This window comes from Armatimonadota bacterium, assembly GCA_031459715.1.
GTDB lineage: Bacteria > Sysuimicrobiota > Sysuimicrobiia > Sysuimicrobiales > Humicultoraceae > Humicultor > Humicultor tengchongensis.
Genome location: JAVKIA010000014.1, coordinates 1 through 56,765 on the forward strand (window position 1 = coordinate 1; position 56,765 = coordinate 56,765).

The window sequence follows — 56,765 nt, forward strand, 5'->3', positions numbered from 1 at the left end:
TCGGCCATGTACCTCACCAGATCGGCGACGCGGCAGGCGTACCCCCATTCGTTATCGTACCAGGTGAAGGTCTTGACGAAGTTGTCGCCCAGCACGGTGGTGAGCGGCCCGTCCACGATCCCGGAGTAGGGGCTCCCTTTGAAGTCCATGGAGACCAGCTCCTCATCGGTGTAGCCCAGGATTCCCCGCATCTCTTCCGCGGCGTAGCGCTGGAAAGCGGCGTTGACGTCCGCCGCACTGACACCTTTCTCCAGCTCGCACACCAGGTCCACGATGGAGACCGTGGGGGTGGGGACGCGCATGGCGATGCCGTGCATCTTCCCCTGCAGCTCGGGCAGCACCAGGAAGATGGCCTTGGCCGCCCCGGTGGTCGCGGGGATGATGTTGAGCGCGGCGGCGCGGGCCTCGCGCAGGTTCTCCCCCACTACGTCCAGGATGCGCTGCGTGTTGGTGTAGGAGTGCACGGTGGTCATGAAACCGCGGCGGATGCCGAACTCCCGGGAGAGGACCTTCGCCGTCACGGCCAGAGCGTTGGTGGTGCAGGAGCCGTTGCTGATGATGGTGTGTCTGCGGGGGTCGTAGAGCTCGTGGTTCACCCCCATGTTCACAGTGATGTCCTCGCCCTTGGCCGGGGCGGTGATCACCACCTTCCGCGCCCCACCCTGCAGGTGACCGCGGGCCTTCTCTGCCTGGGTGAAGCGACCGGTGGACTCAATCACCAGCTCCACCCCTACCTGCCCCCAGGGGATGGCCGCCGGGTCGCGCTCCTGGAAGACCCGCATCGCCTGGCCGTCCACCACCAGCTCTCCGTCGCGGACTTCCACCGTACCCGAATAACGGCCGTAGTTGGAGTCGTAGCGGAAGAGGTGGGCATTGGTGGTCAGGTCGGCGATATCGTTGATGGCCACCACCTGCACCTTCCCCTCCCCGCGTTCGTGAATCGCCCGCAGGGACTGTCGCCCGATTCGACCGAACCCGTTGATCCCTACCCGCACCATAGGGCACCTCCCACCTCGCTCCTCGCCGCGCTGGCTGACCCACTGTCCGGTCAGCCACACCTCCCGGACACGCCCTCAGGGCGGGACGTCGCGGGCGCGCTTCACCCGCCGCAGGTAGGCCTCCAGCAGGTCGCGGCGGATGAAGCCCGCGTTGTCGAAGATGCGGATGCTGAAGGCGATCACCGCGCCCAGGTAGAGGTCCAGCCCCAGCAGGTCCCCCAGCCCGGCCAACAGCGCGGCGAACCCGGCGTTGACGATGAAGCCGGAGAGAAAGATGGCCAGGTCGAACCGCGCCTCCAGCTGCGCCCTCACCCCGCCCAGAATGGTGTCGATGGCCGCCAGGATGGCGATGGCCGTGTACTTGACATAGCCCAGCGGGATCTGCACCGGGCTGAGCAGCCCGAGCAGCACCCCCAGGAGCAGGCCGATCAGCGGCAGCCACACGTCGATACCTCTACGGGCCGTCATCGCCCGCCGGGCGGGCGATGACGAACTGTGTCGTCCCCCGGTAGGCCGGGACGGTCACCCGCTCCAGTCGCTGCAGACGCAGGGGGAAGCCAAACGCCCGCAGGACCTCCACCGGGCCCCCGGGCCGCTCCAGTTGCGCCAGCAGGCGGGCGGGGTCACCGATGGCCACCACCGTGTAGGGGGGAGCGATCCGCTTGGTGTTGCACAGGATCGTGGTGCCCACGCAGTTGATCCCCGTGCGGCCGATGAGCCGTTCCCCGTTCACCGCCACAGCCTCCGCCCCCGCCGCCCACAGGTCATTGATCACCCCGTGGATGTCCGTGTAGTGCAGGATGGTCTTGTTGGGATCGTCGCCCGGCTGGATGGGCCGCGGGCTGTCCCGCATTTCCACCACCACTCCGGGGCCCTCCAGAGGGGTCAGGCCGGCCAGGGCCCGCAGCTCGCTCACCCGCCGGTTCATCCGGGCGGCGGCGATCTGCCGTTCGGCGGCCTCCCGCTCCAGCGCTGCCACCTGTCGGCGCAGCTCCTCCACCGCCGCCTCCAGTGCGGCACGACGGCTCTCCTGCTTACGCAGCTGGATGGCTACCTCGTGCAGCCGGGTAGAGGGAATCTTCAGCTGCTGGCGGATCTCCAGCTCGTTGCGGATCTGAGTGCCGGCGAAGAACCCACCGGCCACCAGGGCCATGGTCAGACCCGCCTGCCACCAGGAGAGGCGGGGACGCGCCAGGGGACAGGTCCCCACGGTTGCTATGGGCCGCCAGCGGGGGCGGGAATGCCCGGGAGCGCGCCCTGGCGCTCCCTGGCCTCCAGCTTCTTCTTGATCCGCTTCAGCCGGAAGACGTCCTCGCGGGCGCGCTGCTCCAGCACCGCAGCGATGTAGCGGATCTCGCCGCGGATGCGCGGGATGACCACCTGCTCCAGGGCGTTGACCCGACGGGTGGTCTTCTTGATCTCCTCGCCCAGTTTCTTCAGCCTGATCTCCGTGGCCGCCACCTGGAGGATGGCTGCCAGCAGTTCCTCGAACTGGGCGGCGCTCTCGATGGTGCGGGCGCTGGTGGCGGTGGGGTTGATCCCGCGTGCCAGCAACGGTCGACGCACGTCGCGCACGCTGACCCCAGGAATCTTGGTCCCCCAGACGTTGCGCACCTCGATGTCCACCAGCACCTCCCGGCGTTCGGTCATGGCTGCAGCCTCCAGGGCTTCCCGCCCCTCCACGGCCTTGGCCAAAGCCAGCATGACGTACGCCTCCCGCGCCGCCGCCGTGAGCCGATCGCGCGCGCCCAGGGCCTCGCGCACGATCTTGAAAAAGTCGGCCACCAGCGCATCCCGCTTGCGCTTCAGCAGATCAACCCCCTGCACGGCCACGCGCAGCGTGTTCCGCCGCTGCAGGAGGTTCATCCGGGTGGGGCTGATGGCCTCAGGCATAGCTGATCTGTAGGGGCGCTAGCGCAGTTTCTTCTCCTCCCAGAGCTCCTCCACCAGGGCGCCGTAGTACTTATCCACGTGATCTTCCTTGATTCGCTTCAACTCCCCTTTGGGGAACATGGAGAGCAGCTTCCAGCCCAGCATCAGGGTCTCCTCGATGGAGCGTTCCGTCTGCCCCTGGTTGAGGAACTCCCGCTCGAAACGGTCGGCGAACTGCAGGTAGAGCCGGTCGCGGGGGGTGAGGGCCTCCTCGCCGATGATGGCCACCAGGCGGCGCAGGTCCACGCCGTTGGCGTAGGAGGCGAAGAGCTGGTCCTTGACGTTGGCATGGTCGGCGCGGGTGCGCCCCTCCCCGATACCGTCGTTCATCAGCCGGGAGAGGCTGGGCAGCGGGTTGATGGGCGGGTAGATGCCCTTGCGGTGCAGCTCCAGGGAGAGAACGATCTGCCCCTCGGTGATGTAGCCGGTGAGGTCGGCGATGGGGTGGGTGATGTCGTAGTCGGGCATGGTGAGGATGGGGATCTGATGGACCCCTTCCGCCCCAGGATGCGCCCGGCGCGTTCGTAGATGGTGGCCAGGTCGGTGTACATGTAGCCGGGGTAGCCCCGCCGGCCGGGGATCTCCTCGCGGGCGGCCCCGATTTCGCGGAGGCTTTCGCAGTAGTTGGTCATATCAGTGAGGATTACCAGCACCTGCATCTCCAGGTCGAAGGCCAGGTACTCCGCGGCGGTGAGGGCCAGACGGGGCGTCATCAGCCGCTCGATAGCCGGGTCGTCGGCTAGGTTGAGGAAGACCACGCTGCGGGCCAGGGCCCCGGTGGACTCGAACTGCTCGATGAAGTAGGCCGCCTCTCGCTGGGTGATCCCCATGGCGGCGAAGACCACGGCGAAAGCCTCTGCCTCGCCCAGGACCTTGGCCTGCCGGGCGATCTGCGCCGCCACCTCGTTGTGGGGCAGACCGGCGCCGGAGAAAAGGGGCAGCTTCTGACCGCGGACCAGGGTGTTCAACCCGTCGATGCTGGAGATGCCGGTCTGGATGAACTCCTGCGGCCGCTCCCGGGCCACCGGGTTGATAGGCGCGCCGATGATGGGCAGGCGCTTCTCCGGGATGATGGGGGGCAGCCCGTCGATGGGCTCGCCGCGACCGTTGAAGCGCCGCCCGATGATCTCCCGGCTCACCCCGAACCGGGCCACATCCTCGCGCAGGCTCACCGCCGTGCCCGCCACGTCCAGGCCCGTGGTCTCCTCGAAGACCTGGATGACCGCGTGACGCATGGAGATCTCGATCACCTGGCCGGCGCGCACTGAGCCGTCGGGCAGGTGGATGTTGACGATGGCGCCGTAGGAGAGGTCTCGCGCCCCCTCCACGAAGAGCAGAGGCCCCGAGATGTAGGAGATGGAGCGATAGCGCTTGGTGGCCAGTTCCACGGAAGTCCCTCCCCGCCCTCAGGAGCCCGCCGCCGCCGCCGGCTGAGCCCCGAATGCCTGCGGGAGCTGCTGCAGAAAGTCGGCGATGTGTCTCTCGAACTGCTCCTTGGGCACGTCCTTCAGCCGGGCGATCTGCTCCACCGCCGGCAGGTTGAGGATGTCGTCCATGAGCATGCCGCGCTTCAACGCCGCCGCCCCCTGGTCGTAGAAGGTCATGATGGCCTTGAGGATGCCGTACGACTTGGGGAAGGGGGAGAAGGCGTCGTCGCTGAAGGCGGACTGCTGGAGGAAGTCCTCGCGCAGCATCTTCCCTGCCTCAATGACCAGCCGCTGGTCGTCCTGCAGGGCGTCGGGGCCGACCAGCTGCACGATCTCCTGCAGCTCGGCCTCCTGCTGCAGCAGCGCCAGGGCGCGGTCGCGCAGCTCCTCGTAGTCCTCCGGCAGGTGCTCCCGGTACCAGCGGGAGAAAAGCGGGGTGTACAGGCTGTAGGAGCGCAGCCAGTGGATCGCCGGGAAGTGTCGCCTGTGCGCCAGGCTGGCGTCCAGCGACCAGAAGGTCCCGGTGATGCGCAGCGTGGCCTGGGTCACCGGTTCGGAGAGGTCGCCCCCCGGCGGGGAGACCGCACCGATGACGGTGATGGAGCCGCGCCGCTCCGGCCGGCCCTGGCAGATCCCGCGTCCCGCCCGCTCGTAGAAGGCGGCCAGGCGGCTGGAGAGGTACGGGGGGTAGCCTTCCTCCGCGGGCATCTCCTCCAGGCGGGAGGAGATCTCGCGCATGGCCTCCGCCCAGCGGCTGGTGGAGTCGGCCATGAGCGCCACTTTGTACCCCTGGTCCCGCCAGTACTCGGCCATGGTGATGCCCGTGTAGACCGACGCTTCGCGCGCCGCCACCGGCATGTTGGAGGTGTTGGCGATGATGATGGTGCGCTCCATGAGCTTGCGGCCGGTGCGCGGGTCCTCCAGTTGGGGGAACTCGTCCAGCACGTGCGTCATCTCGTTGCCGCGCTCGCCGCAGCCCACGTAAATGATCACGTCAGCGTCCGCCCACTTGGCCAGCGTCTGCTGCATCACCGTCTTGCCGCTGCCAAAGGGCCCGGGGATGGCCGCGGTGCCCCCCTGGGCCACGGGGAAGAGGACGTCGATGATCCGCTGGCCGGTGACCAGCGGCTCCCGCGGCTCCAGGCGGCGGCTGAGGGGCCGGGGAAAGCGGACCGGCCAGGTGTGCATCAGGCGCAGTTCCCGCCCGTCCTCCAGCCGCCCAACCACGTCGGCGACGCGGTACTCGCCGGCGCGGATCTGGCTGACCCGGCCGGGCGCCGCGTCAGGCGGAAGGAGGATGCGGTGCACCAGGCCGAACTCCGGGACCTCCCCGATGACATCCCCGGGCCCCACCTCCTCCCCGGGCTGCACCGTGGGATGGAACGTCCAGCGCTTCTCCCGATCCAGGGCCGCGGCCACCGCGCCGCGCTCGATGAAGTCGCCCTTCTGCGCCCGGATGTCCTTCAGCGGCCGCTGGATGCCGTCGAAGATGCCAAAGAGCAACCCCGGCCCCAGCTCCACGGCCAGCGGCAGCCCCGTGGACTCCACCGGTTCCCCCAGGTAGAGACCGGAGGTGTCCTCGTAGACCTGGACGAAAGCGGTGTCGCCCTCCAGGCGGATGATCTCACCGATCAACCGCTCCCTCCCCACACGCACGATGTCGTACATGCGGGCACCGGTCATCCCCCGGGCAATTACCGCCGGGCCGGCGATCCGGATGATCTCACCAACGATGGCCACGTGCCTCCTCCTCCTACCGCAGCTTCACGTAGAACCCGATGTGCTCCTTGACCAGGCGAGCGATGTAGTCGTCGCCGCTTTCCACCTGCGCGCCGGGCGCGGGGAAGGGCACCAGGATGGGCAGGTCCCGCCCCCGCAGCATCCGTGCCAGCTCCTCTTCCGTCCCCTGCAGCAGCGCCTCGTTCACCGCGGCCAGCCCGTAGCCCAGAGCCACCAGTTGCTTCAGGTGCTGCAGCGCCTCCGCAGGCGAGGCGGCCTCGTGCACCTCCACCCCGGCCAGGCGGAAGCCTGTGGCCGTCTCCGGGTCGGTGATCACGGCCATCCTATACAAGGAGCATCTCCCGCCGCACCAGATCGCGCGGAATCCCCAGCATCCGGCTGCGTGCGATCAGGCGCAGATTCACCACCTCATTGTACTTCAGGGTCAGGTACCCCACCACGATGTCTATCCCCAGCGGGTCGGCCATGTACAGGCGGGCCGTGCTCCGGGCCAGCAGCCGGTCCAGCTGCTGCTCGAACGCGGTGAGGTCCTCCCCCGGCTCCCCCAGGGGGAACCCCCGCGCCCCCAGCGCCCGCCAGGCCTGCTGGGCGGTTTCCGACGCGCTGAGGAGGAGGAAGAGATCCTCGGTGACTATGGCCCCCCCGTCGATGAAGAAGCGGCGGCGGGCGTCCGCGTCCAGCAGTTCCTCCGCGCGGCCCAGCTTCACCGCCGTTTTCACGTTAAGGATGTCGATCTCCGCCTGCACCAGGCCGCGCACCACGGTCTCGTTGTGCCCGCCGCCACGGGCCACGCGCAGGACGTGGGCGGCGTAGTACCGGCCCAGGTGCATCTCCAGCCGCAGCAGGTCGTGGCCCTGCAGGTAGTCCCGCAGCCCCTCTGCCAGCGGCAGGGCCAGGGGGTGCTCCAGGGCCTCCAGTACGCCGGCCACGGCGGGGAGGTCTGGCTGGCGGGCCAGCTCGCGCAGCGACACCTCGGTGAGCAGCCCGGCGGGGAGCACCGACTCCATGATCTCCTCCTCCGCTCGCCCGGTGTGCTTGCCCCGCAGCACCGCCCGCAGGTTCGCCAGGTCCCAGCGCAGCAACAGCGCCTCGATCAGCGCCCTGGGCTTGCCGTCGCCGAAGCTGCGGATCTTCTGCGTGGTCGCAGAGAAGTTGCGCGCCAGAGCCTCGTCCACGGCGGCCAGGCCGCGGGTGCGGGTGAGGGCCTCCTGCAGCTCCCGGCCGTAGGGGGTCGCGTTCAACGCCACCAGGAAGGCGTCGAAGCTGGGCGCGCCCAACAGCTCCTCAATCTGCCCGGCATCCAGCAGCCGACTGCGCATGGCCCGCACGCGGGCGTTGATGTAGGCAAAATCCGGCACTAGCGCCCCCCGCTCCGCCCGGCCCTCGATTCCAGTGTTCCCGCACCGCCACCCGTGCCCGGGCCGCGGGCGGTTACCCCCACAGCGTCCGGGCGATCTCCGCCGCCAGCGCCAGGCGTGCCCGTTCCAGCCGGGAGGCCAGCGTGTTTACCACGACGTAGCGCTCGTCCGCAGAAAGCAGGCGCACCCCCCCGTGCAGGCCGTCCGCCGCCCGCACCTCGGCGTCCACCCCCTGTCGCCGGATCACGGCGCGCACCATCTCCAGATCGTCGGGGTGGGCGTCGATAAGCACCCGGCCGTTGAGCCCGCGGACACCCTCAGCGACGAGCTGTTCCAGTATCCGGCTGTAGCGAGCCCGGTCCCGAATCACCTGGTCCAGGGCCTCCTCGGCGCGGCGGAAGATGTCGGCGATGATCCGGTCCTTCTCCTGTAGCAGCAGCGCCTGCGCCTGAAGGCGGGCCGCGCTCTGCGCGCGGAGGCGACGGCTCTGCAGCGCTGCCTCCTGCTGGCGGCGCTGCGTCTCCACCACCTGGCGCGCCTGCGCCAGGGCGGCGGTACGGAGCTCTTCCGCCTGCGCGCGCGCCTCGGCCAGGATGCGGTCCCGTTCTGCGGCCGCCTCCTGTTCCAGCAGGGCCAGCAGTTCCGAGCTCATCGCGCAGCCAGGGGCACGTCCGGGAACTCTCGCCTGGTAAGGCCCGGGGCCGCGGGCCCCACCCCTGGGGATGCGACCAGCTCCTGCACGACCCTAGCGGATCTTCCCGATGAGCAGGAAGGCCGCCAGGAACCCCAGGATGATCATGGTTTCCGGCAGGGCCAGGAAAACGATCATCAGGCCGCCGATCTCCGGCCGCTCCGCCATGGCTCCCGCCGCAGCCGAGCCGATGCGCGCCTGGGCCAGCGCGGTGCCCAGCGCGCCGAACCCCACCGCCACCGCGGCGGCCAGCGCCAGCAGCCCCGAGCCCACGCCCAGGCCGGGCACGGGCGCAGGCTCCTCTGCGGCGGCCAGCGCCGTTCCACCAAAGACGGCCAGCGCTACGGCGGTGAGCATGAGCATACGTACCAACCTAGACAATCTCCCCACCTCCTGCCTTGCGAAATGGCCGGTAGTGACGACCGGTTTCCTCGTGGTACTTGAGTTTCGTCAGCAGCTCTACCCAGTGCAGACGGGCCGGCTGGATGATGTGCCCGATGATGGTGAAGACGAAGAACAGGACCTGGAAGACGCCGGCCACCAGCGTTCCCAGGACAGCGCCAATGATGCCTCCCAGACCGAACTGGCGGACCATCTCCGGGCCCAGGGAGTTGGCTGCCACGGCCAGGATGGCTGCGGCCAGGCCGAAGGCCATCAAGCGGGCATGGGAGAGGATGTGCCCGAAGGCGGTGAAGGACTCCAGGAACCACAGCAGGCTGGGCCGCCCTGCGGCTATGAACGCCCCGATGGCTGCCAGGGCGAAGTAGACGCTCCAGCGGGCGAGGCCAGAAGGGAGCATCCCGGCAGTCGTCCCCAGAAAGAGGAGGATGGCGGCCAGGGTGCACATGGTCACCAGGCTCTCGAATACACCGCGGCGGTGGCGGTGGCGCAGGGCCAGTACCAGGTGGCCGAACAACCCCAGGTAGATCATGGCCACCCCCACCAGGAGGATCATGCGGAAGTAGAGGTCCTGCTCCTCCACCCGGTTGAAGATGGGGCGCACGTGGAAGAGCAGCTCCGGAAGGTTGCCCAGGGCCTCGGCGTAGACCACCCCAAAGGCGACCACCCAGAAGGCCATGACACGGACGAGCCAGGAGAGCGAGGCCAGTGTCGGCGGCGCGATCTCCATGTTGAACATGGAGAGCCGCAGGGGGCGGCCGGCGCGGGCGCGGCTGCGCAGCCACCAGCCCAGGAGAAAGAAGAGGAGTCCGTAGCCCACGTCACCGATGACCAGCCCCACGAAGAAGGGGAAGGTGAAGGAGATGAGCGGCGTGGGGTCCCAGGTGCCGTACCGCGGCGGCGGGAACAGACCCAGCAGGAGCTGGAAGGGCCTGATCGCTGCCGGATTGTCCAGCAGCACCGGCACCCGCTCCGCCTCATGGGGATCGGCCGGGGTGTCGTAGACCACAACCTCGCTGCCGAAACGGCGCTGCAGGGCGCGGCGGACAGCGCCCACCGTACGCGTGGGCGCCCACCCGTGCACGACGAAGGTGTAGCGCGACTGCGCCAGCTGGGGCATGACCTGCAGCCGGGTGAGGCGATCCTGCAGCACGGCGCGCAGCGCCACCATCCGGGCGCGCTGCGCCCGGGCGATCTCCTGCAGGGCATCGCCGAGGGCGGCGATCTCGCCGGGGAGGGCCATCCGCCGCTCCTCCATCCGCCGGATGGCCTCCGCCGCCGGCAGGTCGGCATAGGCGCTGGGCAGGCGCAGCTCGCTCACGCCGGCGCGGGCCAGGAACCCGTGCACCGCCTCCGCGTCACGACGGTGAAAGGCGACGACGACGCCGAGCTTCCCCTCCTCCACCACCCGGCTGACCAGCTCCAGGCGACCCCCGGTCACCTCGCTGAGGCGGCGGCGCAGGTCCAGGACCACACCCGCGTCGCGCGTTCGCAGGATGAAACCCACGGTCTCCAGGGAGTGGCTGCCCGCCAGCAGCCCCAGCAGCGGGGAGAGCACACGCACCGCGCTCTCGTAGGAACGGATGAGCTCCAGTTCGTCTTCCCGCTCCCGGCGCTGGCGCACCAGCGGCTGCACCTGTTCCTCCAGGGCGACCAGCTCGGCCTCCAGCTCGTCCAGGGACCTGGCGGCGAGCTCCTCGGTGCCGGGTGCAGGCTCCACGGGGACAGGGGGAAGCAGGGTAAGGAGGCCATCTGCCCGGGCGCGCAGCCGTTCCAAGGCCTCCACCTGGGCCTGCTCCGCCGACTCCGGCCGCACGCTGGAGAACTCCGCCGGGGCCTCCTCGGCCTCGATGCGGTCCACGTGGAGGCTGCCCACGCTCTGGACGGTCTCCAGCACCGAGGCCAGGTGCCGCTTCGGCCCGATCACCAGCACCCGGGACATGGCCACGATCACGTGCCCGATCCCCCCAGCACACGCTCCACCACCAGGCGGACGGCGGCGTCCATCCGCTCCATGGCATGGCGGCGCAGCGTCTCCGCCTCGCTACGGGCGCGACCGACCATCTCCTCGCTGATCCGGCGGGCCTCCTCCTCGGCCCGCGCCTCGTACTCGCGGACCAGGGCGGCGGCCTCCTCCCGCGCCCGCTGCAGCACCGCCTCGGCCTCCCGCCGCGCCTCCTCAACCAGCCGGGTGGCCTCCTCCCTGGCGCGGGCCACCATCGCCTCCAGCTCGCGCTCCTTCTGCGCGATCAGGCGCAGGACATCCTCTCCGTCCCGCTCTCCTCGCCCTCGCTCAGCCATCGACACTCAAACTCCGCCTACCTCATGCCTCCCCGGGGGAAGCCTGCACTCCATCACCTGGAAGAAAGGGGGCTCTGACATCCAAAACGCCCTGGGAGACCTGCTCTCCCCGGGCGAAATCCCGCCCCATGATAACAAACCGCCGCCCCCGCCGCAAAGGCGAACGGCAAGCACGACGAAACTCCCGGCGCGGGGGGCGACCGCAGCGCAGACGGCACCCGGTCCTGCAGCGGGTTTCTCGCTTACGGCAGCAGGAGGCTGGCGGTGCGGGCGAAGACGACCAGCGGCTGCGGGTAGAGGCCGAGCAGCAGGGTGGCCGCGCCGGTGATCCAGAGGGCGGCGCGCAGGGCGCTCGGGCCGCGGATCGGCGTGGGGTCGACCGGGGGGAGCAGGTACATGGCGCGGATCACCCCCACGTAGTAGTAGAGGGAGATCACGCTGTTGACCACGCCCGCGGCCACCAGCCACAGCAGCGCGGGGCTACGCTCGATGGCGGCGGCAAAGATGTAGAACTTGGCGAAGAACCCCGCCGTGGGCGGGATCCCGGTGAGGGAGAGCATGAACAGGGCCATGAGAAAGGCCAGCCCTGGCGCCCGCTGCGAGAGCCCGGCGTAGTCCGGAATCTCGTCCGACCCCAGGTGAGCTCCGATGAGGGCGGCCACGAAGAAGGCGCCCAGGGTGAAGAACATATAGGCAAACAGGTAGACCAGCAGGCCGGTGTTGCCAAAGGGCCCGCCAAAGGCGGCCACGCCGATGAGGATGAACCCGGCGTGGGAGATGCTGGAGTAGGCCAGCATCCGCTTGATGTTGCGCTGCGGCAGCGCCAGCAGGTTCCCCAGGAACATAGAGACCGCCGAGAGCACGGCCACCAGCGTTACCACGTCCAGCCCCGAGGGGGCAATGGCCACCGCCACCACCCGCAGGAGGACGGCGAACCCCGCTCCCTTGGAGCCCACCGAGAGGAAGGCGGCCACCGGCGTGGGCGCTCCCTCGTAGACGTCCGGCGTCCACTGGTGGAAGGGGACCATGGAGATCTTGAAGCCGAACCCTGCCAGCATCAGGGCCAGGGACACCATGAGGGCCGGGCGGGGGACCCGGGGCACCTTCTGGGCGATGACGTAGAGGCTGGTGGAGCCGGTCAGCCCGTAGAGGAGGGAGAACCCGTAGAACATCACCGCAGAGGCTGCGGCGCCAAAGAGGAAGTACTTCATCCCTGCCTCGTTGCTCCTGGGGTTGCCTTTGAGGTAGCCCGCCAGCACATAAGAGGTCAGGCTGACCAGCTCAATGGACAGCGCCAGCAGGATGAGGTCGGCGCTGGCGGCCATGAGCACCAGGCCCAGGCCGGTGAAGACCAAAAGCGCGTAGAACTCCCCCTCGAAGCGGGAGAAATCCTCCGGTCGCCGGGCCGCCTCGCGGAAGTAGTCCATGGCGGCGAGGATCACCAGCGCCGTGGCCAGCAGCGCCAGGACCTTGAAGAAGAGGGCAAAGCCGTCTACGGCGTAGGTGTCAAAGAAGATCCTCCGGGCACCACCCGGGAGAGAGGCCGCCACCCCCGCAGTGGGCAGCAGCGCCAGCAGGAGCCCCCCCACGCCCACCCAGCCCACGGCGCGCTTGGCCCCCTGCCCCACCAGCAGGTCCACGCCCAACAGGAGGAGCCCCAGGGCGGCCAGCCACAGCTCCGGGACCAGGCTCCAGAGGTCGCCCAGGGGAGGCATCAGCGCAGCGCGGCCACCACCGCGGTCATGGCCGTGTCGATGATCTCCAGCAGCGGCCGCGGGTATAGGCCGAAGATAACCATGGCCGCCACCAGCGGCACCAGAGCCACCAGCTCCCGGGTGTCCACGTCCAGCAACCCCTTCCAGCGCGGGTTCGGAGGACCGAGGAAGATGCGCTGGATGGTCCAGAGGAACATGGCCGCGGTGATGATAATCCCCACTAGCCCCGTGGCCGCCAGCGCGGGGAAGACGCCGAAGGCGCCCAGGAAGATGAGGAACTCGGCGACAAAGCCCATCAGCCCGGGCAGCCCCAGGGAGGCCAGCATGGCTATGGTGGTGATGCCGGTGTAGACGGGCAGGATGGCCCCCAGCCCGCCGAACTCGTTCACCCCGCGGGTGTGGGCGCGGTAGTCGTAGATCACGCCCACAATCATGAACAGCGACCCGGTGATCACCCCGTGGGCCACCATCTCGAAGACCGCCCCGTTTAAGGCCGTGGTGGCCGGCTGCGCCTTGGCCGGCTGGCCGTAGGCGGCGGCCGCCGCCGCCACCCCCAGCATGACGTAGCCCATGTGGTTGACGCTGGAATAGGCCACCAGCTTCTTCAGGTCCATCTGGGCCATGGATACCAGTGCCCCGTAGATGATCCCCAGCAGGGCCAGGACGGCGATGAGGTAGGCGTACTGCTGGAAGACCTGGGGGAAGAGGGGGAGGCTGAAGCGGACGAACCCGTAGGTCCCCAGCTTCAGCAGGATGCCCGCCAGGATCACCGAGCCGGCGGTGGGCGCCTCCACGTGGGCGTCGGGCAGCCAGGTGTGGAACGGCCACATGGGCACCTTGATAGCAAAGGAGAGGAAGAAGCCCCAGAAGGCGATGGTGGCCAGGCGCAGGTCTTTGGCCAGGGGCTGCTGCTGGATCAGGCTGAGCACGTCGAAGGTGCGCGGCTGAGCGTTGAAGTAAAGTAATAGGATTCCCACCAGCATGGCCAGCGAGCCCACCAGCGTGAAGAGGAAGAACTTGATGGCCGCGTACTCCCTGCGCGGGCCGCCCCAGATCCCGATGAGGAAGTACATGGGGACCAGGGTCACTTCCCAGAAGATGTAGAAGAGGAAGAAGTCCAGGGCCACGAAGACACCCAGCATCGCCGTCTGCAGCAACAGAAGCAGAAACATGTACTCCTTGAGCCGCAGCTCCACCCGCCAGGAGTAGACGATGGAGACGGCGGAAAGCACCTGGGTCAGCAGCACCAGCGGCAGGCTCAGCCCGTCCAGACCCACGGCGTAGCTGATGCCCACCGAAGGGATCCAGGGAGCCGATTCTACCATCTGCATCCCCCCGCGCAGGTTGAAGCGGCCCAGCAGGACGATGGCCACGTACAGGGAGAGCAGCGACGCCCCCAGGGCGATCCCCCGGATGGCCCGGGGGTTGCGGAAGAAGAGCAGCAGAATCCCCCCGGCCAGGGGGAGGAAGACCATCAGGCTAAGCATGGGTCCGCCTCATCGCACCAGCCCTCCCAGGATGAGAAGGATGACACCGATGGCGATAACCAGCAGGTAGTTCTCGGCGCGCCCCGTCTGCACGGCCCGCAGGGCGCCGCCCAGCGCCTTGGCCACCCAACCGATGAGGTTGACCACCCCGTCCACCACATAGAGGTCGAAGACGCGGTACAGCCGGGTGAGGGCCACCAGGGCCACGCCGATGAGGTTCACCAATCCGTCCACCACGTAGACGTCGAATATCCTTAGCACGCGGGAGGTCCACACCGTGCCGCGCACGACGGTCCACTGGTACACCTCGTCGAAGTAGTACTTCCGCTCCGCCCAGGTGCTGAAGGGTTGAAACGCCCGCCGCACCGCCGCCGGCGAGGTCCAGCGCCAGCGGTAGAGGGCGGCGGCGGCGCCGATCCCGGCCAGGGCCACGGCGGTGGAGACCAGGGCGATCCGCAGGTCGAAGGTCCCCGCCGTCTGTTCCCCGGCGCGGAGGAAGCGGCCGAAGGGGTTCCCCAGGAAGGGCGCGCCCAGGAAGCCGAGCAGCGCGGCGCCGCAGGCCAGGAACCACAGCGGAGCGGTCATCACCCGCGGGCTCTCGTGGGGATGGACAGTTCCGTGGTGGCCTCCGGCCCCGTGGGCCGCCCAGCGCGGTTCGCCCAGGAAGGTGTAGAAGAGCATGCGCATCACGTAGAACGCGGTGACAAACGAGGTGACCGTTCCCAGGTAGAACAGCGGTGGGCTGTGGTGCCAGGCCTCCGTGAGGATCTCGTCCTTGGACCAGAACCCGGCGAAGGGGAAGATCCCGGCCAGAGCCAGGCCGCCCACAAGCATGGTCCAGTAGGTGGACGGCATCACCCGGGCCAGGCCGCCCATCTGCTTCATGTCATTGGTCCCCATGGCGTGGATGACGCTGCCCGCTGCCAGGAAGAGGAGGGCCTTGAAGAAGGCGTGGGTCATCAGGTGGAAGATCCCGGCGGCGTAGCCCAGCACCCCCAGGCCCAGCATCATGTAGCCCAGCTGGCTGATGGTGGAATAGGCCATCACCCGCTTGATGTCGTCCTGCACCACGGCGATGGTGGCGGCCATGAAGGCGCTGATCCCGCCCACCCAGGCCACCACGGTCAGCGCGGTGTGCTCCGGGGTCTGGGCGAAGAGGAGGAAGAGGCGCGCCACCATGTAGACCCCGGCGGCCACCATGGTGGCGGCGTGGATCAGGGCGGAGACAGGGGTGGGCCCCTCCATGGCGTCCGGCAGCCAGACGTGCAGCGGCACCTGTGCCGACTTGCCCACAGCCCCGCCGAAAAGCAGCAGGGCGGCCGCCAGCAGGATGCCCCGGCTCAGGCGGCCGTCCTGCACGGCGGCAAAGGTCTGGTCGAAGCGCAACGTCCCCAGGGTGAAGAAGAGCAGGAGGATCCCGGCGAAGAAGAAGACGTCGCCGACGCGGGTGGTGATGAAGGCCTTCATGGAGGCGCGGGCGGCAGTGGGACGCTCGAACCAGAAGCCGATCAGCAGGTAGGAGCACAGCCCCACCAGCTCCCAGCCCACGTACAGGAACAGGAAGTTGTCGGCCAGGACCAGCAGCAGCATGGAGGCGGCGAAGAGGGAGAGGTAGGCGAAGAAGCGGGGGTAGCGCGGGTCGCCGTGCATGTAGCCCACGGAGTAGATGAAGATGGCCGACCCCACCACGGTGACCACCAACAGCATCACCGCCCCCAGCGCGTCCACCTGAATCCCCAGGGCCAGATGCCGCCCTCCCAGCACCAGCCAGTCCAGGGTGGACCTGGGGAGGGCCCCGCCCAGGACGCGGGAGAAGACGGCCAGCGCCACAACTGCCGAGGTCAGCATGGCGCCGATGGCCACATAGGCGCCCTGCCCCGGCAGCCGCCGGCCGAAGAAGACAATCACCCAGAAGGCCAGGAAGGGCAGCAGGGGGATCAGCCAGGCGAGGAAGGTCACCATTTCAGCAGGTTGATCTCGTCCACGTGCACCGTCTCCAGGTTGCGGTAGACGGCCATGACCAGGGCCAGGCCCACCGCCGCCTCGGTGGCGGCCAGGGTGATGATCACCAGGGCGAAGACGTGCCCGGCCAGCGCCCCCGGGGCCACGTAGCGGTTGAAGGCCACCAGGTTGAGGTTGGCTGCGTTAAGCATCAGCTCGATCCCCATGAGGATGGCCACCGCGTTGCGGCGGGTGAGGATGCCGTAGAGCCCCAGCCCGAACAGCAGGGCACTGACGGCCAGGTAGTGGTTCAGCCCCACCGTCATCGCCCTGGCCCCCTACTGCTCCCGGCGGGCGATGACCAGCGCGCCCACCAGCGAAACCAGCAGCACCACGCTGCTGATCTCGAAGGCCAGGACGAAGGTGGTGAGGAAGGCGCTGCCCACGGCCGACACGTTGGAGCGGGGCAGGGTGCCGGCTGCCAGAGGCCAGGCGGTGCGCAGCAGCAGCGCCAGAAGCGCTGCGGTCAGCGCGGCGGCGGCCAGCGCCCCCACCACCCGCTGCTCGTTGGCCTGGCGCACGGCCGTCCCCGTGCCCCCCTGCGTCAGCATGATCACAAAGAGAATGAGCACGGCGATGGCCCCGGCGTAGATGAGGATCTGGATTCCGGCCACAAACTCAGCCTGCAGCAGTACGAACAGTCCGGTCACCCCCAGGAGGCTGGGGATCAGCGACATGGCAGCGCGCACCAGGTTGGGGCTGGTCACCACGACCACCGCCGGCAGCAGCGTGACCAGGGCCAGGATGGTGAAGGCGGCCAGCTCACCCACGGCTGGCGGCTCCTCCACCCGCCCCTAGACCAGCAGCCATCCCGTCACCAGCACCAGCACGAACCCCAGGGGGACGAGCCCCTTCCAGGAGAGGTGGAGCAGCTGGTCCAGCCGCAGACGCGGGTAGGTCCAGCGCACCCACATGAGGACGAAAACCAGGGCGAACAGCTTGATGAAAAACCACACCACTCCCGGCAGCAGCGGACCGTGCCAGCCGCCCAGGAACAGGACGGTGGTCAGGGCGGCCATGGCGAAGGCCTCGGCGTACTCCCCCAGCTGGAAGAGGGCGAAGCGCATCCCTGTGTACTCCGAGAAGTAGCCGGCGACCAGCTCCGACTCTGCCTCCGGGAGGTCGAAGGGCACCCGGTTCACCTCAGCCGTGGCCGCGGTGAAGAACAGCAGGAAGGCCAGCACCCCGGGAATGAGCAGCCAGCGGTTGCCCGGCAGGCCGAAGATGAACCAGTTGCCGATCCCCAGCCACCCGCCGCGCTGGGCCTCCACGATGCCCACTGTGGATAGCGTCCCCGCCATCATCACCGGCACCAGCACTGCCAGGGCCAGGGGGATCTCGTAGGAGATCATCTGGGAGGCGGAGCGGAAGCCGCCCAGAAGCGCGTACTTGTTGTTGGAGGACCACCCCCCCAGGAGGATGGCGATGACGATGAGCGAGGCCATGGCGATGAAAAACAGCAGGCCGATGTTGATGTCCCGCACCACGATGACCCGGCCAAAGAGCGGGCCGAAGGGAATGATGATCCAGGCCAGCAACCCGGCCACCGCCGCCAGCAGGGGAGCCACGTTGAAGGTGAGGGCGTCGGCGCTGGCGGGGACGATGTTCTCCTTCTGCAGGAGCTTCACCGTGTCGGCCACGGTCTGCAGGATGCCCTGCGGGCCCACATGCTTGGGGCCCAAACGCGACTGGATCCAGCCGCTGATCTTGCGCTCCAGGTAGACTCCCAGCATGGCTCCTACCAGGGCCAGGAAGGTGAAGACGGCGACCGCGGCCAGGATCGCCTTGAGGATCTCCCCAAACCAGCTCATGCGGCTAGACCCATTCCAGGGCGCCCTTGCGCCAGGCGTAGAGCAACCCCATGCCCAGGATGACGATGAAGAGCGCCGCCTCCGTCAGGACGAACCCACCCAGCCGCTGGGTGATAAAGTGGCGGAAGACCACCGCCCAGGGGAAGAGGTAGATCACCTCCACCTCGAAGAGGACGAAGACCAGGGCGAAGAGGTAGTAGCGGATGTTGAACTGCGCCCAGGCCTGGCCGAAGGGGACCACGCCGGACTCATAGGTGAGGTGCTTCTGCGGATACTCCGCGCGCGGGGCCAGCGCCCAGACCAGGGCCAGAGGCAGCCCCGCCAGGACCACTCCCACCACCGCGAACACCGCGACGTACAGCCAGTCCAGCAGCATGCCCGCCTCCGGCCCGGTTGCCGCGCCCATCATACGGGCGGGCATTTGGGCGTGTCAACAAACTGCACTGGATCCGTAGCTGAACCTGGGCACAAACCCGCCCTTACCCCTCAGAATGTGTGGGGATGTCCGCCGGCGCGAAGCGCGCGGTGAAGTGACGCAAGAGCGGCGGTTCGTAGATGAAGCGCAATCCGTGGATCTCCTGGCGGCGCCGCCAGGTCTGCCCCGCCGTCTCCGCCACCAGGCGCATGTGCGACTGCGTGTACACCCGCCGGGGCACCGCCAGGCGAACCAGCTCCAGCCGGGGGAAGCGCTCCTGGCCCGTGGCCGGATCGCGGCCGGCCATGACCGCGCCGATCTCCACGCCGCGCACCCCGCCATCCTCGTAGAGCGCGCAGGCCAGCGCCTGCGCTGGATACTGCGCCCGGGGAATGTGGGGGACGCAGCGCAGCGCGTCGATGAAGACCGCATGCCCGCCCACGGGCTGGAGGATGGGCACTCCCGCCTCCGCCATCCAGTGGCCCAGCGTCTCCACCTGGCCCACGCGCCAGGCCAGGTACTCCTCGTCCACCATCTCCCGAAGCCCCACAGCCATGGCCTCCATGTCCCGGCCGGCCAGCCCACCGTAGGTGGGGAACCCCTCGAAGAGCACCGCCAGGGCGGCCGCCCGCTGGTAGAGCTCGGCGTCGCGCACCGCCAGGAACCCCCCGATGTTCACCAGGGCGTCCTTCTTGCCGCTGAAGGTGCAGCCGTCGGCCAGATCGCACATCTCCCGGACGATGGCAGAGACGGAACGGTGGGCGTACCCGGTCTCCCGCTGCTGGATGAAGTAGGCGTTCTCCGCGATGCGCGCCGCGTCCAGGAAGAGCGGCACCTGGTAGCGGTCGGCCAGCATCCGGGTGGCGCGCAGGTTGGCCAGGGAGACCGGCTGCCCGCCGGCCCCGTTGCAGGTCACCGTCACCAGAATCAGCGCCACCGCCTCCCGCCCCACGTCGGCCATGAGGGCCTCCGCCCGGGACACGTCCAGGTCGCCCTTGAAGGGCGCCAGCAGCGTGGGATCATAGGCTTCTTCCAGCGGCAGGTCGTCAGCGATCCCGCCCCGGTGCTCGATGTGCCCGCGGGTGGTGTCGAAGTGCATGTTGCCGATCACGTGCTGCCCGGGGCGCACCAGCACGGCGAAGAGGAGATGCTCCGCCCCACGCCCCTGGTGCGCCGGCAGGGTATAGGGAAAGCCCAGGACATCCGCCACCGCATCCCGCAGGTGGTAGAAGGACCGGCTTCCGGCGTAGGACTCGTCCCCGGTCATCAGCGCACCCCACTGTCGGTCGCTCATGGCGCCGGTGCCGCTGTCGGTGAGCAGGTCGATGGTGACGTCCTCTGCCCGCAGGAGGAAGAGGTTGTAGCCGACCTCGGCCAGCAGGCGCTGCCGTTCTTCCCGCGTGGTGCGGCGGAGAGGTTCGACCACCTTGATGCGGTAGGGCTCGGCGGGGGGGACGGGCACGGCTACACCCGCGCCCGCGGCGCAGCGGGCACCAGGCGCATCACTGCCGCCGCCAGGCGCGCTGGATCGTGGCGCAGCAGCTCCTCCTCGCTCATCAGTGCCTCCCCCGCCACCTCGATCCCCAGGCCGCGCAGCCGGACCAGGTCGGCCTGTACCGGCAAGGCCCCCTCCTCGACGTAGCGGCGCAGCAGGTGGGCGTTGCGCGGCGCCTGGGTGTTCACCAGCACATGCGTGACCAGACCGGGCCCGGCGACGGCAAGCAACGCGCGCACATGGTCGCTGGCTGTGTACCCGTCGGTCTCGCCGGGCTGGGTCATCACGTTGCATACGTAGAGGCGAGGGGCCGCGGCGCGGCGCACCGCCTCCGCCACCCCGCGCACCAGGAGATTGGGGATGACACTGGTGTAGAGGCTACCCGGGCCGATGACGATCAGGTCGGCCTCGGCGATGGCCGCCAGCACCTCGGGGAGCGCGGGCACCTCCACAGGCTGGAGGAAGACGCGGCGGATGCGCCGCCGGGCCAGGGGGATCTGCGACTCCCCGACCACGATGCTCCCGTCCTCGTACTCCGCGCAGAGGACCACGTCCTGCAGCGTGGCCGGGAGGACGCGGCCCCGGATGTTCAGCACCTTGCTGGTCTCTTTGATGGCCTCCTCCAGGTCGCCGGTCACCCCGGCCAGGCTGGCGATGAAGAGGTTGCCGAAGGCGTGCCCGTCGAAGGCCCCACCGGGGAAACGGTACTGGAAGAGCCGGGTCATCAGCGGCTCCGCCTCCGCCAGGGCCACCAGGCAGTCGCGCAGGTCACCCGGCGGCAGCACCCCCAGGTCGCGGCGCAGCCGGCCGGAGCTGCCTCCGTCGTCGAAGACGGTGACGATGGCGGTGATGTTGGTGGAGTGACGCTTCAGGCCGCGCAGCAGCGTGGACAGCCCGGTGCCCCCGCCCAGGGCCACGATCTTCGGCCCGCGGACCAGCGGCCGCTGCTGCCGCAGCACCTCCACCAGGGTGGGATGGCCCGTGGGGAAGAGGACCCGGTCGACGGACCGCAGGGTGCCGCGCAGCCCCACCAGGACCAGCAGCCCGCCGCCTGCCAGCAGGAGGAGGCCCGCGGCCAGGGAGGCGGAGGTGCCTGAGAGGGGAAGCAGGCGATCCACCAGGTGCAGCAGCAACCACCGCAGGAGGGCCAGCGGGCCCAGCTCAGCGATCAGGGCCATACCCACCCCCGCCAGGAGCACACCCGCAGCCAGCAGCATGGCCCAACGCTTGAGCCCCAGCCCGGGCCGCAGCCAGCGGGCCCACCGCCTGAGCTGTTCCCGCACCGCCTACTCCTTGCGCACGTCGCGGTGGTGCACGCGCACCTTGTATCCGCGGCGGCGCAGGTGAGCGCCGAGCTCATCGGCCAGCACCACGGAGCGGTGCTTGCCGCCCGTGCAGCCCAGAGCGATGGAAAGGTGGCTCTTCCCCTCCTGCACGAACCGGGGCAGCAGGTAGTCCACCATCTCGAAGAGGTGCTGCAGAAACGTGCGGGTCTCGGGCTGCCCCAGGACGTAGGCGCGCACCGGCCGGCTGGCCCCAGGCAGCGGGCGCAGCGCCGGCAGATAGTGCGGGTTGGGCAGGAAGCGCACGTCGAAAACCAGGTCCGCGTCCATGGGGAGGCCGTACTTGTAGCCGAAGGAGATGATGCTGACTTCCAGCGCCCCGGCCCGCTCCCCGCGCACGTAGGTGGCGATGATCTCCTCGCGCAGGTCGTGCACGGTCAGCGCGGAGGTGTCGATGATCTTGTCCGCCCGCTCCTTCACCGCTTCCAGGCGACGTCGCTCCGCGCGGATGCCCTGGAGCACCGTGCGCCCCTGCGCCAGCGGGTGCTTGCGCCGCGTCTCCTTGAAGCGGCGCACCAGCACCTCGTCGGAAGCGTCCAGGAAGAGGATCTGGTGGTCGACGCCCAGCTCCTGCAGCTGGCCCAGGGCTTGGAAGAGGTCGTCGAAGAACTCGCCGCCGCGGATGTCGATGACCACGGCCACCCGCTGCACCTTCCCATCGGAATGCAGGCAGAGGTCGGCGAACTTGGGCAGCAGCGCGGGGGGCAGGTTGTCCACCACGAAGAAGTTCAGGTCCTCAAAGACGCGCATGGCGTAGGACTTGCCGGCGCCGGAGAGGCCGGTGATGATGAGGAAGCGCACACCGTCCACGCCGCGCTTCCCGCCGCGGCGCCGCAGCAGCGCCTGGAGGTCCAGCCCCTCCTGCGGCGCGGCCGCCCGCCGGGCGCTACGGCCGGAGGACGTGACTGAGGACGGTGCTGATGACCGCAATGAGCAGCGCCCCTATGACCGCAGACCAGAATCCGGAGAGCTGGAAGGGCGGGAAGACAGCCCGGACCAGGTAGAGCATCAGGGCATTCACCACCAGGGTGAACAGCCCCAGGCTGAGGATGTTCACCGGGAGCGTCAGCAGCAAGACCACCGGGCGGATGAAGGCGTTGACCACGCCCAGAATCAGGGCAGCGATGATGGTGTTGCCCACCACCGGGTCGGCCACGCGGATGCCCGGGATGACCCGCGTGCTCAGGTAGATGGCCACCCCGTTGAACGCCCAGCGGAGGACGAAGCGGGTGATCACGCCTCCGGCTCCTCGGGGATGATCAGCCAGCAGAGGAGGTAGGCGAAGACGCCGGGGAAGACGCCGGTGAACAGCGTGGTCACCGCCCAGCCCAGGCGGATGAGGGTGGGGTCGAGGTGGAAGTACGCCCCCAGCCCTCCACAGACTCCCGCCAGCATCCGCTCGCGGCGCGACCGGTAGAGCCGTTTGGTCATGTCGCTCAAATTATAGCCCATGGGGACGGCGCGGGGTCGAGCGCCGCCCTTAGGCCATCATCCGGTCAGCCGCCATCGCACCAGCTCCACCACACTGCTGGGCAGCTCCGCCACGGCGACACCAGCCCTGCTCAAGGCCTCCACCTTGGCCGCCGCCGTCCCCTCGCTGCCGGAGATCACGGCGCCGGCGTGCCCCATGCGCTTGCCCGGCGGCGCGGTGCGGCCGGCTATGTAGGCCACCACCGGCTTGGGATACCCGGAGGCGATGAAGCGCGCCGCCGCCTCCTCGGCGCTGCCGCCGATCTCCCCGATGAGCACCACGGCCTCCGTCTGCGCGTCCCGGGCGAACAGCGCCAGCGCCTCCTGGAAACTGACCCCCACAACGGGGTCGCCGCCCAGTCCCACCGCAGTGGACTGCCCGATGCCCGCGCGGGAGAGCGCCGCCACGATCTCGTAGGTCAGGGTCCCGGAGCGGGAGACGACACCCACCGGTCCCTGGCGGAAGAGGTGGTTGGGCATGATGCCCATCTTGCAGCGGCCGGGCGAAGCCACCCCGGGGCAGTTGGGCCCCACCACGTGCACGCCCTGCGTCCGGGCGTAGGCCATCACCAGGACGGCGTCGTGCACGGGAACGTGCTCGGTGATGATGACCACCGGATCGAGCCGGTGGCTGATGGCCTCCAGGGCGGCATCCTTGGCGAAGGGGGCGGGCACGAAGATGCAGGAGGCCGTCGCTCCCGTCTGCGCCACCGCCTCTGCCACGGTGTCGAAGACCGGCACGCCGTGCACCGTGGTCCCGCCCTTCCCCGGCCGCGTCCCCGCCACCACCCGCGTGCCGAACTCCAGCATGCGCTGTGTGTGGAACTCGGCCTGATAGCCGGTGATCCCCTGGACCAGGACCCGGGTGTGCTCGTCGACCAGGATGGGCACCGTCCTACCTCCCCGCAGGGATAGCGGCCAGCGCCTCGCGCACCGGCCGCCCCTGCCACTGCGGCGGCACGGGCAGGTCCAGGGCAGCCAGGGTCGTGGCCGCGGTGTCGTAGATCATGACCTGCTGCGTCAGCTCCACCCCGGCCCGGGCCAGGCCTCCCAGGGCGATCCAGGGGATGGTCACGTCCTCCGGGCGGGCGCTGCCGTGGACCACCCCGTGCCCTCCGTGGTCGGAGGTGAGGAGAACTAGCGTCTGCTCCCAAGCCCCCTCCGCCCGCAGCTGCTCCAGGAATCGCTCCACCAGAAGGGGGACCTCCCCCACCACGGTCAGGTACGGGGCGGACATCCACCCCCGACGGTGGCCGGCGTCGTCCGGGTCAGCGACGTGCACGAAGAGCAGCGCGGGGCGCTCCTGGCGGAAGCGCTGCGCCGCCAGCTCCAACACCGCCGCCTGACGGTAGCGGGGAAAGGCCAGCCACTCCGCCGGCAGGTCTGCGGGGACCAGGAAGCGCAGCTTAGGCTTGGCCAGCAGCACCACCACCCCGCCGCCGGCTGCGCGCACCCGGGTGAAGATGGTGGGCAGCGTCAGCCGGCCCATCTCCGGGGTCCAGTCATTGAAGCGAACCCCGTGCACCTCCGGCCCCACGCCGCTGACCATGGAGGTGTGGGCGGGAAGCGTCAGGCTGGGCAGGACCGTGCGCGCCGACCAGGAGGCCGCAGCCTGCCGGCGCAGCACCTCCGGCCAGACGCCCTGCAGGGCGTCTGCGCGCATGCCGTCGAAGCTGAGGATGACCACGGCGCGCGCCTGCCGGGCCAGCCCCGGGGCCGCCTGCAGTGCTACCAGCAGGAGCAGCAGGAGCGCGGGAATTGTCCGGAAAGGATGCGGGGGCGTCCTCACGACGCCGCCTGGCGGGCCAGCCGCACTGCTTCCCGGGCGGCCTCCTCGGCATCGACGAAGGCATGAATGCCCGCCGCCTCCAGGATCCTCCGGCCCTCCTCCTCGTTGGTTCCGGTCAGGCGCACGGCGACCGGCACCTGAAGGGGGCGGGCGACGATGGCCCGGGCGATGTGGTCGCAGCGGGTGATCCCGCCAAAGATGTTGATGAAGAGCGCCCGCACTCCCGGCTTGCGCAGCGCGATCTCCATGGCGGCGGCCATGTTCTCGGTGGTGGCCCCGCCACCCACGTCCAGGAAGTTGGCCGGTCGCCCACCGAACTGTGCCACCACGTCCAGGGTGGACATGACCAGGCCCGCCCCGTTGCCGATGATGGCCAGATCCCCGTCCAGTTCCACATAGGAGAGATCGGCCTGCCGCGCCGCCCGCTCCAGCTCCGTCTCCTCCTGCGAGGGCGGGCGGTCGGGGTGGCGGAAGGCAGCGCTGTCGTCCAGGATTACCTTGGCGTCCACGGCCAGCAGCCTCCCACCGGCCACCGCCAGCGGGTTGATCTCGGCCAGCTCGGCCTCCTCCTGCACCGCCAGGCGATAGAGGCTGGTGGCGATGGCGGCGAAGGTGGTAAGGAGATCACCGCGCAGGCCGACCGCCGCGGCCAGCTCGCGGGCTAGGAAGGGCTGAAACCCCAGGAACGGATCGATGTGCCGGGTGACGACGGCCCGGGGGGTGGTACGCGCCACCTCCTCAATGTCGATGCCGCCGGCGGCCGAGGCCACAGCCACCAGCTGCCGGGCCTGGCGATCCAGGGTGATGGCCAGGTAGTACTCCCGTTCAATCTCCGCCGCCTCGGCCACCAGCAACTGGCGGACGACCTCGCCCTTGATGGACATCCCCAGGATGTCCCCGGCGTGCTGCCGCGCCTCCGCCGGCGTACTGGCCAGCCTGATCCCTCCCGCCTTGCCCCGCCCTCCCACCAGCACCTGCGCCTTGACTACCACCGGGTAGCGCAGCTCCAGCCCGTCCACCTCCTCGGGGCGGGTGATTACCGCCCCGGGCTGCGTGGGGATGCCGTACCGGGCAAAGAGGGCCTTGGCCTGGTATTCGTGCAGCTTCATCCGCGTTGCCGCCCGCCTTCCTTCTTCCAGGTGCCGGGAACGCCGTACGGCCGTCCTCCGGCCTGCGCGCTTGCGGCTCAGAGCTTGAGGCTGGCCAGCATCTCCCGCACCGCGGCCACCGAGGAGACAAACGCCTGCTGCTCGGCGTCACTCAGGGGTACCTCCAGGATGCGCTCCACCCCGCCGGCACCGACCACCACGGGCACTCCGATGCAGAGGTCGCGCTGCCCGTACTCGCCTTCCAGGTAGACGCAGCAGGGGATCACCCGCTTCAGATCCAGCAGCACCGCCTCTACCATTTCCACTAGCGCCGCCCCCGCAGCAGTGAACCCGCTTTGCTTCATCAGCTCGGTAATCTCGGCGCCTCCCCGCCGCGTGCGCGCCACCACCGCCTGCAGCCGCGCCTCAGGCAGCAGCCGTCCCACCGGGATACCGCGCACGGTGGCCAGGCTGGCCAGGGGGATCATGTCCCGGTCGGTGTGCGCGCCGATGACCAGGGCGTCCACGTCCCGCACGGAGATCCCCAGCTCCATGGCCAGGAAGGTACGGAAGCGGGTAGTGTCCAGCGCGCCGGACTGCCCCAGGACCCGCTGCCGCGGCAGGCCCGACACCTTATAGGCCAGGTAGGTCATGGCATCCAGGGGATTGGTCAGGACGATGAAGACCGCGTCGGGGGAGCGCGACACTACCTGCTCCACCACCTGGCGCAGGATCCCCGCGTTGACGTCGATGAGCTGCTCCCGGGTCATCCCCGGCTTGCGGGGGACGCCGGCGGTGATCACCACCACCGTCGAGCCGGCGGTCTCCTCGTAGTCGCGGGACGTCCCGCTGAGGCGGACATCGAAGCCAGCAATCGGTCCCGCCTGCTGGATGTCCAGCGCCTTCCCCTCGGGCAATCCTTCCACGATGTCGGTGAGGACGATGTCCGCCAGGTTCTTCTGGGCCAGCCAGTGCGCCGTGGCCGTGCCCACGGCCCCGGCACCGATGATGGAAACCTTGGGGCGACTCATCCGCACCCTCCTCTCCTAGGCCATCCGCTCGATCACCGCCGTGGCGAACTCGCTGGTGCGTACCTCCCGCGCACCCGCCGTCAGCCGGGCCAGGTCGTAGGTCATGATCCTCTCCTGGAAGGTCCGCTCCAGACCGCGGGTGATCAGGTCTGCCGCCTCCGACCAGCCCAGGTACTCCAGCATCATCACCCCGGAGAGGGTGAGGGAGCCCGGGTTCACCTTGTCCTGGTTGGCGTACTTGGGCGCGGTGCCGTGGGTGGCCTCGAAGACTGCGTGGAAGTCGCTGAAGTTGCCGCCCGGGGCCATGCCGATGCCCCCCACCTGCGCCGCCACAGCGTCGGAGAGGTAGTCACCGTTGAGGTTGCCGGTGGCGATGATGTCGAAGTGCTCCGGGCGAATGAGCAGGTGCTGGAAGGTGACGTCGGCGATGGTGTCCTGGATGAGGATCTTCCCCGGGGGCACCCGGCCGCCGTGCTCCCGCTCCACCTCCTCCCAGGTGATGGTCTGCGTCGGGAACTCCTCCCGCGCGACCTGATAGCCCCACTCGCGGAAGGCCCCCTCGGTGTACTTCATGATGTTGCCTTTGTGCACCAGGGTCACCGAGCGCCGGTTGTGTTCAATGGCGTAACGGATGGCCTTGCGCACCAGCCGCTTGGAGCCGAAGGGGCTCATGGGTTTCAGGCCTACCCCTGCATCCTCCCGTACCCTCCAGCCGAAGGCCTCGCGGGCGAAGTCGATCAATCGCCGCGCCTCCGGCGAGCCGCTGGGGTGCTCCAGCCCGGCGTAGATGTCCTCGGTGTTCTCTCGGAAGATGACCACGTTCACCTTCTCCGGGTGCCGCACCGGGGAGGGAACGTTGTGAAACCAGCGCACCGGGCGGACGCAGGCGTAGAGGTCCAGGAGCTGGCGCAGGGCCACGTTCAGGCTGCGAAAGCCGCCGCCCACCGGTGTGGTCAGCGGGCCCTTGATGCCCACGACATAGTGCTGGAAGGCGCGCAGGGTGTCCTCCGGCAGCCAGGTGCCAAACTCCCGGTGCGCCTTCACCCCGGCGTAGACCTCAAACCAGACGATGCGCCGGGCGCCGCCGTACGCCTTCTCCACGGCGGCGTCGAAGATCCGCCGCGCCGCCCGCCAGATGTCCGGCCCGGTGCCGTCGCCCTCGATGAAGGGGATAATGGGTCGGGACGGCACCTGCAGGCGGCCGTCGACGATGCGGATGGCCTCCCCATCCCGCGGGGGGGTCAGAGTCTCCAGGGTAAGCATAGGATCCTCCGGCATTCCAGAATCGGGGCCACCCGCCAGAATACCATCTGGGCCGCGCGGCCGACAGCGCCGGGACGGGGGCACGCCCGCGCAACCGGGCAGTGAGAGGGCTGGGGCCGCCGCCCGGCGAATCAAAAATCTATGTACCGCGGCGGTCCCGGGATGCTGGCCTGGGCGTTGCACCGGATCACCGGCCTGGCCGTTCTCTTCTTCCTCCTCCTGCACATCGTCGAGACCTCCCTCCTCACCCTGGGCCCCGCCGCCTACAACTCCACCCTGAACATCTACAAGCAGCTGTGGTTCAAGCCCCTGGAGTTCCTGCTGGTGGCGGCGGTGGTCTACCACGCCCTGAACGGCATTGTCGTCCTCATCCTGGACGCCTGGCCTGCCGCTGCCCGTCACCACCGGTCGATGCTCTGGGTGGGTGCGGCGGCGTATGTGGTGCTGGTCGTGCCCGCGGGATTCCTGATCATGCGGAGGCTCTTGGGCCTGTGATTCCCTCCCGCGCTCTCCGGCCCGGCGGCGGCGCCCCCCTCTACCTCTGGTTCTTCATGCGGGTCTCCGCCGTGGCCATCCTGGGCCTGGTTCTGGGCCACCTCTACATCATGCACGTGCTCGCCGGAACCGACCGCATCGACTTCCAGTTCGTGGCCACGCGGCTGACCGCGCCATTCTGGCGGGTGTACGATCTGGTTCTGCTGGCCTTCGCCCTCAGCCACGGCCTGGTGGGCCTGCGGGGCATCTGCGACGACTACATCCACGCACGGGCATGGCGGGCGCTGGCCGAAGGCGCGATCTGGATCCTGGGGGTGGTCTTCTTCCTCCTGGGAGCCTTCGTCTTGTTCACCTTCCAGCCGGGGGCTGCGGGCGCCGGGTAGGCGCAGCACCGGGCCGCCCGGAGTGACGGCCGGGAGACCTCGCCCGGGCGGCCCCGGGCGGATCGGGCACCGGGCGTGCTACGGTGTCCTGGGAGGAGCGCCCCGGAGGGGGTGGGTCCTCCGGGAGGAGAGAGCATGAAGACGGAAAGTACCGGGCAGCGGATTGAACGGGACACCCTGGGGGAGATGGTCGTCCCCGCGGACGCGTACTACGGTGCCTCCACCGCCCGGGCCGTGCGCAACTTCCCCATCAGCGGGCTGCGCTTCCCCCGTCCCTTCCTCTACGCCCTGGGGATGATCAAGCGGGCTGCCGCCGAGGTAAACATGGAGCTGGGCCTGCTGGAGCGGCGTCTGGGCGAGGCCATCGTCCAGGCGGCGCAGGAGGTGGCGGAGGGGTACCTCGACGCCCACTTCCCCCTGGACATCTTTCAGACGGGGTCGGGGACCTCCACCAACACCAACGCCAACGAGGTCATCGCCAACCGCGCCGCCGAGATCCTCGGGCTTCCCAGGGGGAGCAAGGCCGTGCACCCCAACGACCACGTGAACCTTTGCCAGTCCAGCAACGACGTCATCCCCACGGCGATCCACCTGAGCGTCCTGCAGCAGATGGACCAGGTGCTGCGCCCCGCCCTGCAGACGCTGCAGCGCGCGCTGGCGGCCAAATCCAGGGAGTTCTTCCCCATCGTCAAGACCGGGCGCACCCACCTGATGGACGCCACCCCCATCCGCCTGGGCCAGGAGTTCGAGGGCTACGCCGGGCAGGTGGAGCGGGCGCTGCGGCGCCTGAGCCTGGTGGAGGAGGACCTGCGGGAGGTGCCGCTGGGTGGAACGGCTGTGGGCACCGGTATCAACGCCCACCCCGACTTCGCCCGCCGCGCCTGCGCCCGCATTTCGGAGCTCACCGGGGTGGAGGTGCGGGAGAGCAGCAACCACTTCCAGGCCCAGGCCTGCCTGGACGCTCTGGTCTTCGCCTCCGGAGCGCTGCGCGCCTATGCCACGGCGCTGATGAAGATCGCCAACGACATTCGCTGGATGGGCTCCGGCCCGCGCGCCGGGCTGGCGGAGCTGCAGCTCCCGGCCGTCCAGCCGGGTTCCTCCATCATGCCCGGCAAGGTCAACCCGGTGATCGCCGAGTCGGTGATCCAGGTCTGCGCCCAGGTCCAGGGCAACGACCTGGTGGTGGGCCTGGGGAACCAGTGGGGCAACTTCGAGCTGAACACCATGATGCCGGTGATGGGGCACAACCTCCTGCAGTCCATCGCCCTGCTGGCTGCAGCCTCAGAGAACTTCGCGGCGCAGTGCATCCAGGGTTTGCAGGCCACCTCCCGTGGCCCGGAGCTGGTGGAGCAGGGACTGATGCTGGCCACGGCCCTGGCCCCCGCCATCGGCTACGACCGGGCGGCGGAGATCGCCCAGGAGGCGGCGGCGAGCGGTCGGACCATCCGCCAGGTGGCCCGCGAGCGTGCCGGCCTCAGCGAGGCCGAACTGGACCGGCTGCTGGACGCGGAGAAGATGACCACACCCGGCCTGAGCGGTGGGGGCGGCGGGTGACCGCGGAGGGCGCCGGTGACTGAACACACATTCGACGCGGTCATCGTGGGCGCAGGGGGCGCTGGGTTGCGCGCCGCCCTGGAGCTGGCCGGGCAGCGGGTGGCCGTGGTCAGCAAGCTCTACCCGCCGCGCTCGCACACAGGCACGGCCCAGGGGGGGATAGGCGCCGCCCTGGGCAACCTGGAGGAGGACTACCCGGAGTGGCACACCTTTGACACCGTCAAGGGCGGCGACTACCTGGTGGACCAGGACGCGGCCGAGCTGATGTGCCAGGAAGCGGTGGAGACGGTCTACGAGCTGGAGCACTGGGGGCTGCCCTTCGACCGCACGCCCGACGGGCGCATCGCCCAGCGCCGCTTCGGCGGCCACACCCGCAACTTCGGCGAGGCCCCGGTGCGCCGCGCCTGCCACGCAGCCGACCGCACGGGGCACATGATCCTGCAGACCCTCTACCAGCAGTGCATCAGGCACGATGTCCGCTTCTTCAACGAGTTCCAGATGCTGGACCTTCTGGTGGATGAGGGGACCTGCCGCGGCATCGTCGCCTACGAGACCAGCACCGGGGAGCTGCACACGTTCCACGCCCCGGCGGTGCTGCTGGCCACGGGCGGCTTCGGCCGCCTCTACCGGGTGACCAGCAACGCCCACGCCCTCACCGGCGACGGCGTGGCCATCGCCTGGCGGCGGGGCATCCCCCTCATGGACATGGAGTTTTTCCAGTTCCACCCCACCGGCCTGTACCGCCTGGGCATCCTCCTCTCTGAGGCGGCGCGCGGCGAGGGAGCGGTGCTGCTCAACCGGCACGGCGAACGCTTCATGGAGCGTTACGCCCCCACGCTCAAGGACCTGGCCCCGCGGGACATGATCTCCCGGGTCATGTACCAGGAGATCCGCGCCGGCAACGGCATCGACGGGAAGGACTTCCTGCACCTGGACTTCCGCCACCTGGGGCGCAAGGTCCTGGAGGAGAAGCTGCCCGACATCACCGAGTTTGTGCGCACCTACCTGGGCATCGACCCGGCGGAGCAACCGGTGCCGGTGGTGCCCACGGCGCACTACGCCATGGGAGGTATCCCCACCAACAACGACGGCCAGGTGATTGTGGACGAGCGAGGTACGCCGCTGCGCGGTCTCTACGCAGCCGGGGAGTGCGCCTGCGTCTCCGTGCACGGGGCCAACCGCCTGGGGACCAACTCTCTGGTAGACATCCTGGTCTTCGGCCGCCGCGCCGGAAGGCACATGGCGGCGTACCTGCGCCAGGCCGCCCGGGAGCCTGTGATGGTAAATCCGCACTCCACTGTGGAAGCGCAGCTGCGGGAGTGGCAGGCCCGTAGCCAGGGCGAACCCCCGGCCCGCATCCGCGACGACCTGCAGGCCCTGATGATGGACAAGGTCTCCGTCTTCCGCAGCGGCAGTGGCCTGGCCGAGGCGGCCGAGGGCCTCCGCGCCCTGCGCGAGCGGTATGGGCGGGCCAGGCTGGACGACCGGGGGAGGCGGTTTAATCAGGACCTGCTGGAGGCGATAGAGCTGGGCTTTCTTCTGGACCTGGCCGAGGCCACCGTGGCCGCCGCCCTGCACCGCACCGAGAGCCGCGGCGCCCACTACCGGGAGGACTACCCCCGGCGTGACGACGCCCAGTGGCTGAAGCACATCCTGGTCTACCGCGGGGAGGACGGGCGCATCTCCTTCCGCTACAAGCCGGTGGTGATCACCCGCTTCCCGCCCAAGGAGCGCACCTACTGATGAAGGTCCACTTCCGGATCAGGCGCTTCAATCCCGAGCGCGACCCTCATCCATACTGGGCGGATTACCACATCGAGGCCGACCCCTTCGACCGGGTGCTGGACGGCCTCCACCACATCAAGTGGTACCTGGACGGCAGCCTGGCCCTGCGCCGCTCCTGCGCCCACGGCATCTGCGGCTCGGATGCCATGCTGATCAACGGCCGCAACCGCCTGGCCTGCAAGGTCCTGATCAGGGACGTAGGCCGCCGCATCACCGTGGAACCCCTGCGCGGCCTGCCGGTGATCAAGGACCTGGTGGTGGACATGGAGCCGTTTTTCGCCCAGTACCGCGCGGTTATGCCCTACCTGATCAACCACGACCCTCCGCCGGCCCGGGAGCGGCGGCAGTCCCCGGAGGAGCGGGCGCGCTTCGAGGACACCACCAAGTGCATCCTCTGCGCCGCCTGCACCACCTCCTGCCCCATTTACTGGGCGGACGGGGAGTACGTGGGACCGGCGGCCATTGTCAACGCCCACCGGTTCATCTTCGACAGCCGGGACCAGGCGGCCGCGGAACGGCTGACCATCCTGGCCCAGCGGTCGGGCGTCTTCCGCTGCCGCACGGTATTCAACTGCACCGACGCCTGTCCCCGCGGCATCCAGGTCACCCGGGCGATCCAGGAGGTAAAGCGGGCACTGCTGGGCCGGCTCTAGCCTGGGACGGCCAGGCTCTGCGTGTCGGCGCACCGGCGCAGCCGACGGAGAACACTAGCGCCGAGGCGCCTGCTTCATGGTCTCCAGGAAGGCATCCACGTCCCGCCGCAGCAACCGGTAGACCTTCCCCAGGCGGACGGCGGGCAGCAGCCCCTGGCGGATGTACTTGTAGATCGTGGCCTTGTGCATCTGCAGATATGCCGCCGCCTCCTCCACAGTCAGCACGTCGCGGGGCTGCTGCTCCTCGACCACAGAGACCCCTCTCCCAGTCACAGCTCCAGGTCCCGGCCCACTCCGGCGGCTCGGGCCACCTCCAGGACCCGCTGCGCCGTGACCACGTCCTCCAGGGCCAGGCCCAGATTGATGGTGATGATGCGCGCATCGGGCCGCTCCCGGCCCTTGGCCCGGCCGGCCACGATCTCCCCCAGGTCCACCACCCGGTCGGGGACCCCGCGGAAGTAGCCGTCCAGCCGGTAGAAGTCCAGCTGGGCCACGTCGTCGGAGCACAGGAGGTCGGCGGCGGCGAAGGCGGCCGGGGTCACCGCGGCGTCGAAGTCCAGCGTGCACACCATCGCGCCCGGGCGCAACCAATCCGGCTGGACCACGGGGGCCGGGTGTCGGAGGATCGGTGTGGCCGTGACGATGATCTCCGCCCCGCGCACCGCCTCCTGGGGGCCGCGGCACACCGTCACCCCCACCCCGTGCCGGCTCTGCCCGTAGCGGGCGAACGCCTCCGCCGCCTCCGGGCGGATATCGTAGGCCAGGACCCGGGTCAGGTGCGGCTGCACCACCAGCAAGGCGTCCAGGTTGGCCCGCGCCTGCACGCCACAGCCGAGCACCGCCAGGGTGGCCGCCTCGCGCCGCGCCAGATATCTGGCCGCCACCGCCGTGGCCGCCCCCGTGCGCACCGCTGTGATCCACGTGGCGTCCATCACTGCCAGGGGCAGTCCGGTTGCCGGGTCGTTGAGGATCATCAGCCCGGTGATGTAAGGCAGGCCGCGGGAGGGGTTGTCGGGGTATCCGGCGACCCACTTGACCCCGGCCAGGTCTCGGGAGCGGACGTAGGCGGGCATGGCATGGATGAAGGCGTCGGGGCGGGGGTGGATGCCGGGTTTGGGCGGCATCTCCACCTCCCCGCGCCCCTTGGCCGCAAACGCCGCTTCCAGGTCGGCGATGACGTCGGCCACGGGGATACCCAGCTGCTCGATGTCACTGCGGGAGAGAAAGCGGATCAGCGGCACCGCTCACCCTTCCCCTGGCCACAGGACCTCCCCCACCTCCGCCCGCCGGTTCACCGCGCGCGCCAGGACGAAGAGCAGGTCGGAGAGCCGGTTCAGGTAGCGGACGATCTCCGGGTTGAGGACTTCGCTGCGCGCCAGGGCCACCATGCGGCGCTCCGCGCGGCGGCAGACGGCGCGCGCCAGGTGCAGCAGGGCCCCTGCGGGATGACCGCCGGGGAGGACGAAGGTGGACAGCGACGGCAGCTCCGCGTCCAGGCGGTCGATCTCCCGCTCCAGGGCCAGGACCTGGGCCTCTTCCACCTGCGGCCCGGCCTGGCCCGGCGCGGCCACCTCCGCTCCCAGGACAAACAGGTCCCGCTGGATCCGCTCCACCACCGCCTGCAGCTCCGCGTCCTGCAGAAACGCCCGCGCCGCACCCAGGGTGGAACTCAGCTCGTCCAGCGCGCCGTACGCCTCCACGCGGGGGTGGTTCTTGGGCACGCGGCGGCCGCCGCGCAGCGCCGTTGTGCCCGCATCACCCGTCCGCGTGTAGATCCGCCCCATCGGCTTCCCCGCCCCGCTCACCGCCCCACGCTCAGTCGTTCGGCAAGGATGGGGGGGAGTCCCTCGCCCAGCATCTTTTCCTGCGTCCGCTCCAGCGGGTACTCCAGCCGGACCAGACGCACCACCCCGGCCGCAGTATCCAGGATGGCGTAGGAGGCCCGGGGGTCGCCGTCTCGCGGTTGGCCCACACTGCCCACGTTGATCACGTAGCGCACCCCCGCCTCCAGCCGGACCTCCTCCCCGGCGCGGAACGGTCGCGCTTCCACCTCGTCGTCCACAGCCAGGAAGACGGCGGGGATGTGCGTGTGGCCGATGAAGCAAAGGGCGAACTGGCGCTGGCGGAAACTCTCCCGGGCCGTGGCACCATCCAGCACGTACTCCTCGACGGGGTCGCGGGGGCTGGCGTGCACCGCCAGAAACGGCAGGGCGCCCTCCTGCGACCACTGAGTGGGCAGCGCCTCCAGGTAGCGACGCACCGCCGGATGCAGCACCCGCTGCGTCCAGCGGATGGCCTCCCGCGCGTAAGGGTTGAAGAACGCCACGTCCAGCCGGCCGACCGCCGCCCAGTCGTGGTTGCCGGCCACGTGCCGCCCCTGCAGCAGCGGTGAGAGCCGTTCGACGCACTCGTTGGGGTTGGGTCCGTAGCCGACGAAGTCGCCCAGGCAGACCACGTGCTGGCACTGGCGGTGACGGATGTCGGCCAGCACCACCTCCAGCGCCTCCAGGTTGGCGTGCACGTCGGAGACGATGGCGACGCGCATCAGGACGTGGCCGTGACGCGCCCCACCGGCCTACCCGGCGGGCTGGCGCCCCAGGGTGGGATGACGGTCCCGCAGCACCCTGACGCCGACGAAGACCAGGGCGGCAAGTCCGGCGAAGAAGAGGTTCCCCAGGGCAGGGCCCAGCGCCGCCTGGCCCCGCTCCGCCAGCGCCAGTACCGTCTGCGCGGCGGTCGCCAGGAGCAGTCCCCAGAAGAGCCATCCCCGGGGGAGGCACCAGGCAACGAACGCAGTGGTCGCCGCGTGGGCCAGGATGGGAAAGACCTTCAGTACCACGACGAGCAGCGTCAACGCCGGGGTGCTCAGGGCCAGCCGGGATACCTCCAGGGCAAAGGCCACCAGTTGATGCGCCACGAAAAAGCCAAATCCGGTGCCGGCTGCCGCGCCCCAGGCGAACCAGTCGCGCGTGGAGATCCCCGCCACCAGCCCCAGCACCAGCACGGGCGCGAACTTGAAGGCCTCCGCCAGCAACGCCCGACCAGCCACGCTGACCACCAGACCCGCGCCCACCTGGGGGATCCCCAGGTCATAGGTCAGCGGGTCCCACACCGACCGGCCGGCCCACTGGGCGATGTACGCGGCCAGGTAACCCAGCGCCACCAGGACCCAGAAGGAGCTCTGGCGGAAGGCACGGGGGGCGAGGAGGAAGAGAGCGAGGAGAGCCTGGGCCGCGGCGATGGGCACGGCGAGTAGTTGCATGCAGACTCCTAGTAGGAGAGGCTCCACTCATTGTAGTGGAGCCTCTTCCCCAGGGTCAATTTGCCAGCGGAATCACGGTGCCGGCACCGAGGGTGAGGCGGCGTAGTCCCCCACCTGCGGCTTCTCCAGGCGCTCGAAGTCGGCGTAGGCCACGCGCATGGTCTCACGGTGCGTGCCGGCGCGGAAGACGATCTCCGGATCCCTGGTCAGCGTCCGGTCCACGTGCACCGGGACGCCGTAGAGCGACCCGAAGGGAGGCATCGCCCCCACCTCGCAGTCGGTGAAGATCCGACCGAACTCCTCCTCCCGGGCCAACCGCACCTCCCTGGCTCCCAGCGCCCGCTGCACCTTGTCCAGGGCCACACGGTGGGGCGCGGGCAACACCACCAGCAAGAGCTTCCCGTCGGCGAAGACCGCCACCGTTTTGGCCATGGCGTAGCCGCTGACGTGCTCGACCGCGGCCACCTCCTGCGCTGTGTAGACCTCGGGATGCGTGGTCACGGTATACTTCACGCCCTGGTCGCGGAAGAGCTGCTCCAGACGCTCTCGGCAGGTCATCTCCGCCTCCCCCCTATCCCGCTGTATTCGGCCAGACCGCTATGGACTCCCCAGCCCGGTCATCCAGGTCCGCATGATCAGCGCGGCCTGCGTCAGGCAGAGCAGGGCCAGTACCCGGGACTCGTTGAAGGCCTGCGGCGCCAGGCGTCGGCGAAGGAACCCACCCGGGCGCAGCCCGTACTGCGTCACCGCTGCCGTCGCCACCAGCCCCGCGTAGAGCAGGTGCAGGCCCCGGCGGGGCGGGACGCCCCCAAGGACAAGGAGCAGGCCCGTTCCCGCCTGCACCGCCAGGATGGCAAGCAATAGCAGGAGGATGGCCCAGAAGATAGGCGACAGGCTGCGCCGGGCCCGCAGCCCGCTGATCCCGGCCCACGCCGCCAGCACCAGGTTCCCCGCCGCAGGCACCCACACCAGCACCCCCGCACCGTGGAGGTCGTTCGGGCTCATCTGCGCATGCCCATGGTAGCATGTATGACGTGCGTCGCCTCTGGCCCCCCTTCCTGCTGGCCGCCCTGGTCTTTAGCGCCCGGCCGCTGCCGGCCGCCCCTCCCCGCACTATCGCCGTGGACGTCCTGGTCGTCGGCAGCACCCCCGCCGGCATCGCCGCCGCAGCGGCTGCGGCGCGGGCCGGCGCCCGCGTGCACCTGGTGGAAGCCCTGCCCAAGATGGGCGGGGTGATCACCTGGGCCTGGCTGACCACCTGGGACATGAACCTCACCCCCGACGGCGCCCACCTGACCCGGGGCATCTTCTGGGAGTACTACCGGGCGCTGGGGTTGAGCTTCGACCTGGAGGAAGCCGTGAACAAGCTCACCTGGCACATCTACCGCGAGCGGCTGGTGGGCTCCACGACCAACGCGCCGCTGGTGCGGGTGCTGAGCGAGCAGAGACGCCTGGTCGGCGCGGAGTTCGACGACCGGGACTGGCAGCGCCCGCTGACGGTCCGCGCGCGGCAGGTCATCGACGCCACCGACGACGCCGACCTGGCCGCAGCCGCCGGCGTCTCCTACGTGCTGGGGCGCCCCGGGCCGGGAGGTGTCCCCTGGATGCAGGCGGCCGGCCTGATCTTCCGCGTCACCGGCGTGCAGTGGCAGGAGCTGGCAGCCGATCTGCTGCGGAGAAAAGGCGCGGGAGCCGAACCGGCCGCCTGGGGCATCAACGGGCGGGCAGCCTGGGGCTACCAGCCGATGATGAAGCGCTACAGGCCCACCCAGCCGGAAACGATGGTGCTGGGGTTGAATCTGGCGCTGCAGCGTGACGGCAGTGTGCTGATCAACAGCCTGCAGATCTTCGGGGTGAACGGCGTCGACCCGGCGTCGGTGGAAGCGGGCATGGCCAGGGGACGGACGGAGCTGCCGCCGCTGGTGGCGTTCCTCCGGGAGACGATTCCCGGTTTCGCCCAGGCCCAGCTCGGAGGGCATGCGCCCATGCTTTACATCCGCGAGACCCGGCACATCCGGGGGATGTACACCCTGGAGGTGGAAGACATCTTCGCCAACCGGGACTTTCCCGACCGCATCGCAGTGGCTTCCTATCCCATCGACATTCACCCCTACGTCCCAGGGTGGGTCAGTCCATACGCGCCGGTGCGCCACGTCTACACCATCCCGTTGCGGGCCCTGGTGCCCGTGGAGGTGGACAACCTGCTGGTCGCTTCCCGTGCCTTCTCCGCCACCTCCGAGGCCGCGGGGTCGGCGCGGGTGGTGCCTACCACCATGGCCCTGGGCCAGGCCGCCGGGGTAACCGCCGCCGTATGCGCTCGGCGCGGGTGCACCCCCCGCGAGGTGGTCGGGTCTCCCGGTCTGCTGGCGGAGGTCCAGCGCACGCTGCGCGCGCAGGGCGCCACCATCGGGGGAGAGGGCACCCCCTGACGGCGCCTGCCCGCCGCAGGCACCGCCCTCCAAGACCGCACGCCCTGACGGCCACGCCTGCCTTCAGCTACGCAGCCCGCCACCCTCCGCCGGCGGGTAGCCCTGCTCCGTCTATACCGACGGCGGTCTGGGCAGTATGTAAAGGGAATTGTTCAGGTGATGCTGAGGATTTCCTCGCCTGCGGGAGCGCGACTCTCCGACCTGGTCAGCCTGATCCTGCTGACCACACCGGTAGCGGCCTTGGTGCTACTGCTGCGCAATCCGACCCTCGACCCGCAGGTGCAGGTCCCCGGCTTCCACTTCGCCATCGTCACCCTCACCGCGCTGTGTGGCATCTGGCTCGCCGCCCTGATCCTGCGCGCCGCCGACCGCCTGGGCGACCCGCGCACCTTCTTCCTCGGGCTCTCCTTCCTGGCGGTGGCTGGGTTCTTCTTCATCCACGGGCTGCTGACCCCAGGGGTGGTCGTGCACTACGTCAGCACGGGTATCGGCTGGGCGCCGCCGCTGGGCCTACTGCTGGGGGCGACGTTCCTGGCGCTGTCCAGCGAGCGGCCGAGGCCGGGGCGACAGTCGCGCTGGTTCCGCAGGCGGCGGCAGATTCTGCTGGGGCTTCTGCTGGCGTGGGCCGGGTTCCTGGCGCTGGCGGTAACGCGCCCGGGACTGCTGGCCAACCACCCTACCTCCCTTTCCGCATACACGGCCGCGCGGGCGCAGAAGGTGCCGGTGCCAGGCTACGTCGCCATGCCGACGACCACCAGATTCATGCCCCACAGCGGCGCTCCGGCGAGGGCATCGACCGCCTTCCCCTGGATCTCCATGTCCATCCTCGGCATCTCCGCCGGGCTCTACCTGCTGACCGCCTGGCGCTACGCCGGTAACTACCGCCTGACCCGGACGCCGCAGCAGGCCACGGTGGTGGCCGGTGTGATCATGCTGACGGAGAGCCAGCTCTCGTTCTTCTTCGCCTCCACCTGGCGGATCAGCTGGTGGGAGTATCACATACTGGTGCTGCTGGGATTCGGCACGATCCTCTACGGGCTCCTCACCGGGTACCGGCAGCAGGGCGGGGTGACGGCGACGCTCACCAGCCTGATGCTCGACGGCTCGGTCCAGGCCCTGGAGCGCAGCTACAGTGAGGTCCTCACCGCTCTGGTCGCCGCCGTGGAGACCCGCGACCCCTACACCAAGGGGCACTCCCAGAAGGTGGCGCGGATTGCCACGCAGATCGGTGAGGCCATGGGCCTTCCCCCCGAGGCGCTGCGTGTCCTCTACCAGGCGGGCCTGTTGCACGATGTGGGAAAGATCGGGATCCCCGACGCCATCCTGAGTAAACCCGGCCGCCTCAGCCCCGAGGAGTACCGGCTGGTCAGAACCCACCCCTTCCTCTCAGAGGACATAGTCGGCCGCATCACTTCCCTGCGCCCGACGCTGGGAGCCATCCGCTGGCACCACGAGCGCCTGGACGGCTCCGGCTACCCGGAGGGGCTGCGCGGCGAGCGCATTCCCCTGGAAGCCCGCATCCTGGCCGTCGCCGACGTCTACGACGCCATGACGTCCGGCCGGTCGTACCGCGAAGCCTGGTCTGAGGCTGCCGTGCTGGCCTACCTCCGCCAGGAGGCCGGCCGGCTCTTCGACCCCCGCTGCGTGGCGGCGCTGCACCGGGTGCTGCATCGGCGGAAGGAGATGGGGCCGGCTGCCGCCCCGGCGGAGGCCGCGGTCGCAGGTCACAGCTAGCCTGCCCCAGAAATTCGCACGCAAATTTCTGGCCCCGGAGGTGCCATGCGAGATTTCCGGGACGTGCTGCCAGCTGGGAAGCCCGGCGCCCTCCAGCCGCCGGGGCCATACGGACGGGCAGGGCGCTTCAGGAAGCGCCCTGCCGCAGATTTGCTTCGCTGCCCCTTACCCCGCGTACTGGCCGCTTACTCGCTTGCCCACCGCGGACCCACCTACTACCGGCCGCCCAGGATGGCGTCCTTGGCCGCCTTGGCCACGCGGAAGCGGACCACGCGACGGGCGGGGATGCGGATGGGCTCACCGGTGCGGGGGTTGCGCCCCATCCGCGCCTTGCGGTTGACCAGGACCAGCTTGCCGATCCCGGGGATGGTGAAGGAGTTCTTGGCTTCGCGGTAGGCCAGCCGGGCCAGCTCGTCCAGGAACATGTTGGCCTGCTTCTTGGAGACGTCCAGCTTGCCTGCCAGGTAGTCGGCGATCTTGGCCTTCGTCATGGGCTTCGCCATTCACGTCCTCCTCTGCTCGGACTGGTGTACCTGCTGCCTGTCTGGCGTTTCCGCGGCGAGGGCGAAATTCCTGCAGGCGGGCGGGGAAGTCTGCGCCCCCGAGGGCCTTCGCCCAGGAGCACCGCGGCCTGCACCCGCACGGCTACCTCATGCTCCAACCCCCCGCCGAGGTGCTTCCTCCTCCCCGCTGTCTTGAGTAGCATGGAAGGCATGCCCAGCGGCATTGCCTGGCCACCGAGCTGTCCCTGGCGGGCCCCGATGACAACCGGCGGACCTGTAGCGGATCCTCCTATCTCACGGAGCGGTGGGAGTAGTCTGGCAAACGCCTCGTCGGCTGCGAACTGTGCTGGCGGCAGCACGACGAGCCCGGCCACGATCTGCCCATCGTTGCGCCGCACCAGTACGGCCATGGACGACACGCCGACTAGCGCCTCCTGGCGGGCGAACGCTACGCCCTGCGCGATTTCCTGGAGGTACGCGCCGACGCCGGTGATCGTATGGGGTGTCGGCCGGGGCATCCCTACCCGCTCCATGAGCGCGCGGATCTCCGCATCGGGACGTTCGGCCAGGAACAGCTTGCCAATCGCAGAGGGATACTACCGCTAGCAAGATTACCTGCCTATTTGGCGCGCCCGGAGGGACTTGAACCCACGACCTTCGGCTCCGGAGGCCGACGCTCTATCCGCTGAGCTACGGGCGCACTGGCACCATTATAGCGCGTCGCCCCGATCCGCGGCGTCGGGGCCGTTGCTCGCCCCGGCCACCGGCGCGGGACGGGGGACTCCCGCAGGCTGGAGCACCTCCGCCCGGCGGCGGGAGAGGAGGTCGTCCAGGAGGGTGTAGACCACCGGGATGACCAGCAGGGTGAGGAAGGTGGAGGTGGTCATCCCCCCCAGGACGGCTATCCCCAGGGGCCGCCGCCACTCAGCCCCGCTGCTGCCCAGGCCCAGGGCCACCGGCAGCCCGCCCATGATGGAGACCAGCGCCGTCATCAGAATGGGCCGCAGCCGGGTGCGAGCAGCCTCGGCGATGGCCTGCTGTCGGGGGACGCCCTCCCTGCGCCGCTGCACGATGAACTCCACCAGCAGGATGGCGTTGTTCACCACGATGCCTGCCAGCATGATGATCCCCAGCAGCGACATGAGGCTGACAGTGGTACGGGTGACCAGCAGCATGAGGAAGGTGCCCACGGAGGCCAGCGGCACGCTGGCCATGATGATGGCGGGGATGGCCAGGGAGTCGAACTGCACCGCGATGGTCATGAAGACGAACAACGAGCCCAGGGCCAGGGCGAAGAGCATGTCGCCGAAGGTCTCCGTCTGGAGCTGGGCCTCGCCCCCAAAGGTGGCGGTGTAGCCGGGCGGCAGGGCCACCTGGCCCAGCCGGGCCTGGATGTCCCCGACCACGGCGGAGAGGGGGCGTCCCTGCAGCGAGGCGCTGACCAGCGCCAGCCGTTGCCGGTCCTTGCGCTCGATGGCCGCCGGGGCACGCCGGGCCTCCAGCGTGGCCACATCACCCAGACGGATGGGCGCCCCGCCCACCGTACCGATGTGCAGGTTAGCCAGCGCATCCACCGCGTTGCGATCCTCCTCCTGCGACCGCACGACGATGTCCACCTCATCGCCGCCGGACCGGTAACGGGTGGCCTCCACCCCGGCGATGGCCGAGCGCACCTGGAGGCCCACCTGGGCGACGCTCAGGCCCAGCCGGGCCAGCCGCTCCCTGTCCAGCAGGACCTGGACCTCCCGCTTACCCGCGGCCAGGTTGGTGTCCACGTTGGTGGTCCCCGGGGTTTCGCTGACGATCTGCTCCACCTGTCGGGCCAGCCGCTGCAACACCCGGGCATCGGGCCCACGGATCTCCACCTGCACCGGAGCCTCGCCGCCGGTAATGCCCTGCGTCCCTACCTTAATGGTGGCCCCCGGGATCTCCCTGGTGCGCTGCCGTACCTCCGCCATGATCTCGTCCACAGAGCGCCGCTGGCTGCGGTCCACCAGGTTGACGAAGAGCTGCGCCTGCTGGCTGCCCACGCTGCTGAAGGCGAAGACCCCCTCCACACCGCCCACCAGGGCGAAGTGGTTCTCCACCTCAGGCATGGCGGAGAGGAGCGCCTCGATGCGCCGCGTCGCCCGGTCGGTCTGGCGCAGCGAGCTTCCCGGCGGCATGGTCACGGTAATCTGGAACTGGCCGAAGTCCCCGGCCGGGAAGAACTCCTTGCCAATGAGCGGCGAGGCCACCAGGCCCAGGCTGCCCACGAACAGCACGGCGGCCACCGCCAGGACCAGTCCGCGGTGGCCCAGGCCCCAGGCCAGCCAGCCGCTGTAGCGCAGGCTCAACCGCTCGAAGAAGTGGTCCCAGGCGGCCACGGCCCGGGAGAAGCGTCCCTCTCCCGGGCGGCTGCGCCGCAGCCAGCGCGCGGAGAGCATCGGGGTCAGGGTGAAGCCGATGAGGATGCTGAAGAGGTTGGCGAAGACCACGGTCAGCCCGAACTGCCGGAAGAACTGTCCCACCAGGCCGCGGGTGAAGGCGATGGGGATGAAAACGGCGACGTTGGCCAGGTTACTGGCCATGACCGCCAGCTCCACCTCCCGGGCGCCGCGGCGGGCCGCCTCCTCCGGCGTCTGACCCATCTCCAGATGGCGGGTGATGTTCTCGTTGACCACGATGGCGTTGTCGATGAGCAGACCAATGGCGATGGCCAGGGCCAGTAGCGAAAGCACGTTGATGGAGAAGCCGAAGAAGTACATGGGCACGTAGGTGGCCACAATGGCCGCCGGCAGGGCCAGACCGATGATCACCGTGCTGCGCAGGTTGTGCAGGAAGAGGAAGACCACCAGCATGGCCAGCACCGAGCCCAGGATCAGGTTCCCCTGCACGTCTGCCACAGAGTCCTTGATGAAGAGGGAGTCGTCGCGGGCGACGGCGATGCGCACGCCGGCGGGCAGCTGGGGCTGCAGCGCGGCCACCGCCCGGCGGACCCCTTCGGCCACTGCCACCGTGTTGGCCCCGGACTGCTTCTGGATGGAGACACCCACGCTGTCTCTGCCGTTCAGGCGGGTGAACTGCTCCGGCTCCCTGCTGGTATCCCGCACGTCGGCCACGGCCCGCAGCGGGACAGTGGAGCCGTCAGATCGGCGCAGGGGCAACCCCTCGATCTCCTCCGTCGTGGCGAACTGTCCCACCACGCGCACCAGGAACTCCTCGTCCCCTTCCCGGATCCGGCCGGAGGGGACGTTCAGGTTGGCCTGGCGCAAAGCGTCCTCCAGGTGGGCTACGGTCAGCCCTTCGGCCCGCAGGCGGTCCTGCGAGACCTCGATGCGGATCTGCCGCTGCAGCCCGCCGGAGACCGTCACCGCGGCCACTCCCGGCACCCGCTCCAGGGTAGGCTTGATCACCTCCTCCGCCAGCCGGCGCAGGACCAGGGGGTCCGGACCGCTCACGCCCAGGAGCATCACCGGGAGGGCGCTGAAGTTAAATCGCTGCACCACCGGGTCTTCCGCGTCGCGGGGGAAGCGGCCTCGCACCAGGTCTGCCCGCTGCCGCACGTCGGCCACGGCCGTGTCGATGTTGGTCTCCAGGGCAAACTCGATGGCCACCACCGCCAGGCCCTCCTGCGAGATGGAGCGCAGCGTGCGCACCCTTTCCAGTGAGCTCAGCTGCTCCTCCAGGGGCTTGGTGATCAGGGTCTCCACCTCTTCGGGACCCGCGCCGGGGTAGGCCACGGTCACGGTAACAAAGGGGAACTGCACGTTGGGCATCAGCTCCACCGGCAGCCGGCTGTAGGCGATCCCGCCCAGGACCAGCAGGGCGGCGACCAGCACCAGGACCAGGACCGGACGGCGGACGGCCAGACCGGAAAGCGACATCAGCGGCTCCTGTACTGCACGACCTTCACCTTCGCGCCGGGAACGAGCCGATCCGGTCCCAGGACGACCACCAGCTCTCCTGCGCGCAGCCCATCGGTGACCTCCACCCGGCCCGCCGCGGCCAGACCCACGGTGACCGGCCGGGGGTCCACGACGCCGTTCCGCACCACCCAGACCTCGGTGCGGCCGTCGCTGCGGACGGCGGCGCGGGGTACGGTGAGTACCCCCACCCGCCGTTCCACCACCACGCGCCCGCGGACGAAGGTCCCCGGGAGGAGCCCAGCCGGCACTTCCCCCACCAGCCGCAGCCGCACCGCCACCGCCCGGCTGCCGGGCTCCGCCAGTGGTGTGACCGTCTTCACCACCGCCTGAACCTCGCGGCCCGCAGCAACCTCCGGCCGCAGGATGCTCTGCTGGCCGGCCCTGATCAGGACAGCCTCCCGTTCACCGATGGTGACCTCCGCCTCCAGCGCCCTGTCATCGTAGATGACAGCCACCGGCTGGCCGCGGAACTCCCCGGCGGCGGCAAAGTCCCCCGGTGAAACCCTGACCTGCGCCACCCGCCCGGCGAAGGGCGCGCGGATGGTCATCTCCGCCAGCGCCTGCCGGGCTTCCGCCATCACCGCCCTGGCCTGGGCCACCTGCGCCCGCGCCGCCTGCACCTCCTCAGGTCGAGGGCCTGCCTCCACCAGGCTCTGCTGCTGCTGGGCGCTGTGGAGCTGCGCCTGCGCCGAAAGCACCTGGGCCTGCGCAGCCTGCACCTGAGCGCGGGCGCGGTTATGGTCCAGCCGGGCCTGATCCACCTGCGCCTGGGAGACGGCACCGTCCCGCAGGAGTGCCTCCAGGCGCTGCAGGGTAACCTCCGCGGTGGCGGCCGCCACCCGGGCGTGTTCCAGGCTCGTCTGCGCCGCCTCCAGCGCGCTCTCGGCCTGGCGGACCGCCCAGGCCGCCTGGGCCCGCTCCTGCGGGCGGGCACCCGCCTCCAGGAGCGCCACCCGGGCCTGGGCCGCTGCCACCGCGGCCTCCGCCTGTCGCACCCGGAGCGCAGCCTCCGTGGCGTCCAGGACCACCAGCGGCTGCCCGGCACGCACCCGCGCGCCTTCGGTGACCAGGACGCGGGCCACGACCCCGGAGCGGCGGGGGAGAATCTCGGCCATGCGCGCGGAGGTCAGGCTCCCGCTTACCTCCACGGTCCGCTCCAGGGTGGCCCCTTGCACCGGGGCGACTTCCACCGGGATGGCTTCCTCTTCCGCCGGCGCCACCGGCGCCGCCCTGGGCGCGCGCACCCGCCCGGCGGCGATTCCGCCAGCGAGCAGCATCCCCAGCACCAGAACGATCCAGAACCAGCGACGCTTCACGACAGCCTCTCCTTTGCTGAAAAGGTTGCCCTTGCTGAAAAGAGCCCGGCGAGCTCGTCGGGCAGCAGCGGCGTAGCTGCCAGGCCGTTTAACAGCACATCCATGACGTTTCGCGCCACCTCCGCAGCCGTCACCGGCGGCGATGCCAGCACGTAGCCGGCGCTGAGGATGTCGGTCACCACGCACAGCGCCTGCGCGGAAAGGACCGGGTCCACCGGCTTGAACTCCCCGCCGGCGATCCCCTGCTGCAGCACGGCGGCGAAGAGGGCCATCTCCTCCCGGCGGTGCCGGGCAATGGCGGCACTGACCGGCCGTCGCTCCCCCGCCCGCCACTGCTCCCGCACCAGCATGCGCAGCAGGTCGACGTGCTCCCGGGCGAACTCCAGGTGGAGCAGAAGGATGCGTGCCAGCCGCACTCTGGCCGGTCCTTCCCGGGGGATGCGCCGCATGGCGGCCGTCAGGGCGGCGATCCCTGCATCCAGCAGCTCCCGGTAAAGGTGGCGCTTGTCCCGGAAATGATGGTAGATGGCCGCTTTGGAGACCCCCGCCGCCAGGGCGATCTCCCGCATGGAGGTCCCGGCGAATCCCCGCTGCGCAAAGAGGCGACGCGCCGCGGCCAGAATGGCCGGACGGGCAGAGGGAGAGAGGAGGGAACGCGGCATAAGATGGCCGTCCTGCGGCTCCGGTACAAGCGCACTTCTGACCGACCGGTCGGTAAGACAGCTTATTATGGTGTGCGGGCCGGCAAGTTGTCAACCGCTGGGTCTGCCCTGGGCTCGGTTATCCCCCGAAGGACCGCGCGGCGCGCGATTTCATCGTGCTGATCTGGAAAGCATGCCCGGCCTCGTGCTCCAAGAGGTGAAAGACCACCCACTCCGGCGTCACTGCGTAGTCAACGTTGGCGGGGCTGCGCGGGCGCCTCCACTCCGCGAGGGAGAGTCCGCGGAAGACCTCAAGAAAGATGGCTCGACTGCGCTCCAGGCGGGAGAGGTGTTCGGCCAGCGGAACAGACAGGACCCGAGTCAACCGGCCTGTGGCATCAGCCATTTCAAATGGAAACCACGCCGCGACACGGGAAGGAAAGTTCTGCTGCAGGTCCAGCCCTTGCACCAATCCGACAGTCCTGCGGCGAACCTCCTGCATCGCCCACAGCCAGCGCCCGACTTCAGGCTCGTACCCCAGTAGAGGCGAGACCTGCAGCATCTCTCGCATTCCCTCGGGCCCTCCTCCGACGTCAGGTCACTGAATCATGATGGCAGGCTCGCCCGCTCGCCGTCCAGCCCGCCACTTCTGCCCGACCCGTGACCGGTTGACAAGGGAGCATTCTCGCTGTAGATTACTTAGGACTCCTAACTAAATCCCGAAGTCATGGCACGGCAACCCTTCAACACTCGTACCGATCCCCCGGCGGGGCGCGTGACCACTGGGTTGATGAAGGTGGGACTCGCTCTCAAGCACCAGGCTTGGCGCCAGGCCGCCCGTAGGGGGCTGTCGCCAACGCAGGCGCAGATTCTCACACTCCTGGTAGCCTCGGACCGCGAGCTGCGCCTTGCGGAGGTGGCCTACCGGCTCGCGGTCGCCGCCGCAACCGCCAGCGAGGCGGTGGATACGCTGGTGCGGAAGGGTCTGGTGGACAAGAAGCGGGACGCAGCGGACGGGCGTGCTGTGGCGGTGAGACTCACGGCGGCCGGGCGGAAGGCGGCCGACTGTGTAGCCGGGTGGCCCGACTTCCTGCTGCAGGCGGCCGGTGCCCTCACCCCGCCTGAACAGGCCGTCTTCCTCCGCGGGCTCACCAAGATGATCCGCATGCTGCAAGAACGAGGGCAGATCCCGGTCGCCCGGATGTGTGTTACCTGCCGCTTCTTCCAGCCGAACGTGCACCGGGACTCCGACCGCCCGCACCACTGTGCCTTCGTCGACGCCCCCTTCGGCGACCGGCACCTGCGGCTGGACTGCCCCGACCACCAGCCAGCAGACGCCCGGCAGCGCAACGAGGCGTGGAAACGGTTCGCGACTGCAGAGCCCGGCCCAGAGTTCCATCACCGTGCTGAGCCCAAGCCTGAGGCCGTGACGGGGAAGGCAAGACTACTCAAAGGAGGGATGAAGCGATGAAGGACGCCGCCATTCCAGGATACACTTACGGAACGGTGAAACGGTCCCCGGTAGGGCTTGAGGATCTGGACCTCCTCAAGCAAAGCGTGCTCTTTAGCAGGGAGGATGAGACATACCTGCGCATGGCGGGACAAGTGCTGTCCGACCAGGTGGAGGAGATCCTGGACCTGTGGTACGGGTTTGTCGGATCGCACCCCCACCTTGTCTACTACTTCGCCGGACCCGACGGAAAGCCTGACCCGACCTACCTGAGCGCAGTACGCAGGCGGTTCGGCCAGTGGATCCTGGACACCTGCAACCGCCCCTACGATCAGGACTGGTTGAATTACCAGCACGAGATCGGTCTGCGCCACCACCGGAGCAAGAAGAACCAGACCGACAGGGTGCAGTCGGTGCCCAACATCGCCCACCGATACCTGGTCGCCTTCATCTATCCGATCACGGCGACCATCAAGCCCTTCCTGGCAAAGAAGGGGCACAGCGCCGATGAGGTGGAGAAGATGCACCAGGCCTGGTTCAAATCCCTGGTGATGCAGGTGGCGCTGTGGAGCTATCCCTACGTCCGCGAAGGCGACTGGTAGGCCCGCCTCGACGAAGCCTCCGCCGTGAACCCCTGGGCCCTGAGAATCAGAGCGCCGGCAGGAGGAGCAGATCCCGGCCCAGGCAGGGTACCACGGCGGAACGGTCCACGGCGGCGGCGTAGATCACATCCTGCTCCAGCCCAAGTCGCAGCAGGCTCTGCCCCGCCGCGCTGCGGCGCAGCAGGCGCAGCGGGTCAGGCTCGGCGGCGGCCAGCAGGCGCGCGGCCTGCGCTCCGTCGGTGAGCTGCAGGTCGCCGAGGTCGGAGAGCCGCTGCACCAGCACGCCTGCGGTGTAGAGGTCGTCGATGCCGAAGCCGCCGGGGTTCTCCGCCCGGCCGGCACAGAGCACGACGATGCCGGCCTCCCGGGAGGCCTCCCAGGCCGCGTGCGCCGCTGCCCTGGCATTGCGCAGGCAGGCCACCAGGACCGCATCGGCGGTCGCTGCGGCGTGCAGTGCCGGGGCGCCGTTGGTCGTGGCGAAGATGACCTCCCGTCCACCCAGCGGCGCCGCGGCCAGCTCCACCGGGGAGTTCCCGTAGTCGAAGTCGGGCGGGGGCAGGCCGCCTTCCTCGCCCACAAGCAGGGGCCGCGGATCCCTCGCCGCGGCACGGCGGGCTGCCGCGACGGAGAAGGCCAGGTGGATCGCCGCACACCCCCTCTCCACCAGGGTCACCAGCGAGGTGCTGGCGCGCAGCACGTCCACCACCAGGGCCACCCCCTGCACAGGAGCGAGCCCCGGGCGCAGGGCGACGTCGACGTGCCGCCTCACCCGCCGAGCTTGCGGCGGCGCAGGTCCTCTTCCATGGCCGCCCGCAGCTTCGCGTGGATGGCCAGGGCCAGATCGCGCACCGTCGTCCCGTTCCACTGGGCGTCGCGCGCCGTCAGAGTGAGGATGGTGGTACCCCGGGCCACCACCGACCAGGTCCCCCCATGGGAGCTCACGCCGACCTCGAAGGAACGCAGCTCCGCGTTGAACAACCGGTCCAGGCGCGCGGCCGCCTCGCGTACCCGTGCCAGGTCCGGCAGCCGCAGCACCACCGAGTCGTTCACCAGCAGCTCTCCCCCGGCGGCGCCCCGGTCCCTGACCTCGCGCACCAATAGCTGCAGGTAGTTGGCCGCGATGCGCCGCACCAGGGGAATGCCCCGCCGTCGCAGCTCAGCCTCGATGTAGGCCACTCGTTCCGCCGTCCTGGGGTGGTCGGCCCAGGCGCCGGGATCGAGGCCCGCCCGGTACTGCTCCTCCCGGGCGAAGCGCTCCATCAGGGTGAGGAGCCCCACGGGTGCGTATGCCGTCTGCTGCAGGTAGGTGATGGCGGTCAGGTCAGCGTCGCGCTCCAGGTCCCGGCTGTAGTGCGCCAGGACGCTGATGCTGGCCAGGTTGACCCCCTGCGCCACCTGCGGGTCCCGCGTCAGCGCGGCGACCAGGATGGTCAGCAGCGCGGCGCGGTTGCGCCGCCGCAGCATCTCCATACCGTGGCCGTGGGCCACGTGCGCGATTTCATGCGCCACGATGGCCGCCAGCTCGTGGTCGCTGCGGACGAAAGCAAACATCGGCCTGGTCATGTAGATAATCCCCCCGGGCAGGGAGACTGCGTTGGGCACATCCGCCTCCAGCACCTTGAAGACATAGCTTACGCCTTCGCGGTCCGAGACGGGCACCAGGTCCGCAGCGATCCGCAGCAGGCGCTCGTTAAGGACGGCATCCTTGACCGGCGGGTGGCGGGCTTCAAGCTGTGCGGCCAGCTGACGCCCCAGGCGGATCTCCTCCGCGCTGGGAGGAGCTGCGGCGCCACCGGCCACCTCCGCCAGGAACAGCACCACCAGCAGCGCCGCAGCCTGAGCTGCCGCCACCCGGCTCAGGCCCGCGCCTCCACCCGGCGTGGGGCCCGCCTCCGCCCGGCTCACATCAGCGCCTCCACCCGGCTCAGGCGGAAGGCCCGCGCCGCATTGGCCGTAGTGGCTGCCGCCACCTCCGCCAGGGCAATCCCCCGCAGGTCAGCCAGGCGCTCCGCCACCACCCGGACGCGCGCCGGCTCATTGCGCCGGCCGCGGAAGGGGTGGGGGGAGAGGTAGGGAGCGTCGGTTTCCAGAAGGATCCGGTCCATGGGCGCATCCCGCGCCACCTCCAACGGCCGGCGGGCTCCGGGGAAGGTCAGCGGTCCGGCGAACGAGAGGTAGTGGCCCCGCCGCACGCACTCCCGCGCCACCTGCGGCGAGCCGGAGAAGGCATGGAAGACGCAGGTCACCCCCGGGAACTCCTCCAGCAGAGCCAGGACGTCCGCGTAGGCGTCCCGGCAGTGGATGACCACGGGCAGCCCGCTGCGGCCGGCCAGCTGCAGGTGTGCGCGGAAGAGCGCGGCCTGGGCGGGACGGGGGGCGAAGTCCCGGTAGTAATCCAGGCCGGTTTCCCCCAGGGCCACCACCCGAGGATGTTCGGTCCACGGTACCAGCCCGTCGACCGCCTCCGGTGAGACGGCTCCGGCCTCGTGCGGGTGGATCCCCACCACCGCCCAAACCTGCGGATACTGCTCGGCCAGCACCACGACCTGCGCGCAGGAGGTCAGGTCGGTGCCGATGGCCACCACCGCGGTCACGCCGGCGGCGGCGGCCCGGCTCAATACGGCGGGCAGGTCGTCGGCGAAGGATTCATCGTCCAGGTGGGCGTGCGTGTCCACCAGCTCCACGGTCGTCTCCTATCCTACCATCAGGAGGGGTGACCAATGGGGATCGCAGGCCTGAGTGTGCTATGTGCAGCCCGGTGTCGACGGTACCTCAGGTGATCCGCGCGCCCGAGGGCGCCTCCCGGTCCACAGTGAGCAGGCCGATCTCACCGTCCCACTCCGCGGCTAGGAGCATTCCCTGCGATTCCACACCTCTTACCCGCCGCGGCTGCAGGTTGGCCAGGACGATGATACGCCGGCCGACCAGGTCCACCGGCCGGTAGAGGGGGTAGAGCCCGGTGATCAGGCGGCGCACCTCGCCGCCGATGTCCACCTCCAGCTCGATGAGCTTGTCCGTGTTGGGAACGCGGGTAGCCGAGAGCACCTCAGCCACCCGGATGTCCAGCCGCCTGAACTCGTCGATGCTGATGTAGTCCACGCTGCAGTCTCCTCCGTCTCCCCGGGCCCATCCCCCGGCCTTCCTTACCGCACCACCGCGGGCCGTTCGATCCGAGGGAAAATGGGTGCGCCCGGGCGAATGCGCGCTCCCGGGGGCAGGCCACCCCAGCGGACGGACTGCGGCAACCGCTGCTCCGCCAGCGGGCGGGGTACCCCCAGCTGCTCCCACGCCCTGGCGCTGGCCGTGACCAGCCAGGGGGAAAGCAGGACCGAGGCGATGCGCACCGCCTCCAGGGTATTGTAGAGGATGGTCCCGGCACGCCGTGTTCGCCCCTCCCGCAGGTGGCGCCACGGCGCCTCCTCGTCCAGGTACTTGTTGGCCGTCCCCAGGATCTGCCAGATCGCCTCCAGCCCCCCACGGAAGTCCAGGCGGTCGATGTGCCCTTCCACTGCACCCGCCGCCGTCGCCACCGTCTCCCGCAGTGACGCATCTCCGCCCTGTTCCGCACCGGGCTCGGGGACCTGCCCCTGGAAGTGGCGCTGCACCAGCGCCAGGGTGCGGTGCAGGAGGTTGCCGTAGTCGTTGGCCAGGTCGGCGTTGAAGCGATGCACCAGGGCGGGCTTGTTGAAGTCGCCGTCCTGCCCGAAGGGGATCTCCCGCAGCAGGAAGTAGCGCAGGGCATCCACCGCCACGCCCACCTCCGCGCCGGATGCGCGGGCCAGCTCCTCGCTGAGCGCCCGCGGGTCGATGACGATTCCCAGGGACTTGCTGAAGCGTTGCCCGCCGAAGGTCAGCCAGCCGTGGGCGAAGGTCTGCCGCGGGACGGTGATCCCCGCCGCGTGCAGGAGGATGGGCCAGATCACCGCGTGGAAGCGCACGATTTCCCGGCCCACCAGGTGCACGTCGGCGGGCCAGTAGCGGTGAAACTTCTCAGCATCCTCCCCATAGCCGAGGGCGGAGATGTAGTTGGTCAGAGCGTCGATCCAGACGTAGATGACGTGCCGCGGGTCGAAGGGCACGGGCACGCCCCAGGTGAAGGTGGAGCGGCTCACGGCGATGTCCTTCAGCCCGGCGCGGACGAAGGCCAGGACCTCGTTGCGCGGCCCCTCGGGAGCCACGGCCGTTGGATGGTGCTCCAGGTAGTCGAGCAGCCAGGGGCCGTAGCGGGAGAGGCGGAAGAGGTACGACTCCTCCGCCAGCCACTCCACCGGCCGACCGGTGTGGACGGGGCAGGTGTGCTCGGGCCCCAGCTCCCCCTGGGTATAGAACGTCTCGCAGGCGGTGCAGTACCACCCCTGATAGGTCCCCAGGTAGATATCGCCCTGCTGGTAGAGCTGCTGGAAGATGGCCGCCGCCACCCTCTTGTGCCGCGGCTCTGTGGTCCGGATGAAGTCGTCGTTGGAGATCTGCAGGAACGCCCAGAGGCGGCGGAACTCCCCGGCGATGCGGTCCACCCATTCCTGCGGCGAGACCCCGTGCTCCTCGGCCACCCGCAGGTTCTTGATCCCGTGCTCGTCGGTGCCAGTGAGGAAGAAGACGTCGTAGCCGGCCAGGCGTTTGAAGCGCGCGGCCACATCCGCAGCGATGGTGGTATAGGCGTGTCCGATGTGCGGCACGTCGTTGACGTAGTAGATGGGCGTGGTGATGTAGTAAGTGCGCACGGTTCCCTCCTACGCCCCCAGCGCCTCCCGCGCCAGGCGGGCGCCGGTCACCATGTTCTGCAGCTTGGCGAAGGCCACATCCCAGGAGCGTGTGCGCAGCCCGCAGTCCGGGTTCACCCAGATGCGCTCCGGCCCCAGCACCGTCGCCGCCTGCAGGATCTTCTCCTGCACCTCCTGGGGTGTCTCGATGACGTCGGAGTGGACGTCGATGACGCCCAGGCCGATCTGCCGCCGGTCGCCGAACTCCTGGAAGAGGCTGACGATGTTGTAGTCGCCGGTGTTCTTGAACTCCAAGGTGAGCATCTGTGCGCGCAACTCCAGGATGTGCGGGTACAGCGCCCGGTAGTTGCTGTAGCAAATGTGGATGCTGATCCTGGCGCCCACCCCCTCCGTGGCCGCGTTGAACGCCTCCACCAGGATGGGCACCTCGTCCTGGTGGGTGGCCGCGGCCGGCTCGTCGATCTGGATCCAGTCCGCTCCCGCTGCCACCAGCGCTAGCAGCGTGGGGCGCAGGGCCCGGGTGGCCAGGTCCATGGTGAACCGTCGCTTGGCTTCGTAGTTGCGCCGCCGCAGGTCGGGGATGTCGCCCACCGTACGCAGGTAGTACTCGTTGAACGACCAGTCCGCCAGGGTGTATGGCCCCGTGACCGGCACCTTCACCGGGCGCCGGGCATGCTGCTTGACGAAACGCAGCTCGTCCAGGTGAAACGGCTCGCGCAGCTGCACGCGGTCCACCACCGCCGCCTTGCGGTAGTAGCGGTTGTCGAAGGAGCGGACATGCCCGTAGAACTGGAAGCCGTCGATACGGCGCACCGGATACTCGTACATCTCCACGCGCCGCGCCTCGCCGTCGTAGACCACGTCCAGGCCGGCCGCCTCCAGGAAGCGGATGGCAAACAGCGCCCCCCAGTCGCGGATCGCCTCTCTGGCCCCCTGGCTGCGCTCCCCGCCTGCGGTGAGGAGGCGGCGCAGCTCGTCTGTTCCCTCGATCTGCAGGCGAGCGGCCCAGGTCTCCAGCTCGGCCAGATCTTCCGGCGACGGGCGCACGCCGCGGATGCCCTTGACCAGCCAGGCGGGTTTGGCCAGACTGCCGATCTCCTGCGTCGGAAAGAGTTGTGGCATCGCCCTCACCCCACCAACCGTGTGACCTCCGCCAGCCGCCGGACCTTGGCCACGGCCACCTCGTACGGCAGAAACTCCAGGTCACAGCTGGGCACCACCGCCACCTGCGCGGCGCGCAGCCGCTCGGCCACCCGGCGCACGGTCGCCGCGGTCTGCTGCGGTTCCTCCAGCAGGGAGTTGCGGCCGTCCAGGGCTCCCAGTAGCACGACCTTGTCCCGCGCGTCGCCCACCAGGCGGTCAACCTCCGTGGCGAAGAGGTCGAAGCCGACCTCCTGCACCGGGAAGTGCAGCAGCCCGGGCAGCAGCGGTGCAGCGTCGCCAAAGAAGGTGTAAAGGGCAGTGCGCACGGGCAGGCCGTCGACCACGCGGGCCAGCGCCTGCTGTGCCAGCGGCAGGGCGTCCTCCCGCGGTCGGGCCACCAGCACCGGGTCTGAGAACTGGATATACTGGCAGCCGGCCTCCACCAGGCTGACCGCCTCTGCCCGCAGCACCTCCGCGACGTCGCCCAGCAGGGCCTGCTCGTCCCCGTAGACCCGGTCCTCGGCCAACAGGGCAAAGGTCCAGGGCGACGGGAGGATGGCCTTCCAGGGCCGCCCCGCCAGGGCCTCCACCGCGGTCCAGCGCAGGACGGCTCCCCCCACGGGCCGCAGCGGGGCCTCGATCACAGGGCGGCGGTAGAAAGCGTTGTTGTCGAACCAGCGGGTCACCGGCCCGGCGTGCACCCCGGGCAGCTCATCCGCCAGCGGCCGCAGCAGGTCCTGCCAGCGGAGCTGACCGTCGGTGACGTAGTGCAGGCCGTGCTCCACCTGCAGCGCCACCAGGCGCTGCGCCTGGTCTGCGAACAGGCGCTCCAGCGCGGACCTGTCCACCCGGCCTCGCTCAAACGCCCGCGTGGCCGCAATCAACTCCTCCGACCGAGAAAAGATACCGCTCAGGTGCGCGAACGCCATCGATTCTCCTCTGGTCCCACCCAGGAACAGCCAACACCAAAGAAAAACCCCTCGCCCGAAGGGCGAGAGGATCTCCCGCGCTACCACCTGGATCTGCGCCGGCCTCGCGGCGCGGCGCCTCAGCGGGTACGTCCGGCCAATTCGGCGGAGATACCCTGGCCCGCTATCGGGAGCACCCGGACGGCGCTACTGACGCGCTCTCGTCCCGCGCCTTCGCCCCGCCTGCTCGGAAGCCATGTTCCCTCCGCCTCCGCCGCCGGCTTGCACCCGCCCGGCTCGCTTGGGACCTGAGCGGAGATACTCCCGCTTCCTCACCGCTTAGGCGCAGTGTAGAAGGCGGCGGTGGGCCCTGTCAAGACGCAAGACAACACCAGCACCATGCCACCGCGGCGTCGGATCAAGAGTGGGGTGATGTGCACAGGGCGGTCAGGGCTGACCACCTCCGTGGCGAAAGGGCTCGTCCACTTCCACCTGGAAACCGTTGGCCAGCGCATTGGTCTGGTTGGCCGTGGCGATCACGGCCAGCAGCTCCGCCAGCATCTCGTCGGTCAGGCCCTTCCTCCGGGCGGCGGCGGTGTGGCTGTTGATGCAGTACTGGCATCCGTTGACCACGCTCACGGCGATGTAGACCATCTCCTTGGTCAGTGGGTCCAGCGCTCCGGGAGCCATCACCGCCTTTACGCTCTCCCAGGTCCGCGCCAGCAGCTCCGGCTGCACGGCCAGCGCCTTCCAGAAGTTGTTCACCCAGTCGGTCTGCCGTGTCCTCATGATGTCGTCGTAGATTTGACGCACCGCGGGACTCGCCGCGTCGTACTCAACCAGGTTGACCGTGGCCATCGTTCCCCTCCTTTCGGGTGCCTCCTGTCGCATCTCTTCTGCGCCCACTCCAGCACACATTCCTGTGCTATCGTAGTCGCGAAACGGGAGGGTGACCGATGGCGCGTATTCAGTGGCTGGCGGACGACCTGGTCCTGATCGACACGGAGTACCTGGGGTCCCCCAACTCCATCGCCGCCTACCTGCTGCTCGGCGACCGGCCGGCGCTTATTGAGACCGGCCCCGCCTCCACCGTGGACGAGGTGCTGGAAGGCGTGCGCGCGGCGGGCCTGCATCCCGAGGCTCTGCAGGCGGCGGCCGTCACGCACATCCACCTGGACCACGCCGGGGCGGCCGGCAGCCTGGCGGGGCGGATCCCCCATCTGCACGTCTACGTCCACCCCATCGGGGCGCCGCACCTGGCCGACCCGACCCGCCTGGTGGCCAGCGCCCGCCGCCTCTACGGGGAAGCGCTGGAGACCCTCTTCGGCCACATCGTCCCGGTGCCGGCAGAGCGGGTGCACGCGGTGCAGGACGGCACGATGCTGGAGTTGGGGAGGCGGCGGCTGCGCCTCCTGGAAACCCCGGGACACGCCACCCACCACCTTGCCTACCTGGACGAGACCTCGGGAGACCTGTTCACCGGCGACGCCGCGGGGATGGTCATGCCCGGATCGCGCTACGTCG

The 56,765-nt window shown here is 69.6% G+C and carries 57 protein-coding genes, 1 tRNA gene and 2 pseudogenes (1 of these 60 running past the window's edge); 10 read left to right on the top strand and 50 right to left on the bottom strand.

All coding sequences use genetic code 11. The annotated features are described in order from the left end of the window. From gap to icd, 29 genes and pseudogenes are all read right to left on the bottom strand, one after another. On the bottom strand, positions 1-998 hold a 998-nt coding region (gene gap / locus QN152_06965), incomplete at its 3' end, for a type I glyceraldehyde-3-phosphate dehydrogenase (GenBank protein MDR7539260.1). Between the two features lie 75 nt (positions 999-1,073). Continuing rightward, positions 1,074-1,466, bottom strand: a complete 393-nt coding sequence (locus tag QN152_06970) for a small basic family protein (protein ID MDR7539261.1) — start codon at positions 1,464-1,466, stop codon at positions 1,074-1,076. Next, a complete protein-coding gene (locus tag QN152_06975) occupies positions 1,453-2,208 on the bottom strand; it encodes a DUF881 domain-containing protein (protein ID MDR7539262.1) in 756 nt (251 codons plus the stop codon). Before QN152_06975 ends, QN152_06970 begins: the two co-directional genes overlap by 14 nt. Positions 2,209-2,213: 5 nt before the next feature. Next, complete coding sequence (locus QN152_06980; protein ID MDR7539263.1) at positions 2,214-2,891, bottom strand: V-type ATP synthase subunit D; 678 nt, start codon at positions 2,889-2,891, stop codon at positions 2,214-2,216. An 18-nt stretch (positions 2,892-2,909) separates the two neighbouring features. Then, positions 2,910-4,318: pseudogene (locus QN152_06985) on the bottom strand (V-type ATP synthase subunit B). An 18-nt stretch (positions 4,319-4,336) separates the two neighbouring features. Then, the gene (locus QN152_06990; protein MDR7539264.1) at positions 4,337-6,091 is read right to left on the bottom strand and encodes a V-type ATP synthase subunit A; all 1,755 of its coding nucleotides are present in this window, start codon (positions 6,089-6,091) and stop codon (positions 4,337-4,339) included. A gap of 19 nt (positions 6,092-6,110) precedes the next feature. Continuing rightward, the gene (locus tag QN152_06995; protein MDR7539265.1) at positions 6,111-6,419 is read right to left on the bottom strand and encodes a V-type ATP synthase subunit F; all 309 of its coding nucleotides are present in this window, start codon (positions 6,417-6,419) and stop codon (positions 6,111-6,113) included. 1 nt (position 6,420) lies between these two features. Next, a complete protein-coding gene (locus QN152_07000; protein ID MDR7539266.1) occupies positions 6,421-7,455 on the bottom strand; it encodes a V-type ATPase subunit in 1,035 nt (344 codons plus the stop codon). A 73-nt stretch (positions 7,456-7,528) separates the two neighbouring features. Beyond that, positions 7,529-8,107, bottom strand: a complete 579-nt coding sequence (locus tag QN152_07005) for a V-type ATP synthase subunit E (protein ID MDR7539267.1) — start codon at positions 8,105-8,107, stop codon at positions 7,529-7,531. A 93-nt stretch (positions 8,108-8,200) separates the two neighbouring features. Further along, positions 8,201-8,527, bottom strand: coding sequence for a V-type ATP synthase subunit K (locus QN152_07010; GenBank protein ID MDR7539268.1), 327 nt, complete (start codon positions 8,525-8,527; stop codon positions 8,201-8,203). Next, the gene (locus QN152_07015; protein MDR7539269.1) at positions 8,520-10,499 is read right to left on the bottom strand and encodes a V-type ATPase 116kDa subunit family protein; all 1,980 of its coding nucleotides are present in this window, start codon (positions 10,497-10,499) and stop codon (positions 8,520-8,522) included. The genes QN152_07010 and QN152_07015 overlap by 8 nt, the downstream gene beginning before the upstream one ends. Beyond that, positions 10,496-10,846, bottom strand: coding sequence for a V-type ATPase subunit subunit G family protein (locus tag QN152_07020; GenBank protein MDR7539270.1), 351 nt, complete (start codon positions 10,844-10,846; stop codon positions 10,496-10,498). The genes QN152_07015 and QN152_07020 overlap by 4 nt, the downstream gene beginning before the upstream one ends. Positions 10,847-11,088: 242 nt before the next feature. Further along, on the bottom strand, positions 11,089-12,561 hold the full coding sequence (locus QN152_07025) for an NADH-quinone oxidoreductase subunit N (GenBank protein ID MDR7539271.1): 1,473 nt from the start codon (positions 12,559-12,561) through the stop codon (positions 11,089-11,091). Next, positions 12,561-14,048 (bottom strand): NADH-quinone oxidoreductase subunit M, encoded by a 1,488-nt coding sequence (locus QN152_07030; protein ID MDR7539272.1) that lies wholly within the window; start codon positions 14,046-14,048, stop codon positions 12,561-12,563. The genes QN152_07025 and QN152_07030 overlap by 1 nt, the downstream gene beginning before the upstream one ends. 9 nt (positions 14,049-14,057) lie before the next feature. Continuing rightward, positions 14,058-16,010, bottom strand: a complete 1,953-nt coding sequence (nuoL, locus tag QN152_07035) for an NADH-quinone oxidoreductase subunit L (GenBank protein MDR7539273.1) — start codon at positions 16,008-16,010, stop codon at positions 14,058-14,060. After that, entirely contained in the window at positions 16,004-16,315 is a 312-nt protein-coding gene (gene nuoK / locus QN152_07040) for an NADH-quinone oxidoreductase subunit NuoK (GenBank protein MDR7539274.1), read from the bottom strand. The genes nuoL and nuoK overlap by 7 nt, the downstream gene beginning before the upstream one ends. 12 nt (positions 16,316-16,327) lie before the next feature. Beyond that, complete coding sequence (locus tag QN152_07045; GenBank protein ID MDR7539275.1) at positions 16,328-16,819, bottom strand: NADH-quinone oxidoreductase subunit J; 492 nt, start codon at positions 16,817-16,819, stop codon at positions 16,328-16,330. 24 nt (positions 16,820-16,843) lie between these two features. Further along, positions 16,844-17,860 (bottom strand): NADH-quinone oxidoreductase subunit NuoH, encoded by a 1,017-nt coding sequence (nuoH, locus tag QN152_07050; protein MDR7539276.1) that lies wholly within the window; start codon positions 17,858-17,860, stop codon positions 16,844-16,846. 4 nt (positions 17,861-17,864) lie between these two features. After that, positions 17,865-18,236 (bottom strand): NADH-quinone oxidoreductase subunit A, encoded by a 372-nt coding sequence (locus tag QN152_07055; protein ID MDR7539277.1) that lies wholly within the window; start codon positions 18,234-18,236, stop codon positions 17,865-17,867. 103 nt (positions 18,237-18,339) lie between these two features. Further along, on the bottom strand, positions 18,340-19,737 hold the full coding sequence (locus tag QN152_07060; protein MDR7539278.1) for a tryptophanase: 1,398 nt from the start codon (positions 19,735-19,737) through the stop codon (positions 18,340-18,342). Positions 19,738-19,739: 2 nt separating this feature from the next. Continuing rightward, entirely contained in the window at positions 19,740-21,053 is a 1,314-nt protein-coding gene (locus QN152_07065; GenBank protein ID MDR7539279.1) for a YvcK family protein, read from the bottom strand. A 3-nt stretch (positions 21,054-21,056) separates the two neighbouring features. Further along, entirely contained in the window at positions 21,057-21,923 is an 867-nt protein-coding gene (gene rapZ / locus QN152_07070) for an RNase adapter RapZ (protein ID MDR7539280.1), read from the bottom strand. Positions 21,924-21,999: 76 nt separating this feature from the next. After that, positions 22,000-22,350, bottom strand: a complete 351-nt coding sequence (locus QN152_07075) for a phage holin family protein (protein MDR7539281.1) — start codon at positions 22,348-22,350, stop codon at positions 22,000-22,002. After that, positions 22,347-22,544, bottom strand: coding sequence for a PspC domain-containing protein (locus tag QN152_07080; protein ID MDR7539282.1), 198 nt, complete (start codon positions 22,542-22,544; stop codon positions 22,347-22,349). Before QN152_07080 ends, QN152_07075 begins: the two co-directional genes overlap by 4 nt. A 57-nt stretch (positions 22,545-22,601) precedes the next feature. After that, entirely contained in the window at positions 22,602-23,474 is an 873-nt protein-coding gene (gene sucD, locus QN152_07085; GenBank protein MDR7539283.1) for a succinate--CoA ligase subunit alpha, read from the bottom strand. 4 nt (positions 23,475-23,478) lie between these two features. Further along, positions 23,479-24,372: an alkaline phosphatase gene (locus tag QN152_07090; protein ID MDR7539284.1), complete on the bottom strand. Its 894-nt coding sequence runs from the start codon at positions 24,370-24,372 to the stop codon at positions 23,479-23,481. After that, positions 24,369-25,481 carry an ADP-forming succinate--CoA ligase subunit beta gene (gene sucC / locus QN152_07095; GenBank protein ID MDR7539285.1) on the bottom strand — a complete coding sequence of 371 codons (1,113 nt, stop codon included), beginning with the start codon at positions 25,479-25,481 and terminating at the stop codon, positions 24,369-24,371. The genes QN152_07090 and sucC overlap by 4 nt, the downstream gene beginning before the upstream one ends. Before the next feature lie 77 nt (positions 25,482-25,558). Next, positions 25,559-26,491, bottom strand: a complete 933-nt coding sequence (gene mdh / locus QN152_07100) for a malate dehydrogenase (GenBank protein ID MDR7539286.1) — start codon at positions 26,489-26,491, stop codon at positions 25,559-25,561. 15 nt (positions 26,492-26,506) lie between these two features. After that, positions 26,507-27,754 (bottom strand): isocitrate dehydrogenase (NADP(+)), encoded by a 1,248-nt coding sequence (gene icd, locus QN152_07105; GenBank protein ID MDR7539287.1) that lies wholly within the window; start codon positions 27,752-27,754, stop codon positions 26,507-26,509. A 132-nt stretch (positions 27,755-27,886) separates the two neighbouring features. Here icd and sdhC point away from each other — a divergent pair. The 5 genes and pseudogenes from sdhC (at position 27,887) to QN152_07130 (ending at position 32,624) form a co-directional block, all read left to right on the top strand. Further along, a pseudogene (gene sdhC, locus QN152_07110) lies at positions 27,887-28,249 on the top strand (succinate dehydrogenase, cytochrome b556 subunit). Beyond that, the gene (gene sdhD, locus QN152_07115) at positions 28,246-28,632 is read left to right on the top strand and encodes a succinate dehydrogenase, hydrophobic membrane anchor protein (GenBank protein ID MDR7539288.1); all 387 of its coding nucleotides are present in this window, start codon (positions 28,246-28,248) and stop codon (positions 28,630-28,632) included. The pseudogene sdhC and the gene sdhD overlap by 4 nt, the downstream one beginning before the upstream one ends. Before the next feature lie 135 nt (positions 28,633-28,767). Then, a complete protein-coding gene (locus QN152_07120) occupies positions 28,768-30,186 on the top strand; it encodes a class II fumarate hydratase (GenBank protein MDR7539289.1) in 1,419 nt (472 codons plus the stop codon). A gap of 15 nt (positions 30,187-30,201) precedes the next feature. Further along, complete coding sequence (gene sdhA / locus QN152_07125) at positions 30,202-31,929, top strand: succinate dehydrogenase flavoprotein subunit (GenBank protein MDR7539290.1); 1,728 nt, start codon at positions 30,202-30,204, stop codon at positions 31,927-31,929. After that, positions 31,929-32,624, top strand: coding sequence for a succinate dehydrogenase iron-sulfur subunit (locus QN152_07130; GenBank protein MDR7539291.1), 696 nt, complete (start codon positions 31,929-31,931; stop codon positions 32,622-32,624). Before sdhA ends, QN152_07130 begins: the two co-directional genes overlap by 1 nt. 54 nt (positions 32,625-32,678) lie before the next feature. Here QN152_07130 and QN152_07135 read toward each other — a convergent pair whose 3' ends face one another. The 7 genes from QN152_07135 to QN152_07165 form a co-directional block, all read right to left on the bottom strand. After that, on the bottom strand, positions 32,679-32,876 hold the full coding sequence (locus tag QN152_07135) for a helix-turn-helix domain-containing protein (GenBank protein ID MDR7539292.1): 198 nt from the start codon (positions 32,874-32,876) through the stop codon (positions 32,679-32,681). Positions 32,877-32,893: 17 nt separating this feature from the next. Further along, entirely contained in the window at positions 32,894-33,865 is a 972-nt protein-coding gene (locus QN152_07140; GenBank protein ID MDR7539293.1) for an ornithine cyclodeaminase family protein, read from the bottom strand. Between the two features lie 3 nt (positions 33,866-33,868). Next, on the bottom strand, positions 33,869-34,408 hold the full coding sequence (locus tag QN152_07145; GenBank protein MDR7539294.1) for a cob(I)yrinic acid a,c-diamide adenosyltransferase: 540 nt from the start codon (positions 34,406-34,408) through the stop codon (positions 33,869-33,871). 17 nt (positions 34,409-34,425) lie between these two features. Next, positions 34,426-35,169 carry a metallophosphoesterase family protein gene (locus QN152_07150; GenBank protein MDR7539295.1) on the bottom strand — a complete coding sequence of 248 codons (744 nt, stop codon included), beginning with the start codon at positions 35,167-35,169 and terminating at the stop codon, positions 34,426-34,428. Positions 35,170-35,199: 30 nt separating this feature from the next. Beyond that, on the bottom strand, positions 35,200-35,886 hold the full coding sequence (locus tag QN152_07155) for a hypothetical protein (GenBank protein ID MDR7539296.1): 687 nt from the start codon (positions 35,884-35,886) through the stop codon (positions 35,200-35,202). A 72-nt stretch (positions 35,887-35,958) separates the two neighbouring features. Beyond that, on the bottom strand, positions 35,959-36,444 hold the full coding sequence (locus QN152_07160) for a YbaK/EbsC family protein (protein MDR7539297.1): 486 nt from the start codon (positions 36,442-36,444) through the stop codon (positions 35,959-35,961). 39 nt (positions 36,445-36,483) lie between these two features. Continuing rightward, a complete protein-coding gene (locus QN152_07165; GenBank protein ID MDR7539298.1) occupies positions 36,484-36,891 on the bottom strand; it encodes a hypothetical protein in 408 nt (135 codons plus the stop codon). Between the two features lie 20 nt (positions 36,892-36,911). Between QN152_07165 and QN152_07170 the strand changes: the two genes are divergently transcribed. Together QN152_07170 and QN152_07175 are read left to right on the top strand one after the other, a co-directional pair. Then, positions 36,912-38,315 carry an FAD-dependent oxidoreductase gene (locus tag QN152_07170; protein MDR7539299.1) on the top strand — a complete coding sequence of 468 codons (1,404 nt, stop codon included), beginning with the start codon at positions 36,912-36,914 and terminating at the stop codon, positions 38,313-38,315. 159 nt (positions 38,316-38,474) lie between these two features. Continuing rightward, positions 38,475-40,049 (top strand): HD-GYP domain-containing protein, encoded by a 1,575-nt coding sequence (locus QN152_07175; protein MDR7539300.1) that lies wholly within the window; start codon positions 38,475-38,477, stop codon positions 40,047-40,049. Positions 40,050-40,264: 215 nt separating this feature from the next. Here the strand turns inward: QN152_07175 and QN152_07180 are convergent, their stop codons facing one another. From QN152_07180 to QN152_07205, 6 genes are all read right to left on the bottom strand, one after another. Continuing rightward, positions 40,265-40,552 carry an HU family DNA-binding protein gene (locus tag QN152_07180; GenBank protein ID MDR7539301.1) on the bottom strand — a complete coding sequence of 96 codons (288 nt, stop codon included), beginning with the start codon at positions 40,550-40,552 and terminating at the stop codon, positions 40,265-40,267. Positions 40,553-41,176: 624 nt separating this feature from the next. After that, a tRNA-Arg gene (locus QN152_07185) sits at positions 41,177-41,252 on the bottom strand. Positions 41,253-41,262: 10 nt separating this feature from the next. After that, complete coding sequence (locus QN152_07190) at positions 41,263-44,418, bottom strand: efflux RND transporter permease subunit (GenBank protein ID MDR7539302.1); 3,156 nt, start codon at positions 44,416-44,418, stop codon at positions 41,263-41,265. Then, complete coding sequence (locus tag QN152_07195) at positions 44,418-45,776, bottom strand: efflux RND transporter periplasmic adaptor subunit (GenBank protein MDR7539303.1); 1,359 nt, start codon at positions 45,774-45,776, stop codon at positions 44,418-44,420. The genes QN152_07190 and QN152_07195 overlap by 1 nt, the downstream gene beginning before the upstream one ends. Further along, positions 45,773-46,438 carry a TetR/AcrR family transcriptional regulator gene (locus QN152_07200; protein ID MDR7539304.1) on the bottom strand — a complete coding sequence of 222 codons (666 nt, stop codon included), beginning with the start codon at positions 46,436-46,438 and terminating at the stop codon, positions 45,773-45,775. The genes QN152_07195 and QN152_07200 overlap by 4 nt, the downstream gene beginning before the upstream one ends. Positions 46,439-46,556: 118 nt before the next feature. Continuing rightward, on the bottom strand, positions 46,557-46,988 hold the full coding sequence (locus QN152_07205) for a DinB family protein (protein ID MDR7539305.1): 432 nt from the start codon (positions 46,986-46,988) through the stop codon (positions 46,557-46,559). A 204-nt stretch (positions 46,989-47,192) separates the two neighbouring features. Here QN152_07205 and QN152_07210 point away from each other — a divergent pair, with 204 nt between their 5' ends. Continuing rightward, positions 47,193-47,888, top strand: a complete 696-nt coding sequence (locus QN152_07210; protein ID MDR7539306.1) for a MarR family transcriptional regulator — start codon at positions 47,193-47,195, stop codon at positions 47,886-47,888. Beyond that, a complete protein-coding gene (locus tag QN152_07215; protein MDR7539307.1) occupies positions 47,885-48,469 on the top strand; it encodes a protoglobin domain-containing protein in 585 nt (194 codons plus the stop codon). Before QN152_07210 ends, QN152_07215 begins: the two co-directional genes overlap by 4 nt. A gap of 46 nt (positions 48,470-48,515) precedes the next feature. Here the strand turns inward: QN152_07215 and QN152_07220 are convergent, their stop codons facing one another. From QN152_07220 to QN152_07255, 8 genes are all read right to left on the bottom strand, one after another. Beyond that, on the bottom strand, positions 48,516-49,238 hold the full coding sequence (locus QN152_07220; GenBank protein ID MDR7539308.1) for a 2-phosphosulfolactate phosphatase: 723 nt from the start codon (positions 49,236-49,238) through the stop codon (positions 48,516-48,518). Continuing rightward, the gene (locus tag QN152_07225) at positions 49,235-50,374 is read right to left on the bottom strand and encodes a M48 family metalloprotease (protein ID MDR7539309.1); all 1,140 of its coding nucleotides are present in this window, start codon (positions 50,372-50,374) and stop codon (positions 49,235-49,237) included. Before QN152_07225 ends, QN152_07220 begins: the two co-directional genes overlap by 4 nt. Next, a complete protein-coding gene (locus tag QN152_07230) occupies positions 50,371-51,153 on the bottom strand; it encodes a TatD family hydrolase (GenBank protein MDR7539310.1) in 783 nt (260 codons plus the stop codon). Before QN152_07230 ends, QN152_07225 begins: the two co-directional genes overlap by 4 nt. An 88-nt stretch (positions 51,154-51,241) precedes the next feature. Then, entirely contained in the window at positions 51,242-51,568 is a 327-nt protein-coding gene (metG, locus tag QN152_07235; GenBank protein ID MDR7539311.1) for a methionine--tRNA ligase subunit beta, read from the bottom strand. A gap of 44 nt (positions 51,569-51,612) precedes the next feature. Then, on the bottom strand, positions 51,613-53,190 hold the full coding sequence (metG, locus tag QN152_07240) for a methionine--tRNA ligase (protein ID MDR7539312.1): 1,578 nt from the start codon (positions 53,188-53,190) through the stop codon (positions 51,613-51,615). 9 nt (positions 53,191-53,199) lie between these two features. After that, positions 53,200-54,312, bottom strand: coding sequence for a hypothetical protein (locus tag QN152_07245; protein MDR7539313.1), 1,113 nt, complete (start codon positions 54,310-54,312; stop codon positions 53,200-53,202). Between the two features lie 5 nt (positions 54,313-54,317). Next, positions 54,318-55,262: a uroporphyrinogen decarboxylase family protein gene (locus QN152_07250; GenBank protein MDR7539314.1), complete on the bottom strand. Its 945-nt coding sequence runs from the start codon at positions 55,260-55,262 to the stop codon at positions 54,318-54,320. Between the two features lie 426 nt (positions 55,263-55,688). Continuing rightward, positions 55,689-56,099, bottom strand: a complete 411-nt coding sequence (locus tag QN152_07255) for a carboxymuconolactone decarboxylase family protein (GenBank protein MDR7539315.1) — start codon at positions 56,097-56,099, stop codon at positions 55,689-55,691. A 98-nt stretch (positions 56,100-56,197) separates the two neighbouring features. Between QN152_07255 and QN152_07260 the strand changes: the two genes are divergently transcribed. After that, positions 56,198-56,765, top strand: partial view of an MBL fold metallo-hydrolase gene (locus tag QN152_07260; protein MDR7539316.1) — the 5' portion only. Its footprint extends 371 nt past the window's final position; the window shows 568 of its 939 coding nt (coding positions 1-568); the start codon lies at positions 56,198-56,200; its stop codon lies off the right edge, out of view.

What these genes read in the sequence shown, in the direction of transcription:
- QN152_06970 (MDR7539261.1), bottom strand. Translation starts at nt 1,466, where the DNA reads ATGACGGCCCGTAGAGGTATCGACGTGTGGCTGCCGCTGATCGGCCTG.
- QN152_06980 (MDR7539263.1), bottom strand. Translation starts at nt 2,891, where the DNA reads ATGCCTGAGGCCATCAGCCCCACCCGGATGAACCTCCTGCAGCGGCGG.
- QN152_06995 (MDR7539265.1), bottom strand. Translation starts at nt 6,419, where the DNA reads ATGGCCGTGATCACCGACCCGGAGACGGCCACAGGCTTCCGCCTGGCC.
- QN152_07005 (MDR7539267.1), bottom strand. Translation starts at nt 8,107, where the DNA reads ATGAGCTCGGAACTGCTGGCCCTGCTGGAACAGGAGGCGGCCGCAGAA.
- QN152_07020 (MDR7539270.1), bottom strand. Translation starts at nt 10,846, where the DNA reads ATGGCTGAGCGAGGGCGAGGAGAGCGGGACGGAGAGGATGTCCTGCGC.
- QN152_07025 (MDR7539271.1), bottom strand. Translation starts at nt 12,561, where the DNA reads ATGCCTCCCCTGGGCGACCTCTGGAGCCTGGTCCCGGAGCTGTGGCTG.
- QN152_07030 (MDR7539272.1), bottom strand. Translation starts at nt 14,048, where the DNA reads ATGCTTAGCCTGATGGTCTTCCTCCCCCTGGCCGGGGGGATTCTGCTG.
- nuoL (MDR7539273.1), bottom strand. Translation starts at nt 16,010, where the DNA reads ATGGTGACCTTCCTCGCCTGGCTGATCCCCCTGCTGCCCTTCCTGGCC.
- nuoK (MDR7539274.1), bottom strand. Translation starts at nt 16,315, where the DNA reads ATGACGGTGGGGCTGAACCACTACCTGGCCGTCAGTGCCCTGCTGTTC.
- nuoH (MDR7539276.1), bottom strand. Translation starts at nt 17,860, where the DNA reads ATGAGCTGGTTTGGGGAGATCCTCAAGGCGATCCTGGCCGCGGTCGCC.
- QN152_07055 (MDR7539277.1), bottom strand. Translation starts at nt 18,236, where the DNA reads ATGCTGCTGGACTGGCTGTACGTCGCGGTGTTCGCGGTGGTGGGAGTG.
- QN152_07080 (MDR7539282.1), bottom strand. Translation starts at nt 22,544, where the DNA reads ATGACCAAACGGCTCTACCGGTCGCGCCGCGAGCGGATGCTGGCGGGA.
- sucC (MDR7539285.1), bottom strand. Translation starts at nt 25,481, where the DNA reads ATGAAGCTGCACGAATACCAGGCCAAGGCCCTCTTTGCCCGGTACGGC.
- mdh (MDR7539286.1), bottom strand. Translation starts at nt 26,491, where the DNA reads ATGAGTCGCCCCAAGGTTTCCATCATCGGTGCCGGGGCCGTGGGCACG.
- icd (MDR7539287.1), bottom strand. Translation starts at nt 27,754, where the DNA reads ATGCTTACCCTGGAGACTCTGACCCCCCCGCGGGATGGGGAGGCCATC.
- QN152_07120 (MDR7539289.1), top strand. Translation starts at nt 28,768, where the DNA reads ATGAAGACGGAAAGTACCGGGCAGCGGATTGAACGGGACACCCTGGGG.
- QN152_07130 (MDR7539291.1), top strand. Translation starts at nt 31,929, where the DNA reads ATGAAGGTCCACTTCCGGATCAGGCGCTTCAATCCCGAGCGCGACCCT.
- QN152_07145 (MDR7539294.1), bottom strand. Translation starts at nt 34,408, where the DNA reads ATGGGGCGGATCTACACGCGGACGGGTGATGCGGGCACAACGGCGCTG.
- QN152_07150 (MDR7539295.1), bottom strand. Translation starts at nt 35,169, where the DNA reads ATGCGCGTCGCCATCGTCTCCGACGTGCACGCCAACCTGGAGGCGCTG.
- QN152_07155 (MDR7539296.1), bottom strand. Translation starts at nt 35,886, where the DNA reads ATGCAACTACTCGCCGTGCCCATCGCCGCGGCCCAGGCTCTCCTCGCT.
- QN152_07160 (MDR7539297.1), bottom strand. Translation starts at nt 36,444, where the DNA reads ATGACCTGCCGAGAGCGTCTGGAGCAGCTCTTCCGCGACCAGGGCGTG.
- QN152_07165 (MDR7539298.1), bottom strand. Translation starts at nt 36,891, where the DNA reads ATGAGCCCGAACGACCTCCACGGTGCGGGGGTGCTGGTGTGGGTGCCT.
- QN152_07170 (MDR7539299.1), top strand. Translation starts at nt 36,912, where the DNA reads ATGTATGACGTGCGTCGCCTCTGGCCCCCCTTCCTGCTGGCCGCCCTG.
- QN152_07175 (MDR7539300.1), top strand. Translation starts at nt 38,475, where the DNA reads ATGCTGAGGATTTCCTCGCCTGCGGGAGCGCGACTCTCCGACCTGGTC.
- QN152_07180 (MDR7539301.1), bottom strand. Translation starts at nt 40,552, where the DNA reads ATGGCGAAGCCCATGACGAAGGCCAAGATCGCCGACTACCTGGCAGGC.
- QN152_07190 (MDR7539302.1), bottom strand. Translation starts at nt 44,418, where the DNA reads ATGTCGCTTTCCGGTCTGGCCGTCCGCCGTCCGGTCCTGGTCCTGGTG.
- QN152_07200 (MDR7539304.1), bottom strand. Translation starts at nt 46,438, where the DNA reads ATGCCGCGTTCCCTCCTCTCTCCCTCTGCCCGTCCGGCCATTCTGGCC.
- QN152_07205 (MDR7539305.1), bottom strand. Translation starts at nt 46,988, where the DNA reads ATGCGAGAGATGCTGCAGGTCTCGCCTCTACTGGGGTACGAGCCTGAA.
- QN152_07215 (MDR7539307.1), top strand. Translation starts at nt 47,885, where the DNA reads ATGAAGGACGCCGCCATTCCAGGATACACTTACGGAACGGTGAAACGG.
- QN152_07245 (MDR7539313.1), bottom strand. Translation starts at nt 54,312, where the DNA reads ATGCCACAACTCTTTCCGACGCAGGAGATCGGCAGTCTGGCCAAACCC.
- QN152_07250 (MDR7539314.1), bottom strand. Translation starts at nt 55,262, where the DNA reads ATGGCGTTCGCGCACCTGAGCGGTATCTTTTCTCGGTCGGAGGAGTTG.
- QN152_07255 (MDR7539315.1), bottom strand. Translation starts at nt 56,099, where the DNA reads ATGGCCACGGTCAACCTGGTTGAGTACGACGCGGCGAGTCCCGCGGTG.